Raw genomic sequence first — 57,671 nt, 5'->3', positions numbered from 1 at the left:
CGACGGCGTCCACGACCTCGGGGAAGCGGGCCTCGACGGCGTCGAGGAAGCCGGTCGACACGTCGGCGCCGGCGAGTTCGCGGTAGAACTTCGCGCCGTGGAAGTCGTGCGGGCCGACCAGGTCGGAGCGCAGGACGGTGCGCGATATCAGGCCGGAGACGGTGGAGTTGAGGCAGGCGGAGGGGATGAGGAAGTCCTCGCGGGTGCCGTAGGTGCGCACGCACGAGCCGGGGTCGGCGAGCACCGCGATCTCCGGGTCGAAGCCGGTGATGCCGTCGCCGGCCTCGAACTCGGCGAGCGCCACGGCGAGTTCCCGGGTGATCGCGCCCTTGCCGGTCCAGCCGTCGACGAAGACGACGTCCCGCGGGTCGTGGTGGGCGGCCAGCCAGCGCAGCGCGTTGGCGTCGATGCCGCGGCCGCGCACGATCGAGACGGCGTAGTGCGGCAGGTCCAGGCCGTGCCGGAACCGTGCCCAGCGGCGCATCAGCACGCCGACGGGGGTGCCGGCGCGGGCCAGCGAGACGAGCACCGGGCGCGGTGACCGCTCGGCGAGGACGACCTCGGTGACGGCGCCGACGGCCTGCGCGATGCGGGCCGAGGAGGCGTCCAGGGCCGTGTGGAACAGCCGCTGGTACTGCTCGCTGGGCTGGTACTCCACCGGCAGCGACTCGGCGTAGTGCGCGCCGCCGCTCTGGATGGCCTCCTCGCGCTCCTCGGTCGGCGCCTCCAGCGTGACGTCCGAGAGGTCCTGCAGCAGCCAGCCGACCTCCTCGGGTGGGTAACTGGAGAAGGCGGGGCCGCGGAGGGGCTCGGGCAGCATGGCGGGCCTTTCGGGAACGTGCCGGGGCTCGGGCGCGTACGAGGGGACGACCGTGAGCAGGACGTGCGGGGCGTGGGCGGCGAGCAGGGCGAGCAGGCCGTCGGGCGCGTGCAGGGCGGGCGTGTCGGCGGCCGAGTCGACGACGGCTACGACGGCGTCGAAGCCGGCGCCCGCGACGTTGTAGGCGTAGCGCTCGCCGGGGCCGTCGGCCGGGTCGTCGTGGGCGGGGAAGACCAGGCGGCTGCGTATCGCGTAGCCGGGGTCGTCGACGGCGAGGACGGGCGAGCGGGTGGTGGTGGAGTAGCGGACCTCGGCGTCGGCGATCTGCTCCAGTTCGCGGGCGAGCCGGAGGGGCGCGTACATGAGTTCCTCGAAGCCGAGGACGAGGACGCGGCGCGCGTCGGCGGGCAGGGCTTCGGCGAGCCGGGCGGCCATCGCGGGCAGCGCGCCTTCCAGGCGGGCCCGGTGCGCGGGTGTGAAGCCGTGCCGGCCGCCGTCGGGCAGGCTGTTGGGCCAGCGCAGGTCCACCCGGGCGATGCGGCCGGTGGGCGGGGCCGGCTCGTCGTCCGGGCCGGTTTCCGCCGCCCCTGGAGAGCCCGGGCCGACGCGCTGCGGAGGCGCGGCGGGCCGTACGCCCGCTCCCGGCGAGCCCGTGCCCGGAAGTCGGCCGGTCGCGGCGTTCACCGCACCCCCGGCGTCCCCGGCGCTCACAGCGCCCGCAGCACCCGCAGCACCCGCAGCACCCGCAGAGCTCACAGCGCCCGCAGCGCCCGCAGCGCCTGCGGATTCGTACCGCGTCACCAGCTCCTGTCCCCGTTCCAGCACCCCCTCCGGCAGCAGTACCGTGCCCGAGGCGGCCGCCACCAGGTCCACCCGTGCGCCGATCTCCCGCGCGAAGTCCTCCAGCCGCCGGGCGTCCGCGGCCGAGCGCATGTCGACCAGGGCGACGACGACGTACCGGGGGCGCGGATAGCGCTGGTGGAGGTCGCGGACGGTGTTCAGCACCGTGTTGCCGGTGGAGAACTCGTCGTCGACCAGGACCAGCGGCCCGTCGCCGGCCAGCAGCGCCGGGTCCTCGGGGAGCAGCAGGTGGGAGGTGGCGTGCGAGTGGGACTCCTCGAAGCCGCCGGCGGTGGCGACGCCGGGGACCGGGCGGCGGGTGGAGTGGAGGTAGGGCGCGGTGCCGAGGCCGTCGGCGACGGAGTGGCCGAGGCCGGTGGCGGTCTCCGCGTAGCCGAGGACGACGGCGCGCCGGGCGTCGTCGGGGCCCAGCAGGTCGCGCACCCGGCGGCCGAGCGTGAAGCCGTGGCCGTAGACGACGGACGGCGCCTGCGGTACGTGCTTGCCGAGCACGTTGGAGACCAGCAGGTGGGCCCGCTTGGGGTTGCGGCGCAGCGCGAGCCCCAGCATGCCGGTCAGCGTGTCGTCGCCCGTGAGTTCGACGCCGAGCCGCTCGGCGACCCAGCTGCCGGACCAGACCCGGTTGTTGACTGCGTTGTTCATGCGTCCCTAGGTGATGAGGTGGGCTCAGCCGGGGATTCCGGCGGCGAGCAGGTCCACGAAGCTGACGTCCTCGTTCGCGACACCGAAGACCTCGGCCCGCAGCATGGTGCGCTCGGCCCAGGCGCGGTGCGGCTTCACCTCGTTCATCTTGTTCGTGTACGCGGATCTCAGCACACCCCCGCCGCCCCGTTCGGGCCGCAGAATGTCCGCGGCGTCGCTGAACTCCTCGTGGCTGACCACGGACAGCGCGTGCACGGGCAGGACGTGGGAGGGGTGGATGCAGGTCTTGCCCATCAGGCCGTTGGCCTGGTCCAGGGAGATCTCCCGGAGCAGCCCGTCCATGGCGTGCTCGATCAGTCTCTCGCGCAGTTCGACGGCCTGCCCCTCCAGGAAGGGGCTGGTGCGCAGCATCGGCTTGAACATGCGCTCGGGTACCCGGAAGTACTCCCACACCGGGCCGGTCACCGTGAAGCCGGTGCCGTCGGCGCGGCCCAGCATGTTGACCACGTCGGAAATGACGGAGGCGACGATCTGGACGTCGTAGGCCGTCATGTCGGGGGCCCGGCGCAGGCCGTAGGAGGAGCAGAAGTCGGTCACGCCCAGGCGCAGCGCGAGCACACGGTCGCGGTACTTGTCGATGGCGCGGAAGATGCCCTCCAGGGTCTCCACGCGGGACTCCCGGTAGAGCAGCTCCGGCGATTCGAGGACGGGCATGGCGAACAGCCGCCGGCCGCTCGCCGCCTCGGCGCTCGTCAGGGCCTCGAGGAAGGGGATGCCGCGTTCCTCGGTGAACTTCGGGAACACGAATCCGGACAGCAGCCGGACGGTGTCGCCGAGGCGGCCGACGAGGTCGGGTATCTGCTCGGGGGTGCGGACCCGGATGAACAGCATGGGCAGGTTCCGGCCGTCCTGGCGGTCGAGCTCGGCGAACTGGCTGACCAGGTTCTCCTCGCCGGCCAGGACGTCCGCGTCGTCGATGGAGTCCTCCAGGCACAGCACCATCGAGATCACGCCGTTGCGGGCCTGCTTGACGATGTCTTCGGCGAGGTGGGGGCGGGTGGCGGGGCTGTAGAGGGTGGCGCCCAGGGCGGCGGACAGCACGCGGGCCGGGGAGTCGGCGGTGAACCCGCACGGCTCCTGGTGGAAGAGGCGCCGTCGCACCTCAGGGGCGATGTGCCCGAAATGACGCATGGAACTCCCCCGTGGCGCAAGATGGGCCTTTGGTTTTTGAGAACAGATGGCCGGTAATAGTACGTACGCCTCCATGTCCGGGGTTCCCGCCGGGCATGAATTTCCGGTAACGCCCGTGGGCACAACGGTAGGCGTCTCACCCCCACGTTGTCGTGATCAGGACCGAGAAGGCAGGATGACCGTATGACGCACGCGATGCTGAAGGGGTCGAACGTCCCGCTCGAGGCCACGACGGTGCGCGCCGTCGTGCGCTGGACGCCGGGGCAGGGGGTCCCGGACGTCGATGCCTCGGCGCTGCTCCTCGGTCCTGACGGTCGTGTGCGCTCCGACGAGGACTTCGTCTTCTACAACCAGCCCCGGCACCCTTCCGGGAAGATCTGGTGGCTCGGCAAGAAGCGGACCGCCGACGGTCCCACCGACACGATCCAGACAGATCTGGCCGGTGTCGAGGCCGAGGTCAGCCGGATCGTGCTGGTCGCGTCGGCGGAGGACACCCCCTTCGAGCGCGTGCCCGGCCTGTGCGTCCTGCTGTACGACGCGCGGGTCGCCGACGGTGATCCGATCGTCTCCTTCGACATCAAGCCGGAGACGGGCAAGGAGACCGCGCTGATCTGCGGCGAGCTGTACCGGCGCGGTGAGGGCTGGAAGTTCCGCGCGCTGGGCGAGGGGTACGTCAACGGGCTGAAGGGTCTGGCCACGGACTTCGGCATCTCGGTGGACGAGTCGGAGGAGGCGGCGCCGCAGCAGGCGTCCGCGCCGGAGGTCTCCCGTGCCCTGCCGCCGGAGCAGCCCACGGCGGCGGTCCCGGCCCAGCCGGGGTACGGCTATCCCCCGTCGGCTCCGACGACCCAGCAGCCGCCGCCGACCGCGGCGTACGGCTACCCCCAGCAGCCGGCGGTCACGGCGGCCCGTTCCGGCTACGGCTACCCGCCGCCCGTGCCGACGGCGGCGCCGGACCCGGACTTCCGGCTGCCGCCGCAGGGGCCGCAGTTCATCCGGCCGTAGGCGGTCACCGCTCCGCCTTCGTCTTGTAGCCGCGCCCCCACTGCAGTCCCCAGCCGTACAGCCGGTCGAGTTCGGCCTGGAAGCCGTAGACGAACTTCACCTCGCGGCGCACGAAGAGTTCCCCCTTGACGTTCTCGATCATCACCACGGCGCAGGACCGGGCCTGGGGGTGGCGTTCGTCGAGGCCTATCTCGATCCGGGGGCCGTTGCTGGGGTACAGGGTCACCATCGCCTGCGTACGGTCGAACGCGGGCGTCTGGTCGTATATGTAGACGAAGACCAGCAGGCGTTTGATGGCCTCGCGGTGGTCGAGGTTGACGTAGATCGTCTCGCCGGACGCCGAACCGAACCGGTCGTCGCCGCTGAGTTTGACGTACGGTGCCGCGTTCACGTCGCCGAAGTAGCCGCCGAGCGGCTGGACCACGCCCTTGCTGCCGTCCTCCAGCTCGTACAGGCATCCCAGGTCGAGGTCGACGTTGACCATGCTCTGGCTGTGTCCCATGATCTCCGGCGGCTTGAGCGCCTTGAGGGGGTGGCGCAGCAGGGACTCCCGCTGCGGGCCGCCCAGGTCGCTGGTCCGCATCCGCCAGGTCAGGTTGATGCGGAGGTTGCCGGTGGCCGCGCCCTGTTTGGTGAGCGAGACCTGGCGGTGCCGTTTGGTCAGCTCGATGGCGTTGCTGGCCGCGCTGCCCGAGTCGAAGTCGGTGTCGCGTCCGCGCCACAGTCCGTCCAAGAAGCCCATTCCGCCCCCACGTCCACCGAAAGCCTTCGGGGCGGCCGGGTGGTCCGGCCGCCCCGCTCAGAGCGTTCCCTCCCCCGCGGGGCCGTCACACCCCGGAGGAGACCTCAGTCTTCTCGTCCGAGCCCGAGTTTCCCCCGGACCCGGCGAGCGCGTTGTTGCGGCGCACGGAGGACCAGAAGGACCAGGCGATCAGGATGACGCCGACCAGGCCGGTGATGACCTCGTTGATCTGGTACTGGATGGTGACCATGAGGATCACGGCGAGGGCGCCGATCGCGTAGTGCGCGCCGTGCTCGAGGTAGACGTAGTCGTCGAGGGTGCCCTGGCGGACCAGGTAGACCGTCAGCGACCGCACGTACATCGCGCCGATGCCCAGGCCGAGCGCCATCAGGACGATGTCGTTGGTGATGGCGAACGCGCCGATCACACCGTCGAAGGAGAAGGACGCGTCCAGCACCTCGAGGTAGAGGAACATGAAGAACGCGGCCTGGCCGGCGAGGACGACGGCGGGTTTCTTCTTGCCGGTGCGCTCGGCCTCTTCCTCCTCCTCGTGCTCGCGCTCCTCCTCTTCCTCCAGCCGGTCCTCGAAGTAGCCGGACAGACCGCCGACGACCATGTACGTGATGAGGCCGGCGATGCCGGCGATCAGCACCGTCTGCGCCTTGTCGACGTGCGTGCCGCCGTGCTGGTGGGCGTGGGTGGCGAAGGTGAAGGAGGTGATCAGCAGGACGATGAGGGAGATGCAGACCGACAGCATGTCGACCTTGCCGAGCTTGGCCAGCGGCCGCTCGATCCAGCGCAGCCACTGGATGTCCCGGTCCTCGAAGATGAAGTCGAGGAAGATCATCAGCAGGAACATGCCACCGAACGCGGCGATGGCCGGGTGGGCGTCGGTGACGAGTTCCTGGTAGTGGTCCTTGTTGTTCAGCGCGAGGTCGACGGCCTCGATGGGGCCCATCTTGGCGCTGACGGCGACGATCACGACGGGGAAGACCAGCCGCATGCCGAAGACCGCGATGAGGACGCCGACGGTGAGGAAGATCTTCTGCCAGAAGGCGTTCATCTTCTTCAGGATTCCGGCGTTGACGACCGCGTTGTCGAACGACAGGGAGATCTCGAGGACGGAGAGGATCGCCACGATACCGAAGGCCTCCCACCCCCCGTAGAAGACCGCGGCGACCAGCCCGATCGCGGTGACCGCGAACGACCAGCCGAAGGTTTTCAGAAGCACTGGCTACCCAATCCGTATGGTGGGGGTCCCCCCAAGCCGGGCTCGGGGGAAGGTCTCCCCCGCGCCATACCCGGCTTTTTACGAAACATTGACCCCAAAGTCTAGAGCGATGCCCCGCAGCCCCGACGCGTACCCCTGTCCCACGGCTCGGAACTTCCATTCGCCCTGGTAGCGGTAGAGCTCGCCGAAGATCATCGCGGTCTCGGTGGACGCGTCCTCGCTCAGGTCATAGCGCGCGAGCTCCTGCCCGTCGGCCTGGTTGACGACCCGGATGAACGCGTTGCTGACCTGACCGAAGGTCTGGCCGCGCTCGTCGGCCATGTGGATGGAGACCGGGAAGACGATCTTGTCGCACTGGCCCGGCACCCTGGCCAGGTCGACCAGGATCGACTCGTCGTCGCCCTCGCCCTCACCGGTGAGGTTGTCGCCGGTGTGCTCCACCGAGCCGTCCGGGGACGTGAGCTGGTTGTAGAAGACGAACCACTCGTCACCCAGCACCCGCCCGCCGTTGCACAGCAGGGCGCTGGCGTCGAGGTCGAACGGGGCTCCGGTGGTGGAGCGAGCGTCCCAGCCCAGCCCGATCATCACCTGGGTGAGATTGGGTGCGGCCTTGGACAGGGAGACGTTGCCCCCCTTGGCGAGCGTGACGCCCATGATGTTGGTCCTCCCCGAGTTGGTGCCTGTTCTGTTGTCCTGCACTCCCCCAGAGGGGGACCGCCCCCGGGCGCCGCACGCGAGCGGTGCGGCGCCGGTGTGACGAGACCTCGCGCCCGTCTCAGAAGCTCACGTCTCAGACGTTCACGCCGAAGTCCTGCGCGATGCCGCGCAGGCCCGAGGCGTAGCCCTGGCCGATGGCGCGGAACTTCCACTCGGCGCCGTGCCGGTAGAGCTCGCCGAAGACCATGGCCGTCTCGGTGGAGGCGTCCTCGCTCAGGTCGTAGCGGGCGATCTCCGCGCCGCCGGCCTGGTTCACGACGCGGATGTAGGCGTTGCGGACCTGGCCGAAGGACTGCTGGCGGTTCTCCGCGTCGTAGATGGAGACCGGGAAGACGATCTTCTCGATGTCCATCGGGACCCCCGCGAGGTTGACCTTGATCACCTCGTCGTCGCCCTCACCCTCACCGGTGAGGTTGTCGCCGGTGTGCTCGACGGAGCCGTCGGGGCTCTTGAGGTTGTTGAAGAAGACGAAGTGCGCGTCGCTGCCGACCTTGCCGGAGTTGTTCAGCAGCAGCGCGCTGGCATCGAGGTCGAAGTCGGTGCCGGTCGTGGTGCGGGCGTCCCAGCCCAGGCCGACGAGGACCGCGGTCAGGCCCGGGGCCTCCTTCGTCAGTGATACGTTGCCGCCCTTGCTGAGGCTGACTCCCACGAGTCCTCCATTGGTGTCCATGGGCGGGGAGCCCCGCCGCGCGTTATGACATCGGATCAACGGTTCGATCCTAGTTACGGGTTCCCGCCCGCCGCAGGCCTTGGCGGCGAGAAAATCAGAGGGTGTCGAGCGCCTTGACGTAGTCGTTCAGGTCACGGGCGTCCGGCAGCGCGTTGACGACCGTCCAGCGCACCGTGCCCTCCTTGTCGATGACGAAGGTGCCGCGCACCGCGCACCCCTTGTCCTCGGCGAAGACGCCGTAGGCGCGGGAGACCTCGCCGTGCGGCCAGAAGTCGCTCAGCAGCGGGTATTCCAGGCCCTCCTGCTCGGCGAAGACGCGCAGGGTGTGGATGGAGTCGTTGGAGACGGCGAGCACCTGGGTGTCGCGGTCGGCGAACTTCGGCAGGTTGTCCCGCACCTCGCACAGCTCGCCGGTGCACACGCCGGTGAAGGCGAACGGGTAGAAGAGCAGCACGACGTTCTTGTCGCCGCGGAAGTCGGACAGCTGCACGGTCCTGCCGTGGTTGTCCTTCAGCTCGAAGTCGGGGGCCTTGTCGCCGACCTGGATCGCCATGGGTCGTACGTCCCTTCCGGTGGGGCTGTCGGGGTGATGGCAACCACCCTACGCAGCGATCATGGGACGCCGACGGACGGGCCGGTCGCACCGGCCCGTCCCGGGCGTGTCACTTCTTGGTCTTGGCCGCCTTCGGCGTCACCAGCCGGCTGCCGCTCCAGTCCTTGCCCACGCTGACGCTCTTGGAGGCGGACAGCCCCGCCGTCGTCGCGGCTTCGGAGATGTCGCTCGGCTCCACGTAGCCGTCCCGGCCTGTCTTCGGGGTCAGCAGCAGGATCGAGCCGCCTTCTTCGACGTACGTGGTGGCGTCCACCAGCGCGTCCGTCAGGTCGCCGTCCTCGTCGCGGAACCACAGCACCACGGCGTCGGCCACGTCGTCGTACTCTTCGTCCACCAGGTCGCTGCCGATGACGTCCTCGATGGCCTCGCGGAGCTCCTGGTCGACGTCTTCGTCGTAGCCGATCTCCTGGACCACCTGCTCGGGCTGGAACCCCAGCCTGACGGCAGGGCTCGTCCGCTCCTCCGCGTGGTCCGCGGTCGCGCTCACGGGTTGCCTCCTGATCATGTCTTGGTGATGGTTCAGCCACGCGCGTGCGCGAAGCATTGGCCGTAGTCCACACGGGCGGGGCGGATCGCGCAAGTACCCGGCCGTCCAGACCGCCGAAACGGTGACGATCCTGGCCGTGTCACCGCAACTCCAGGCACGCCGTCCCCTTCGCGAGTGACCTCTACCACACCGTTGTGCCCCCTTTGCCCCATTGGGAACCCCACTCTTCCCCTCCAGGTCTCGGTTACCTCTCAGTAGAGATGACGTTTGCCTCCCCGAGGTACACGATGGGGAAGCGGTGCAGGCGTGCGTACCGAAAATGCAGCTGACAGCAGCCCTCTGACAGGTAAGGACCAGCGTGGCTTCCGGATCCGATCGCAACCCGATCATCATTGGCGGCCTTCCGAGTCAGGTTCCTGACTTCGACCCCGAGGAAACCCAGGAGTGGCTCGACTCCCTCGACGCCGCCGTGGACGAGCGCGGCCGGGAGCGGGCGCGCTACCTGATGCTGCGGCTGATCGAGCGGGCCCGCGAGAAGCGCGTGGCCGTGCCCGAGATGCGCAGCACGGACTACGTCAACACGATCCCGACCAAGAACGAGCCGTTCTTCCCGGGCAATGAGGAGATCGAGCGGAAGATCCTCAACGCCACCCGCTGGAACGCGGCGGTGATGGTCTCGCGCGCCCAGCGGCCCGGCATCGGGGTCGGCGGTCACATCGCCACCTTCGCCTCCTCCGCGTCGCTCTACGACGTCGGCTTCAACCACTTCTTCCGCGGCAAGGACGAGGGCGACGGCGGCGACCAGGTCTTCTTCCAGGGGCACGCCTCCCCGGGCATCTACGCGCGCGCCTACCTGCTGGACCGGCTCACCGAGCGGCACCTGGACGGCTTCCGCCAGGAGAAGTCGAAGGCGCCGTACGCCCTGTCCAGCTACCCGCACCCGCGCTCGATGCCGGACTTCTGGGAGTTCCCGACCGTCTCGATGGGCCTCGGCCCGATCGGCGCGATCTACCAGGCGCGGATGAACCGGTACATGCACGCGCGCGGGATCGCCGACACCTCCAAGTCGCAGGTGTGGGCCTTCCTCGGCGACGGCGAGATGGACGAGCCGGAGTCGCTCGGCCAGCTGTCCATCGCCGCCCGCGAGGGCCTGGACAACCTGACCTTCGTCGTCAACTGCAACCTGCAGCGCCTGGACGGCCCGGTGCGCGGCAACGGCAAGATCATCCAGGAGCTGGAGTCGGTCTTCCGCGGCGCCGGCTGGAACGTCATCAAGCTGATCTGGGACCGCTCCTGGGACCCGCTGCTCGCGCAGGACCGCGACGGCGTGCTGGTCAACAAGATGAACACCACGCCGGACGGCCAGTTCCAGACGTACGCCACCGAGACCGGCGCGTACATCCGCGAGCACTTCTTCGGCGACGACCACCGGCTGCGCGCGATGGTCCAGAACATGACCGACCACCAGGTCCTGATGCTGGGCCGCGGCGGCCACGACCACCGCAAGATCTACGCGGCGTTCAAGGCGGCCAAGGAGCACAAGGGCCAGCCGACGGTCATCCTCGCCAAGACGGTCAAGGGCTGGACGCTGGGCCCGAACTTCGAGGGCCGCAACGCCACCCACCAGATGAAGAAGCTGACGGTCGACGACCTCAAGCGCTTCCGGGACCGCCTGCACCTGCCGATCTCGGACAAGGAACTGGAGTCCGGCGCGCCGCCGTACTACCACCCGGGCCGGGACTCCGAAGAGATCCAGTACATGCACGACATGCGCCGGCAGTGCGGCGGGTACGTGCCGACCCGGGTGGTCCGCGCCAAGCCACTCCCGCTGCCGGACGACAAGACGTACGCGACCGTGAAGAAGGGGTCGGGCCAGCAGTCCATCGCGACGACCATGGCCTTCGTGCGGCTGCTCAAGGACCTCATGCGGGACAAGGAGATCGGCAAGCGGTTCGTGCTGATCGCGCCGGACGAGTACCGCACGTTCGGCATGGACTCGTTCTTCCCGAGCGCGAAGATCTACAACCCGCTCGGCCAGCAGTACGAGGCGGTCGACCGTGATCTGCTGCTCGCCTACAAGGAGTCGCCGACCGGGCAGATGCTGCACGACGGCATCTCTGAGGCGGGCTGCACGGCCTCGGCGATCGCGGCCGGCTCGGCCTACGCCACCCACGGCGAGCCGCTCATCCCGGTGTACGTCTTCTACTCGATGTTCGGTTTCCAGCGCACCGGCGACCAGTTCTGGCAGATGGCCGACCAGCTGGCGCGCGGTTTCGTGCTGGGCGCGACCGCCGGCCGTACGACGCTGACCGGCGAGGGTCTGCAGCACGCGGACGGCCACTCGCAGCTGCTCGCCTCGACCAACCCGGCGTGCGTGGCGTACGACCCGGCGTTCGGCTTCGAGATCGCGCACATCGTGAAGGACGGCCTGCGCCGCATGTACGGCGGGGACGAGCAGCACCCGCACGGCGAGGACGTCTTCTACTACCTCACCGTCTACAACGAGCCGATCCGGCACCCGGCCGAGCCGGAGAACGTGGACGTCGAGGGCATCCTCAAGGGCGTCCACCGCTTCAGCGAGGGCACGTCCGGCTCGATCCCGGCGCAGATCCTGGCGTCCGGCGTGGCCCTGCCGTGGGCGATCGAGGCGCAGCGGATCCTCGCCGAGGACTGGAACGTACGGGCCGACGTGTGGTCGGCGACCTCCTGGAACGAGCTGCGGCGCGAGGCCGTGGCGTGCGAGGAGCACAACCTGCTGCACCCCGAGGAGGAGCAGCGCGTGCCCTACGTGACCCGGAAGCTCGGCGGGGCGCAGGGGCCGTTCGTGGCGGTGTCCGACTGGATGCGGTCGGTGCCGGACCAGATCGCGCGGTGGGTGCCGGGACCGTACCAGTCGCTGGGCGCGGACGGCTTCGGCTTCGCGGACACGCGTGGGGCGGCGCGGCGCTTCTTCCACATCGACGCGGAGTCGGTCGTGGTGGCGGTGCTGACCGAGCTGGCCAAGCAGGGCCAGATCGACCGGTCGGCGCTGAAGCAGGCGATCGACCGCTACCGGGTGCTGGACGTGACGGCGGCGGACCCGGGCGCGGCGGGCGGCGACGCGTAACCGCCCACGGACGGTTTTCGGGTGCCAGGGCGGCGGGGCTCACGGCTCCGCCGCCCTTACTCGTTCTTTACCATGCGGGTATGGAGCAACGAACGGCGCAGGCACGGTGGGAAGAGCTGACGCAACGGCCGCTGCTGGCGCTCGCCGTACTGTTCGCCGTCGCCTACGCCGTACCGATCGTGGACAGCACGGCAGGCCGGTCGCTGACCGCGGTGTGCACGGCGACCGAGTGGGCGGTGTGGGGCGCGTTCGCGGGGGACTACGTGACGCGGCTGGCGCTCGCCCGCGATCGCCGGGCGTTCGTGCGGCGGCACTGGCTGGACCTGGGCGCGGTGGTGCTGCCGATGCTGCAGCCGCTGCGGCTGCTGCGCATGGTCGCCACGCTGCTGCTGGTGGGCCGGCGGGCCCGCATGGCCACCCAGATCCGGCTGACCACGTACGTCGCCGGGTCCGTCGTGGGGCTGCTGATGTTCGGTTCGCTGGCCGTGCTGTCGGTGGAGCGCGACTCGCCGGACGGGAACATCCGCACGCTGGGTGACGCGGTGTGGTGGTCGTTCACGACGATGACGACGGTCGGCTACGGGGACCACGCGCCGACGACCGGCCTGGGCCGGATGATCGCGGTCGGGCTCATGCTCTCCGGGATCGCGCTGCTGGGTGTGGTGACGGCGAACATCGCCACCTGGTTCATCGCCCGGTTCGAACGTGACGACGCGGAGGAACGCCTCCAGACCGAGGCGATCGAGGCACTGACCGCGGAGGTACGCGCTCTCCGCGCCGAGGTCGCGGCCCTGCGAAAACACTCCGCCCACCACTGACGCCCGCGCGGCGCGGGCCCGCGCGGCGCGGGCCCGCGCCGGAACTCCCCGCGGTGGGGCCGGCGGTCATGACCGGTGCCGGTGGCGGCCGTCGGACGTGTGGATGGGCCCCCGGCCTTGTCGTGTTCGCCGCCCCGCCGGGGGCCCGTCGCCCCGGGTCAGAGCAGTCCGCTGCCCGGGGTGGCCGCTCCGGCGAGCCAGATGATCGCCAGGAGCGTGTCGATGGCGCCCAGAACGAGGGCGACCAGAGCCGGCACCGGGCGGGAGCCCGCCCAACTGCGGCCCATTGCGAGCCAGCCGCAGACGATCGCGACGGGGCCGAGGATGATCCCCAGCGCGAAGAATCCCGCGACCGCGCAGATGACTCCGATGATCCCGAGCGTCGCGCGATCCGGCCCGGTCCGTAACCACGTCCGGCCACGTGAGCGGGGGTACCTGCGCGTTCCATTTCCGAAGCCCGCCATCATCAACTCCCTGAGCCCCGGGGTCTGTTCGGGGCTCGGTGATGCGGGTACCCCCGATCCGCGGGCTAATCCGGGGCGTTGGCGCGCCGTCACCCTCCGGCAGCGCGGCGCAGCCCGGGGCCCGCATGGGGCGGGAGTGACCGCGAGCGGCTTCCGGGACCGCCGGAAGCCGCTCGCGGGCCGTCAGATGTGCGCGGCGCCCGCGCCCGACGGCGCGTTCTTGCCGCGCTTGGTGAGCAGCGCGACGAAGATCGCCACGAAAGCGACACCGCAGGCGACGAGCGAGGCGAGGCTCATGCCGGAGATGAAGGTGTCGTGCGCGACATCGGTGATCTTCGCCACCAGCGTCTCGGGCGTGCCCTTGGCGACCGGCGCCACGCCGACCTGGACGGCCTCGGCGGCCTGGTCCAGCTGGGCCGGGGTGAGCGGGGGCAGCCCGGCGTCCTTCCAGTTGCCCGCGAGGTCGCTGTCGACCTTGGAGGCCATCACGGCGCCCAGCACCGCGGTGCCGAGGCTGCCGCCGATCTGCATCGCGGCCTGCTGGAGGCCGCCGGCGACGCCGGACAGCTCCATCGGGGCGTTGCCGACGATGACCTCGGTCGCGCCGACCATGACCGGCGCGAGGCCGAGGCCCAGCAGGGCGAACCAGAGCGACATGGTCGCGCTGCCGGTGTCGGTCTGCAGGGTCGACATGCCGTACATGGCGAGGGCGGTGGCCGTCATGCCGCCGGCCAGCGGGATGCGCGGGCCCAGCTTGGTGATCAGCGCGCCGGCCAGCGGGGAGCCGACGATCATCATGCCGGTGAGCGGCAGCAGGTGCAGACCGGCGTCGATCGGGCTCATGCCGTGCACGTTCTGCAGGTAGAACGTCACGAAGAACAGGCCGCCCATGAACGCGATGGCCATCAGGACCATCAGCACGACGCCCGCGGACAGCGGGACGGAGCGGAACAGCCCGAGCGGGATCAGCGGCTCCTTCACCTTGGTCTCCCAGAAGGAGAACAGCGCGAAGCCCACCGCCGAGACGCCGATGAACAGCCACGTCCGGCCGTCGCCCCAGCCCCACGTCGGCGCCTTGATCAGGGCCCACACCAGGCAGAACATCGCGCCGGAGAGCAGCGCGATGCCCAGGATGTCGAAGGAGCGCGGGGCGTTCTCGGCGCGGTGGTCGAGCAGGATCAGGGTGCCGAGGATCAGGGCGAGCGCGCCGACCGGCACGTTGATGAAGAACACCGACTGCCAGTTGACGTGCTCCACGAGCACGCCGCCGAGGATCGGGCCGCCCGCGGTGGAGGCGCCGATGACCATGCCCCAGATGCCGATGGCCATGTTGAGCTTCTCGGCCGGGAAGGTCGCCCGCAGCAGGCCGAGCGCGGCCGGCATCAGCAGGGCGCCGAAGAGGCCCTGGAAGACGCGGAAGGTGACGACGGCGGCGATGCTGCTGGACAGCCCGATGGCGCCCGAGGCGGCGGCGAAGCCGGTCACGCCGATCAGGAAGGTCTGCCGGTGTCCGAAGCGGTCACCGAGCTTGCCGGCCGTGATCAGGGAGACCGCGAGGGCGAGGAAGTAGCCGTTGGTGATCCACTGGACGTCGGCGAAGCTCGCCTTCAGGTCCTTCTGGATGGCAGGGTTGGCGATGGCCACGATGGTGCCGTCCAGGGCCACCATCATGACCCCGACGGCGACGGTGATGAGGGTGACCCAGGGGTGGCCGCGCAGCCCGGAGGACGGCGACCGGTCCGACGGGGCCGCCGACGCCCCGTCCCCCGGTCCCGTCGTGTCGACGGTGGTCTGACTAGTCATACTTTCGAGGTTAGTGACAGTCTCTGACAATTGACAAACCAGTTCACAAGTCAGTAACTGACGCCCATGGAAACACTGCGCGAACGTAAGAAACAGCGCACCCGGGACGCCCTGCTGCAGGCCGCTCTCGAGCTGTTCACCACCCGGGGTTACGAGCGGACGACGGTCGACGAGATAGCCGACACCGTCGACGTGTCCCAGCGCACCTTCTTCCGTTACTTCGCCGGCAAGCAGGAGGCGGCCCTCTTCCTTCAGGAACTGGCGGTGGCGCGGTTCGTCGAGGCCGTACGGGAGCGCCCGGCCGGGGAGGCGCCGATGACGGCTCTGCGGCAGGCACTGCTGGAAGGCTGGGACGGCCTCAGCGACGTCATCGAGTCCGTCGTGCCGGTCGAGCTGTACCTGCGCATGTACCAGGTGATCGAGTCGACACCGGCGCTGCTCGCCGCCCATCTGCGGCGCAGCGCGGAGATCGAGGACAGCCTCGCGCGCGTGCTGGCCGAGCGCGAGGGTGTGGACGTGGACGCCGACCCGCGGCCCCGGCTGGCCGTGGCCGTCTTCGGCGGGGTGATGCGGCTGGCCGAGCGGCAGTGGAGCACCCGGGGGGACGTCAGCCTGGACGCCATGCGCGGGCTGACGATCTCGTACCTCGAACAGGTGGGCCCGGCACTCACGGACAACTGGCGAACACGTTCAGGTATCACGGGCGCGTCTTCCGAAACATAAGACAAACGTGAGCCGTGTCACTGTGGCAGCACGAGACCCTCTCGTTCTCCTAGTGTGTCCTTTCAGTGACTTCCTTCGACACCTCCCCGCCGCTCAACGTCTGGCGCGCGCTGCTCGCGCTGGCCGTCGTGTTCGTGATGCTCGCCACCACCGGCTGGACGGCCCTGCGCTCGCACCGCGCGCCCACCGCCCTGCAGGCCTCGGTCACCGCCTGGGGCCACGGCCGGCTGCACGGGCACCGGCTGCCGCACCCGGACGCGAGCCCCGCCCGGATCGCCCGCTTCTTCACCGCGCTCACCCCCCACGAGCGCGGCGACCTCGCCCGGCGCTACCCGCTCGCGGTCGGCAACATGAACGGCGCGCCGGTCGCCCTGCGCTATCAGGCCAACCGGATCGCGCTGGCGCACCAGCACCGGGTGGAGCTCAAGCGCATGCACGACAGCCGGCTCACGCCCGCCGGGCAGTACGAGGCGGGCCGCCGCATGCACCGCTACGCGTCGCTGCTCGGCCGGGGCCGCCAGATCCTCGCCTTCGACCCCGCGGGCTCGGGGCGCGTCGCGGAGGTGTTCGGCGACCTGACCCGGGCCGAGCGGGTGTCGGTGATCGTGCCCGGCGTGGACACCGCCCTGCTCACCTTCCAGCGCACCAACCGCAAGTACTCGGCGCCCGTCGGCATGGGCGAGTCCCTGTACGCGGCCGAGCAGGAGGCGAACCCGGCCACCCGCACGGCGGTGATCGCCTGGGCCGACTACACCGCGCCCGCCGGGCTCGGCATCGACTCGGCCACCGCGATGCGCGCCGAGAACGGCGCGGTGCGGCTGAACGCGCTGGTGCGCGCCCTGCCCGGGACCGCGCCGGTCTCCCTGTTCTGCCACAGCTACGGCTCCGTGGTGTGCGGGGTCGCCGCGCACGCGCTGCCCCGCCGGGTGACCGACATCGCGGTCGCCGCGAGTCCCGGCATGCGCGTGCAGCGGGCGTCCGGCCTGCGCACCTCCGCCCGGGTGTGGTCGATGCGCAACGCCACCGACTGGGTGCAGGACGTGCCCTACCTGGAGGTCGGCGGGCTCGGCCACGGCGCCGACCCGGTCGCGGCCACGTTCGGCGCCCGGGTGCTGTCGGCCGACGGCGCGAAGGGCCACAGCGGGTACTTCCAGCCCGGTACGCAGAGCCTGCGCAACTTCGCCGACATCGGCGTTGGCGCGTACGGCTCGGTGCAGTGCGCGCGCGAGGATGCGGTCTGCAGCGCGGGTTTGTCCGGTCCCGCGGCGGCCGGACGCGCGTAGAGTCGCAGAAATTGCGGTATGCACGGGGTGGCGACGAAGAAGCCGGTCGCGCATACGATGAGCCGCATGGGTGACGTACTGGCCGGATTTCATGCCGCCTGGGAGTTCGAGTCCGACTCCGTGCTCATCCGTTACGAACGGGGGATTCGAACACCCAAGCTGTTCCAGGCGCTCGGGGAACGCCGGGTGCCCCTCGCCGCCCTCGCCGGGGTGACGCTCTCCCCCGGCAAACGCGGCACCGTCGTGCTGCGGGCCGAGCCGCGCCCCGGTGCCGACCCGCTGATGGAGGCGGCCGCGGGCCAGCTGAGCGAAGGCTGCGACCCGTACCGGCTGGTGCTGCCCGCGGAGCGCGAGACGCTCGCCGAGTACTACGCCGACGAACTGCGGGCCCGGCTGACCGACGACGGCCCGGCCGACGAGTTCCTGGTGGCCGCTCCCGAGGCGCCGCGGCAGTTCAAGGCGTACGACGCGAAGGCGTCCTTCGACGGCCGCACGGTCGCCTTCCGGTGGTTCTGGACGGGCGCCTCGTCGGCGAAGTGGAAGGCGGGCGACCAGAGCTTCCCGGTCAGCGAGCTGAGCGGGGTGGAGTGGCGCTCGCCCGAGGCGTTCGAGGGGCATCTGCGGCTGCTGCGGCGGGAGGCCGGGGCGAACGGGCAGCCGGCCCAGCCGGACCAGGACCCGGCCGCCGTCGTGTTCGGGCTCGGTTACGGTCCCGTGCACGAGTCCCTGCCGTTCGCCGCGGCGGTGCTGGCGGCGGTCCGCACCCGCCGGCCGATGGCCGCCGTCACCGCGCCCCGGCCCCGCCGCGACCCCGCCGACATCGCCGAGCGGATCCGTCACCTGGGGGAACTGCACCGGGCGGGGCTGGTGACGGACGAGGAGTTCTCGGTGAAGAAGGCGGAGCTGCTGGCGGAGCTGTAGCGCTCCGCTGGAAGTGCCGCGACCTTCCGTCCGATCGGTCGGTCGTCTGCGGCGCCGTCGTGGCCGGTCGCGCAGTTCCCCGCGCCCCTTCGGGGCCCTGCCGGCCCCGGCGGAGTTCGCCCGGCCGGCTGTTACTCCCGTCCCGCGGACGTGAACGTCATGTCCGCGTACCGGTCGCCCGCCACCTTCGAGGCGATCGGCTCCAGCAGGGACAGCTCCTCCACCGTCAGCTCGATCCGGGTCGCCGCCGCGTTCTGTTCCACCCGCTCCGGCTTGCGGGTGCCCGGGATCGGCACGACCGGCAGGTCCCGCACGGCCGCCTGCTGCTGGACCCAGGCCAGGGCGATCTGCGCCGGCGTCACCCCGTGGGCCTCGGCGACGGCGCGCACCGGCTCCAGGAGCGCGGCGTTGGCGGCCGCGTTCTCGCCGGTGAACCGGGGCTGCTGACGGCGGAAGTCGTCAGCGGTGAGGTCCTTGTCGGCGTTCGTGAAGGAGCCGGTGAGGAAACCGCGGCCGAGCGGCGAGTACGGCACCAGCGCCACGCCCAGCTCCCGGGCCGCGGGTACCACTCCCTCCTCGATGTCCCGGCTGAACAGCGACCACTCCGACTGCACCGCGGCGATGGGGTGCACGGCCTGCGCGGCCCGCAGCTCCGCGCCGGTCACCTCGCTCAGGCCCAGGTGCTTGACCTTGCCCTCGCGCACCAGCTCGGCCATCGTCCCGACGCTCTCCTCGATCGGTACGTTCACGTCGCGGCGGTGCATGTAGTAGAGGTCGATCGCGTCGATGTCGAGGCGCTTCAGGCTGGCCTCGACGGCCTGGCGGATGTACGGCGGGTCGTTGCGGACGATCCGCCGCGTGGGGTCGTCCGCCGGGATCGACAGGGCGAACTTGGTCGCGACGACGACCTCGTCCCGGTGCGCCTTGAAGAACGGGGACAGGAACCGCTCGTTCTCGCCGGCCCCGTACGCGTCCGCCGTGTCGTACAGGGTGACGCCCAGCTCCAGGGCCCGCTCCAGGGTGGCCCGGGACTGCTTGGCGTCGGAGGGGCCGTAGGCGAAGCTCATGCCCATGCAGCCGAGGCCCTGGACACCGACCTCGGGGCCGGTGTCGCCGAGTCGTACGGTGGGGATCTGCGTGTCGGTCATCACACCTTCTCCGCTTCGCGGGCGCGGTCGGCGTCCGCGTAGAAACTGATCTTCCGGTCGAGCACGGCGAGCGTGTCCTGCAGTTCGGCGATCCGGGTCAGCACGTCCCGGCGGGTGGACTCCAGCAGTTCGAACCGCTCCCCGTAGGTGTGGTCGCCCTCGCGCACCAGTTCGGCGTAGCGCACCATGTCGGCGACCGGCATGCCGGTCAGCCGCAGCTTGCCGACGAAGTCCAGCCAGTCCAGGTCACGGTTGCTGTAGCGGCGCTGACCGGTGTGCGACCGGTCGACGTGCGGCATCAGGCCGATGCGCTCGTACCAGCGGAGCGTGTGCGCGGTCAGCCCGGTGAAGGCGACGACCTCGCTGATCGTGTAACTGTCCTGTCCTTGCGGCCGCCGGTGCGGGTTCGGCGGGGCGGCGCAGCTGTCGGTCCTGGTACGCGGGGTCTCCATCACCGTCATGGCCCCAACGCTATGGCCTTCGAGCGCACTCCAGGCAAGCCGACCGATGAGAAATCGGCAGGACGGGGGGCGAGGCGCGCGCGCCGCCCGCCGGCCGGTTGACCGTACGTCTCCCCCGGCCCGGCGGCCGACGCCTACCCCCCGCCGATGTCGGCGCCGCGAGGCCCTAGGCTCGACGGCATGTCGCTCAAGAGCCTCGCGTTGATCGAGAACTGGCCGGTTTCCGCCGCCGCGGCGGGTGTCGTACGGGCCGACGGCACGGTCCTGGGGACCCACGGGCCGGCCGACCGGCGTTTCCCGCTGGCCTCGGTCACCAAGCCGCTCGCGGCGTACGCGGCCCTGGTGGCGTACGAGGAGGGCGCGATCGAGCTCGACGAGCCGGCCGGCCCGCCCGGCGCCACCGTCCGCCACCTGCTCGCCCACACCTCCGGCCTGGCCTTCGACGAGCACCGGATCACGGCCCCGCCCGGCGAGCGCCGCCTGTACTCCAACGCCGGCTTCGAGCAGCTCGGCGACCACATCGCGAAGGCGACCGAGATCCCCTTCGCCGAGTACCTCCGCCAGGCGGTCCTGGCACCGCTGGGGATGTCCGCGACGACCCTGGACGGCTCCCCCGCGAAGGACGGCGTCTCCACCGCCGCCGACCTGCTGCGCTTCGCCGCCGAGGTGCAGGCGCCGCGCCTGCTGGACCCGCGCACGGTCGCCGAGGCGATGACGGTGCAGTACCCCGGCACCAAGGGCGTCCTGCCCGGCTACGGCCACCAGAACCCCAACGACTGGGGCCTCGGCTTCGAGATCCGCGACTCCAAGTCCCCGCACTGGACGGGCGCCACGTCTTCCCCGCGCACCTTCGGCCACTTCGGCCAGTCCGGCACGTTCCTGTGGATCGACCCGGACGCGGGCCTCGCGGCCGTCGCCCTGACCGACCGCGCCTTCGGCCCCTGGGCCATCGAGGCGTGGCCGCCGTTCACGGACGCGGTACTGGCGGAGGCCCGGGGCTGAGCCCACCGCGGCCCGTGAGAGTGGCGCGGGCGGCAACTGCCCGCCCCGCCCCGGCTCGTCACCGCTGTGCGAAGTGTCTCTCGAGCCAGCCGAGCAGGGCCGCGAACTCCGGGGTCATGGTGGTGTCCGACTGGGTGAGGACGGTCGTGCGGCCGTCCTTCTCCACCGTGATCGTGTAGCTCATGGCGTCCCGGGCCCGGCCCGGCGGCGGTTCCGTCCCGGCCGCCGGGCCGACCGCGGCCACCAGCTCGGACAGCTCCGCCGCGGTGTTCGTGGGCAGGGTGTCGGTGTCCAGCACCTCGGGCGGGAGCCGGAGCCTGATCGCGGCCGCCTGCCCGCCGTGTGTCGCCAGGGTCACCTTCATCGTCCACAACCTTCCCGGCCGACCGGGCGGCGCTCCTCGCCGTTCCGGCCGGCCGAGATCGGCCTGCCCTCCGGTCGTTCGCCGGCGGTCACTTGCCCTTCAGCGAGGCCAGGTCCTTGGCCATCCCGGACACCTGGGCGGCCAGTGCCCCGACCTGCTTGCTCAGGGAGGCCACGCCGTCCTCCCGGCCCACGCCGACGTCGCGGCCGGCCGTGAGAGTCCGCGCCCGGGCGACCCCGGCCGGGACCCCGCTGATCTGGATGCCGACCTCCTGCCAGGCGGCCAGCACGGCCAGTTGTTCGGTACTGCCGGATCCGAAGAGTTCCTCGGCCTTCTGGTAGGTGGTGTCCGCGAAGTCCTGGAACTGCGTCTCCGCGCTGGAGGCCTTGAGTGACTCGTACCAGATGAGCCCGGGAGCGTCCCACGCGAATCCGCCGATGCCCACGGCCGTCTGGTAGAACGCCTTGTTCGGAATACCCGAGTTGATGTGCACGCCGCCGTAGTCCCCGGGCTCGGTGTCCGGCAGGTTGACGTACTTGCTCATGTGGTCGGGCTGGGGGTCGCTGCCGAACAGGGCGTTGTCGTACGCGTGTCCGGGTGCCTTCATCGAGCGCAGGGCGTCGGCGTCGATCTCCGGAGTGAAGACCTCGGCCCCGATCAGCCAGTCCGCCTCGTCGGCCGTCTGCTTCAACGACCACTGCTTGACCAGCGATCCGAAGACGTCCGAGATGGACTCGTTCAGGGCACCGGACTGGTTGTGGTAGTCGAGTCCCGCGGTGTTCTCGGTGACTCCGTGCGTCAGTTCGTGGGCGATGACGTCCAGGGATCCGGTGAAGTCGGTGAATATCCTTCCGTCACCGTCGCCGAAGACCATCTGCTGGCCGTCCCAGAACGCGTTGTTGAATCGTGTGCTGAAGTGGACGTACCCGTCCAGGCGCATCCCCCGGTTGTCGATCGAGTTGCGGTGGAACAACGCGTGGTAGAAGTCGCGCGTCGTGCCGAGTCCGTCGAACGCCCGGTTGACGGACTCGTCGCCGGAGGCGGCTCCGTCCTCCGACCGGGCGAGCACGGCGAGGGGCAGAGACCTGCCGTGCCGGCAATCGAAGACGGTCCGCCGGCCGTTGCCGAGGGCCGCGGCACCGGCGAAGGTCGCCCGGATCCTGCGCTCACCACGCAGGGAGGCGGTGGTCAGCATGGTGGCCAGAGCGGCCTGGTGCGTCTCGCTGTCCTCACTCCTCAGGAGCTTTTCGAGGATGTGCGGGGGGACGATGCAATTGAGGCGGCATGTCGTGGTCATGGGATACCTCGCGGCAAAAGGAAGCAGCGGTGACGCCCGGTCGGCCCGGTGTTCTTACATGGATTGTTCTTCGCATCCCAGTGCAACCGCGCCCGTCCCGACCGGCATGGCCGCTGCGACCGTGGCGCGCCGAAGCGCGTCGATCATGGGGGGCATATCGCTGCGACCGGACGGTCACGTCCGGTCACGCTTGAGGGCACCTGCATGGAGAGGTGCGAAAGCGTCCACTTCGAGTATCCGCTCGAATTCGTCGACGCGCACCCCGAGCGGCGCCCCCCCGAGCGGGGTTCCGGGTTACAAGTGCGGAGTACGTCGAACTCCGGTAGCCCCTGGGCACGTTGCCGGGCCGGAGGGCCTCCGCCTGCCTCATCTGTGTGAGTGCGGCCTTTCGGCGGCGCCGCACTCGAACCACACCGTCTTCCCGCCACCGCCGGGGCGCGGCGTCACGCCCCACCGGTCGGTGACCGCCTCGACGAGAAGCAGACCGCGCCCACCCTCGGCGAGCACGTCCCCGCTGCCCGGGACGGGCCGCAGCGCGCAGTCGTCGGAGACCTCCACCCGCACCGCGCCGGGCAGCAGCAGGAAGCAGACGCGACACCGGCGGCCGGGTACGTGCCGGACGACGTTGGCGAGGACTTCCGTCAGCGCCAGTTCGGCCGCGTCGGCCAGTGCGAGCAGGCCGGAGCCCTTGAGGTAGAACCGCAGGATGCGACGCAGATGACGGACGGAGTGCTCCCCCAACGCGAACTCGGCGCCGTACTGCGGCTGAACGTCCACTTCCCGCGGACCGGTTACGTGATTCACGTCACCCAGCCTGTGACCCACCGCATACGCTTGACTACCAAGAGAAACGAACGTCATGCGGCGTTGCACGCCGGAGGTGCCACCGTGGCCAACATCCAGACTCTCGACCCCACCGCTTCACCGCTGCACTACTACGGCTGGGAGCTACGCCGCCACCGTGAGGCCCACGGCCTGAAACAGGGCCAGCTCGGCGACATCATCTTCTGCACGGGCTCGCTCATCGGCCAGATCGAGACCACGAAGAAGGTCCCCACCCGCGACTTCTCCGAACGCGTGGACGCCGCCCTCGGCACGGACGGCCTGTTCTCCCGCCTCATCGGCCTGGTCCTGCGCAGCCAACTCCCCAACTGGTTCCAGCCGTACGCGGAGATGGAGGCCCGCGCGACATACATCTCCACGTACCAGGCGCAGTTGGTGTACGGACTGCTGCAGACGGAGGAGTACGCGCGGGCGGTGCTCAGTGTTGAGCACCGCGCCAAGGTGGACGACATGGTGGCGGCTCGAATGGAGCGTCAACGCGTCCTCCAACGAGATCAGCCACCCGCGCTCTGGGTCATCCTCAGTGAGGCCGCACTGCTCCTACAGATCGGTGGACCTGGCGTGATGCGCAGGCAACTCGCTCACCTGTTGAACTTTCAGGAGGACCCCTGGGTCCAGATTCAGGTCCTGCCATTCTCTACCGGCCAACACACAGGCATGATGGGGACGTTCACCCTGCTGAGGTTCAGTGACGACCCTGACCTGTTCTACATGGACGGCTACGACCAAGGTCACATGACCGCCAATCCGGAAGTGATCAAGGAACGTTCGGTCGGCTACGCTCGATTGCAAGCCGCTGCCCTCTCTCCCGAGGACTCGGCGAGACTGATCACCCGCGTGATGGAGGAACGCTATGCGGCCCCGCACAGCACTGACGAACGTTGAGTGGCGCAAGTCGAGTTACAGCGGCAGCAACGGCGGCGAGTGCGTGGAGTGCACCGTCACCGGCGGCGCCGTCTGGCGCACATCCTCGTACAGCGGAAACGGCGGCGACTGCGTCGAGGTCGCCGACGGCTGCCCGACCGGCGCCGTCCCGGTCCGCGACAGCAAGAACCCTTCCGGCCCAGCCGTGATAGTCAGCGCGCCCGCCTGGCAGGCGTTCGTCGACGGTCTGCGGTAGCCCACGGGGTACACGCGATGGGCTCGACACCGACCCGAGAAGGCCGACTTGCAGCCGGTCGCCGACGTGCTCGGCGGCCGTCACCCCACGCAGAAGTTCCGCCAGGACGCGCCTGACGGAACTTCACTACAGAAGCATCGTGTGCGTGATTCTCAGCACCTGGGCCGAGTCGTGGGACCTGACGAGGAACCTCGACCGCCCGTAGATCCATAGTTGGCGGTCAGGGTTGCGGCGTACTCGTCCGGGACCGTCCGCCCCGCGAAGGTCAGTGGAAGATACGACTCCAACGCGCCTGACACCTCCAGGAAAGGCCCGAACTGCGCGCACCATTCATTCCGTGCAGCTACGTCCGGGAAGCCCCGGAAAATCGCAACCTCGGGATCCCTTTCACCCCAGCACCCCCATCTTCCGGAAGGTCCGGTCACGGCGATGACGTTCGCCGAGATCGCGATCGACCCCATGATGTCGCCGTCCGGCTCGTGACCGATTGCGGCCCAATAGTCGTCCGCGTCAGCCTCGACGGACAACGACATCGCCGGGTACATCCGATACTCCGGGAGGTAGAACGCATCGCAATCCGGCTCAAGAACCAGCAGGTCGACGTACGCATCGCCATGCCGCTGGGCCATCGCGCGGAGCGCCGGCCAGAACTCCGGGGTGAGGACCGCATCGAACTCACAGAACAGCGAGTCTCCAGCACCCTCCTTGAAGACCTGGTCGGGCAACCTGGCGTCAAGATCGAAGGTGGCCGTGCCACGAGAGCGAACATCCAGGTAGTCGTTGCGATCGGTCACGATCGAAAGCGCCTCTGCCATGAGTCCTCACCCAGTCTGATCTTGATGTCAGCCTTCTTCCTTGCCCCATCCTTCTGGGCAATGCCTCCGTCTTGAGGCTGGTCGGCGATCTCCTGCAAGCGGGGCATGATCGTGGCGCACTGGGCCGACGTGAGGTCGGGGCTGTCATCATCGGGTCGACTGAGGAGTGGTACCAGGGTGGAAGATGTCGTTCCACCGGCGCTGTCCACCGAAGCCGTGCATCTCGTTCAGTATGAACCCCCTCGGCCTGTGCCAGCCACCGCCGGGAAACGCTCCGAAGCTGGTGTAGGACCAAGAGACGCCCGGGCTGCTGGTGTCATCGTCTCCCGGGATCAGAACGAGTCCCACGCCTCGGCCCAACCGACGAAGACCCCGACGACCTGCCCGCGACAGCAGTCGTCCGCTGACGTTGCCGTCAGCGTTGCCGTCAAAAACCCCAGGAGCCCCGCCGGATCCCGGCGGGGCTTCCCATTCGTGCTCGGAAGCAGATCCGATCAGATTCTATGAAATGACTATTCGATCCACCTCTGGGAGCGAAGTCGGGGGTTCATCGCTATACCAGGCGTATTCAAGGCCGGACAGCATGCCCGTTTCAGTCCAGAGAATGATTTCACCAATAAGCTCGCCCCTCTTGTCAATAACCGTGCAAGTTACCGGCACAACCCCATCCGGGATGGGAGCGCGAGGCGCGTCATCCGTGACTCGCAAGTCAACACTTGCAGAATTGGATCCCCACAGGGCCACCACCCAAACCCGATCAAGCTGATGGCGGAGCTCTGCCGCTCCAGGGAAATCCAGTTGCAGAATCCGCTCCACTACTGCCCGCTCCTTAGTGGTCAGCGGGCGCGGTTCAATGGAAATCCGCATCTACTTGCCTCCAGGGAACTTATCGGGGTTGAACGCCGTGCCGATTCTCGGAACTCCGTTTACGACAGCTCCTCGAATAGTCACGTTCTCACCATCAATGACTCGACCCACTTCAAATCGCCCCGCTGTCGGAAGGTCGCTCACATCTCCCAGACTGTCCACGATACGTCGCATTGCCTGCTCGCGGCCGCCAGAACGAGCGACTAGGTCAGCGAAGCCATGCTTCTCCGGGTCGATAACATGCTCCAGCTTTGCTGGCGTACTCGCCGACTTGTAGGTCTCTTCCAGGATTTTCGGACAGAGTCCACCCGAATTGTGTACGAGGACCGGCGTCTGTCCCGCCAGCACATAGTACGTGTGGAGGCCGTCGATGGTCAGGTTGCGGGTCTCATGGCTGCCATGGAAGGAACGAATGGCTGTAACGGTGGCCCTGGCATCGGTGTTGGTGAGGAGGGTCATACCCGGCTTGAGTTCCCCTGCGTCCACCCACGCGTGCTGGCTGGGTGACCAGAAGGGGTGGTGACGGGTTGCGGTGACCTTGGCCTCGCCGTTACTGGAACTCAAAGTGAGCTCGGAGAATTCCTTGTCGCTCTTGGTGACGATGGTGGCCAGGACCGTGCGGGCCTCGGTCTCGCCTGTTTCCGGGTCGGTCGCGAGGGTTTTGTCCTCCGGCTCTATTTCGCCGATTGGTTTGGTGGATCCGTCGGCCATGAGGACTTCGGTGTCAGGGGTGAAGCTGTTGGGGCAGCCCCCTCTGCCGATGCCTCCGCCGCTTCCTGGGCCTTCTCCGCCGCCGGTCATGGCGGAAAGCTCTCCCATCGCAGCGACCATTTCACCCGTGGACCCGCCTGCCACAGGACAGGTCGAACTGCCCGCTACTTCGCCGCATGCACGAAACAGGAGGCTCGCAAGTCCTTTGGCTGCGATGGAGGCTCTGAAGTCGGCGTAGGGCTCATCGGGGGCGACGTAATAGCACCGGTTTCGCTCTCCCGACTGGCAAGAATAGTCGTCCATGTCGGCGAAGAACGCGGCGATGAATTCGTCCTTCTTTGACCAGATGATGGGGACGTTGACGCCGGGATGGATGGTGGCGTAGCCGTCGTGGTTGTAGTCGTCGCCGCCGCTTTCGTGGTCCGGGAGCTGGTCGACGGGGACCTCGTCACTGCAGACGATTTCGGTGAGGCTGCAGTCGTTGTTTCCGCTGCTGTGGTCCTCCGCGGTGAAGGAGAGCCCTGAGGGGTCGCTGTAGTTGATGGGGTCGTTGATGCTGTAGCTGTACGCGGAGAGGTTTTGCGGGATGTAGGGGGTGTTGAGGGGGTCGGGGCTGAGGAAGCGGCCGAGGTGCGGGTCGTAGGCGCGGGCGCCGAGGAGGGACAGGCCGGTGCTGGTGTCTTCGGTCTTGCCGAGGAAGCCGTGGTCGGTGCCGGTGGGCAGGGTGCCGCTGCGTTCATCGCCGAATGGGGTGTAGCGGCGGCGGGTGGTGGTGCCGGTGGTGGCGTCGACGGCAAGCTGGGTGGAGGCCTGGGTGTCGGCCATCAGGTAGGTGAGTTTGCCGCCCGTGGTGGTGGTGCCGGTGGTGGTGCGCATGGCCACGGTCGCCCCACCGCAGGCGTAGTAGCGGGTTGCGGTGGTCGTCTGGCCGTCGGTGTGCAGTTCCATGCCGCCGAGGTAGGCGACGGTCTCCTGGGGTGTGGTGCGCAGCAGGAGGTTGCCGTCGGCACCGTAGGTGTAGCGGGTGAGTTGGCTGCCGGCGGAGGTGGTCGTCTTGACGGTGGAGAGCTGACCGAGCTTGGTCCAGTCGTAGTCGGTGCTCGTGCCGGGTTCGATGCGCGTGTCCATCTGGCCGGCGTCGTCGTAGGTGAAGGTGTCGGTGCCCGTGGTGGTACCGGCTGTGATGTGGTTGATCTTGCGGACACCGTGTGGCGACGGGGCGTTGGCAGTGGTCCAGTTACCGGCGTCGTCGTACCCCGGGTAGAGGTAGTCGCGGGTGGTGGCCGCGCCTGTGTCGCTGGTGTCGGTCACGGACTGGAGGTTGCCGAGCCGGTCATAGGTGTAGGCGGTCTGGTAGGGGGCTTCGCCGGTGAAGTCGGAGCTGCTGTACAGGGAGCACACCCCCAGGCCGGCGCGCGTGTAGGCGCTGGTCAGGCGGCCCTGGCCGTCGTAGCGGAAGCATTGCGACTGTACGGTCTGGCCGCTGGCCTGTTCCCTGAGTTCGGTGATGCGTCCGGTGTCGTCGTAGTCGTACAGGTCTTGCTGTTTTTCGCTGGTGTACTGGCCGACCGTGGTGGTCGTGGCGATCCCGCGCAGCCAACGGGTGCCGCCCGCGTAGTAGTAGCTGTAGGTGCGCTGCGCGGCGACACCGCTCACCGCGCCGGTGGGGCCGCCGTAGTACCGGTCGGTGAGCAGGCCGTAGGCGTCGTAGAGCGTGTTCCTGACGTAGGTCTGCTGGCCGGAGGCGAGGCTGCGGGGCTGGCCGTAGGCGTTGTAGGTGGTGGTGACGGTCTCCTCGTCCAGCCCGCCGGCCTTCGGGTAGGTGACCGAGGTGAGGTGGTCGGCGGCGTCGTAGGTGGAGCTCGCGGTGTAGTCGCCTGCCAGGCCGGTGACGCCGGCCGGGATGCTGATCGTGGTGCTCAGCGGGCGGCCACGGCCGTCAAAGGCGTTGGTTTTCACGGTGTAGGTGTTGCCGCTGGTGTCCTGGCTCGTGGCCGCGGTGATCTGCCCCTTGCCGCCGGGCACGGTCAGGCCGTCCCAGACCCAGCTGGCCAGTACGGCGGTGTCGCTGGTCACGGCCGTCTTGCGGCCCAGGTTGTCGTAGCTGTAGTCGAGGACGGTCTGTCCCTTGTTGCTGGTGACCTTGTCGACCTGACCGTTGTCGTCGTACTCGGTGAGGGTGATGCGGGCGTCCGGGTCGGCGACCCGGGTGCGCTGGCCGGCCCAGTTGTAGTTGTAGACGGTGTCGTTGCCACGGGTGTCGGTGATCTGCTGCAGGTCACCGGTGGCCGTGTAGAGGTACTGCGTGGCGTAGGTGGAGCTGCCGCTGTGCTCGACGACCTTGGAGATCTGACCGTAGACGTCGGTGTAGGTGTCGGTGGCGCCGCCCACCGCTGGGGTGACTGTGCTGTAGTCACCGTGATAGGCCGTCTGCACCCGGCCCTGGGCGACGCCTCGCGCGGTGGTTCCGTCACCGACGAGGATCTGCGACAGCGTGGTCCGCCCCGCCCAGTCGAGGGTCAGGTCGGTGTACGAGGGCAGGTCCTCGACCTTGGGGCTGACCGGGCCGCCGGAGCCTGCGGTGCCCTGGTTACGGAAGACCGCCGAGGTGCCCGTGACGTTGCCGGCCGTGTCGTACCGCGTGACAGCCACCTGCCGGTTGGGAACCTCTTCGCCCGTGGAGGGATCGGTGCCGTCCGGAATCGGAGCCTGCGTCTCCCGGGCCCGGCCCAGCCCGTCGGCATAGGCGTAGGCGGACAGATACGTGCTGTCCGACTGCAGCGTGTGGGTGGCCACGCGAGGGTAGCCGTCGACCGAGTCGGGCACTCCACCGCTGGTGGATGCGGGGACGGTGTAGCTGAACTTGAGCGAGGGTGAGCTGCCGGTCTCGGTCGGCTTCCACACCTCGATGGGACGGCCGGCCGCGTCCAGGGTGACCTTGGTGAGGTTCCCGTTGGCGTCCTTGCTCTGATACGGCACGCCCCAGAACCGGGACATCCACAGCGTCGTCGACAGTGGGCCACGCGCGGAGGCAAGCCCGTCCGGGTCGGGAGAGGTGGTGGTGATGCCGTCGGTGGGCCAGTTGTTCTCCGGGCTGTAGGTGGTGGTGGTGCGGTTCGCGTAGGCGTCCTCGGTCCAGCGCGCCCGGCCCGCGCCGTCGTAACCGGACTTCGCCTGCTGGTAGTGGCTCGAGGTGGTGTAGGTGCGTGTCTCGGTGGGGTTGCCGTCGACGGGCTTGTTGCCGGCGATGTCGGTGGCGTTGTCGTAGAAGGTGGTGGCGTAGCCGTCCTGGTGGTCCGCGTCCCGGCTGGCGCAGCCGACGGAGTAGTGGCGCGTCTCATCGACAAGGACCATCCATCGCTGGATGCTGCTGCCGTCGTACAAGTCGGTGTTGTAGGCGCGGCCGTAGGTGGTGCACCGGTTGTCCGAGACGCCTTCCTCGCCCTGGTCGTCGACGCGGAGCGGCAGACCGTACGTGGCCGAGGTGGCGGTACTGGCGTCGTATTCGTTCTGGACGACGTGGGTGCGCCAGCCGGTGGAGATCTTGGTGTCGGTGGTGGTCTGGTCCTCGCGGACGAAGCGGGCGTCGGGCAGGCCGGCGTAGGTGGCGGTGGTGTGGGTCCAGTAGTGGTGGAAGACGCGCTCGTGTGAGCTGCCGGCGTCGTCGCGTGCCGAGGTCTCGATGGTGCGGCCCTGCAGCCAGGCCGAGTCGGTGTAGGAGGTGCCTTCGCCGTCGGTCACCGAGACGGAGCGGGTGGCGGAAGGGTCGGTCTTGGAGGTGCGGTCGCCGTCCAGGCCGCGGTAGAGCCAGTGGAAGGTGGAGTGCTTGACCGGGCCGGTGCCCGAAGTGACTTCGACGCGCTGGTAGCCGCGCCACTCCGACCAGGACTCATCACTGTCCGGGGTGAGCGGGTCGTTGGTGAAACGCCACCCGGCTCCGCCCTGGTAGTCGTAACTGGTGGTCATCTCCGGTGCGCCGTCCTGGCTGCTGGTCACCGTCGGGTCGACGGTGACCTGAGTGACCAGGAACTTCTTGAACCAGCCGCTCTTCGATGCGGTGTCGCCCTCCGGGGTCCACTCCTGCCAGAAGCAGTCCTGGGTGTTCGACGACTGACTGGGGAGATTGTCGGCGCTGCACGGGTTGGGGGAGCCGTAGCTGACGGTGGTGGTGGCACCGAGATCGCCGTGGATGGTGTTGACGCGGCGGAAGTTGAGTTCGGTGGAGCCGACCTTGTTGTCCAGGTCGATGCCGTTGAAGTTGATGACCGGCAGGACGATGTCGGTGCCTGTGCCGTAGGTCTTGCGCTGGACGTAGTCCAGCCACAGCGTCTTGCCGATCGAGCCGTCCGGGTTGGGCAGGCCGTGCTTGGTCTGGTACTGCTGCACCAGATCCCAGCCGTCCGCGCTGGTGTTCAGCACGAACGTCTTGATGTCCCACAGCATGTCCTTGCTGAAGAACGTCGGGTAGTAGGTCTTGCCCGCGCAGTAGTAGTCCGCCGCGCTGCCGTCACACAGCAGGTCGACCGGCACATCCGGATAGGAGGAGGGAGTGGAGGAGATCGACGGGCAGGCGCGCGACTCGTTGCGCAGTGGGTCAGCCTCTGTCATGCGTTCCACGCACCGGCCGACATGGGTGAGTTCGACCTTGCCGGTGGGCTTGGAGTTCGCGATCTGGGTTGCCCAGCCGTATTCGATCTTGGTCAGGTAGCCGCCGGCGGTGTAGGAACGCGCCTTGTCCATGTTGGCGACCGACCGGTAGTAGTTGGTGTCCTTGTCGTAGAAGTAGGCCGACTCGACCTCATTGGCGTCCACGACGCGGTCCAGGTTCCACCGCCAGGCCTGAGTGCAGGGCTCGGGGAACGTGCCGTGGCACGGCTCACCGGCGTCGTTGCCGACGACCGGCATGGTGAACACCGACGCGGTCGCGGTGCCGGTCCGCTCGGAGCGGCCCCAGCCGAAGTAGTAGCGCTGGCCGTCCTGGGAGGAGATCACCCAGTACTCGTCGTCCGCGCCGTGTCCGCCGCTCAGGTGCTGCACCCGCCACCCGGGATCGTTCTGCACGTGGTAGGAGCCGGTGCCGGTGCCGTCCTGCACCAGCGTCGAGCTCACCCCGTTGAGATTGATGACGTAGACGGCGCCGTCCGGCTCCGCAGCGGTGTTGGGCGAGTCCCAGCACATGTCGCCGATCGTCGCCAACCCGTCCTGGGTGCAGTTACGGTATTTCCGCTCGATATAGCCGACGTTCAGGTCCCAGCCCATGCCGACCCAGGAGGCCTGGTTGTTCGTCGCCGAGGTCCGGCCGTCCACCGACTGCGAGTTGTACGTCAGTCCCAGGTCCGGAGCCGAACCCGTCGCCGGCGCCGGCAACTGAACGGGCAGGTTGTACGTGAAGGCTCCGGAGCCGGTCGCGACATCCCACGATCCGGTCGGAGACAGGGTGGAGGCCCGGTAGTCGCCCTTGTCCGAGGAGGAGCCGGTGGTCAGCGCGTAGACGGAACTGCTGGTGCTGTCGAGCTGGGTGGACAGGCCGTCGCTGTCCGGCTCGGCCACCACCGTCGCAGTCAACGTGCCTGTAGCCGGGTCGTTCTCGGCGGGTACGAACTCGCGGTCCGTGCAGTCCTCGGCGTCGGGTGTCTGCAGCGCGCAGGCGGGCAGCTTCACCAGGCGCAGCCGGGAGGCGAAGTCTCCGCCGTAGGCGTATTTGAAGCCCGAGTAGTCGATGTCGACCTGGACCTGGCCCGGCGCGGTCACTCCGTCGGTACGGGTGACCTGCAGTCCCAGGCCCACGCCGCCGGCCGGAGCCACGTCCTGCCGGTCCAGCAACCGCACCTCGACCTGGTCCGGCGACAGCGTCTCGTCGGCGGGCTCGGTCGACGCCGACGCCGACGGGGATGGCTGTGGCGATGTGCCCGTACTCGGCTCCGGGCCGGCGGAGGCAGTCGCCTGCGGGCTGTCCGAAGCGCTGGGTGCGGGCGTGGGCGTAACCTCGTCGGCGAGTCGCGCCCGGGCCAACTGGGTTCCGGCGCCTGGGCCCTGGGGTGCCGGCGCGACTTCGATCACGCCACCGATCTCGGTGATATCCCCGCTCGCCGAGGCCGACGGTTGCGGGGTCACGGTGCCCGGATCCCCCGGCGTCGCCTGCGACAAGTCCACCGTCGCCTGGGCCGAATCGGGCCATGTCGGCTCGGGGAGCGGCTTGCCCACTTCTTCCGCCTGCTGCGCGGGGACCGTGCCCAGGGACTGCGACGGCACCAGCGGCGTCGCATCGTCGCCAGCCGCCGCGGCCTGCTGCGGAGAGACGACCGACACCGTCGACAACAGGGCCGACAGGATGGCACCCGCCACCGTGACGGAAAGTAAACGCGCACGCCGAGCAGCCACTTGGACTCCCACCCCAGACGGTCCTGGCGCGTCCGCGCGCGAACCGTAGTCCGATACACGAATTCGACTACCAGGCCGAACCGACCGTGCTCCCCAGCACGGCGACTCGACTCAGCCCAGAAGTCGATCAACGAGGCGAAACAGTAACTGCCATGAACATGCTGCGAACAGATGGTCAAGCCAACGGTTGCATCAAGATCCAGTGATCTGCATCACAAAAAAGCGGCCCGCCGGTCGCACGGGCCGCCTCATCGAAGCCACGGGGTCAGCGTAGGTGGCGATGGCGGCGACTGCGACGAGTGCACAGTCACCGGCGCCGTCCCGGTCCGCGACAGCAAGAACCCCTCCGGTCCAGCCGTGATAGTCAGCGCGCCCGCCTGGCAGACGTTCGTCGACGGTCTGCGGTAGTACCGCTCGAACCTCATGTCGCCTGAACCCCTCTGACAACTCGAAGCGGCCCGGCCCTCGGCTGCCGCGGCGTGTCACTATGTGTGCGCATTGCGGATCACGACAGGGGGCGATGATGCGCGGCGGGCTGCATATCAGCGTGTTGGGCGAAGTGAGGGCCACGTTCCAGGACCAAGTCGTGGATCTGGGAGGGCTTCGGCAGCGGGCGGTGCTGGCCCTGCTGCTGGTGGCGCGGGGCGGGATCGTCACCAGTGACCGGCTGGTCGACGGGGTGTGGGGCGGGGCGCCGCCGCCGAGGGCGCAAGGCGCGCTGCACGCGTACGTCTCGCGTCTGCGACGCCGGCTCGAACCCGGACGGGAGGCCAGGTCCCGCAGCGGCTTCATCGTCAGTGAGGGCTCTGGCTACGTTTTGCGGATACCGGACGAAGCAGTCGACGCGTGGCGCTTCGAACAGTCACTCCAGCGTGCCGCCACGCTCACTGATCCGACCGAGGTGGTGCCGGTCCTCGAAGGCGGACTGGCGCTGTGGCGAGGTCCGGCGTTCGCCGAGTACTCGGCAGAGCTGTGGGCCCGAGGGGAGACCGCACGGCTGGCGGAGTTGCGCGAGGTGGCACGTGAGCGGCTGCTCGCCGCACGTCTGGAACGTGGTGAGGACGCGGTCCTCGTGCCGGAGATCGAGGCGCTGATCGGGCAGGATCCCCTGCGTGAGGAACGCTGGCGGCTGCTCGCCCTCGCCCTCTACCGTTCGCACCGTCAGGGCGACGCGCTGAGCGCGTTGCGGCGCGCCAGACAGATCCTTGCCGAGGAACTCGGCACCGATCCCGGCTTCGCTCTGCGCACCCTGGAAGCCGACGTTCTCGCGCAGTCACCCGCGCTCGACCGGCCGTCACCTGCCGGATTACCGCACCGGGAGGCACCGGCGACGCACCCGGACGGGACGCGGATACGGCCGGCCGGGGCAACCCGGCCGGCTTCCCCGGACACGGACGTACTGGTGGACCGGGATCGGCAGCTGGCCGAGCTGGGCGACTGCCTGGCCGGCGCGCTGAAGGGCAGGGCCGGCATAGTCCTCGTGGAGGGCCCCGCCGGCATCGGCAAGAGCCGCCTGCTCGCCGAGGTTCGCCGACTGGCCGCCGAACAGGAGGTGCTGACGCTGACCGCACGCGGCAGTCAGCGGGAGAAGGACTACGGATACGGCGCCGTGCGCCAACTCCTCGAACGCCTGGTCATCAGACGCGGCGGCGAACTGATGACCGGAGCCGCCGCCGCGTCCACCGCGGTCTTCGACCCCGACGCAGCCGACCACGGCCACCAGCCCGAGAGCTACGCGGTCCTGAACGGCCTCCACCATCTGGCCCTCAGGCTCGCCGCCGAACGCCCCCTTCTCCTGGCCATCGACGACCTGCAATGGTGCGACACCGGCTCGCTCCGCTTCCTGGCCCATCTCGCGGGCCGCCTGGAAGGACTACCCGTCCTCATCGCCGTCACCCTGCGCACCGGCGAACCCCACCATGACGGTGAGCTGCTGGCCGAACTGGCCGACAACGCCGCGGTCCTGCGGATCCATCCCACTCCGCTCACGCCGGCAGGCGTCGCCGATGTGGTCCGCAACGCACTGGGCGAGCCCCCTGACGCGGCGTTCGCCGCCGCCTGTCACCGGGCCACGTCCGGCAACCCCTTGCTGCTGCGCCAGTTGGTGCGGGCACTCCAGTCACGCGGGATCCGGCCCGAGGCGGCCCAGGCCGGCACCGTCATCTCCGTAGGATCCCGGGCCGTCTCCCATCTGGTCCTCAGCCGCCTGGCCCGGCTGCCCGCCAACGCTACGGCCGCGGCCCAGACGGTCGCCGTCCTCGGTGACGGAGCGACGCTGCCCGACGTCGCCGCCGTCATGGCAGTGTCCGAGAACGAGGCGGCGGACGCCATCGCGCCCCTGGTCCGCGCCGAGATCATCCGCGACCACTACCCGTTCGGCTTCGTTCACCCCCTCGTGGGAGACGCCGTCTACCGGGACCTGCCGCCCGGCGAACGGCAACTGCGCCACGAGCGCGCCGCCCGCATCCTGCACGCCGCGGCCTCACCCCCCGAGCAGACCGCGGCCCACCTGCTGCTCACGCCCCACCGCAGCGATCCCTGGGTAGTCGACGTGCTGCGCACAGCCGCCAGGGAAGCCGCGGCCCGCGGCGCCGCCGACGCCACCGCCACCTACCTCACCCGCGCTCTGCGGGAGCCGCCCAGCCCCGCCCGAAAGCCCGAGGTGCTCCTTGAACTCGGCCGCGCCGAGACCCTCGGCAACGGTCCCGCCGCGGTGGAACACCTGCGTCAGGCTTACGAGACGCTGACCGACCCGGCCCGCCGGGCCGCCGCGGCACTTCTCCTCTCCCGGATCCTGGTCTTCGCGGGCAGGCAGGGGCAGGCCACCGAGTTCGCCCAGCGTGCCGTGGCCCGGCTGCCGGCCGAGCTGACGGACGAGCGGCAGGGCCTGCTGGCGCTGGAGCGGATGAGTGCCTTCATGCACGGCCTGGACCGGCAGCCGTGGCGCAGTCCGCGGGATCCCGTCATCGACGGCGACGGATCCGGCGCCCGGATGCTCGCCGCCTACCTGTCCTGGGAAGCGGCCCAGGACGGGAGCGGACGCAGCGGGGCCGTCGCGCTCGCCCGCTTCGCGGTCGCCGACCGCGTACTGCTGGACGCCGGGGAAGAGCTGCTCTGGTACGCCGCCACCATCGTCCTGCACCTGGCGGACGAGGAGGTCGGAGAGCTGTGGGGCGCGGCACTGACCCGTGCCGACGAGCGCGGCTCGCTGTTCTCCGTGCTGTCGACCCACATGTGGCGGGGTTTCACACAGTGGGACCAGGGAGATCTCCGCGGGGCGCTGAAGTCCCTGACGGCCTCCGTGGAGCAGCACCAGGCCTGGGGCCTCGCACCCGGTGCCTCACGAGGCTGGGACTTCTTGACGGGAGTCCTGCTGGATCTGGGCGACACCGCCGGCGCCCGCGCGTGCCTGGAACGGATGCACGGCTTGGTCAGGGATGCAGAGGACACCCTCCTCGCCGGAGAGACCCAGGCCAGGGTGCTCATCGCGGAAGGGCGTTACGACGAGGCGCTCACCAGCCTGGACGCCGCCCGGCATCTGCGGCCGTCCGTGGTCAACCATGCCTGGTGGCCGTGGGCGCCGCTGCGCGTCCAGGCGCTGGCCGGTGTCGGCGAACGGACCGAGGCGGAGACGCTCGCCAGGGAACAACTCGCGCTGGCCCGTGCATGGGGCGCGCCGAGCATGGTGGGACGGACCTTGCGGATGCTCGGAGAGCTGCGCGGCGCCCACGGCGTATCCGAACTCCGGGAGGCGGTGGCGTTGCTCGCGCCCGGCCCCGCCCGTCTCGAGCATGCCCGCGCCCTGTACTCCCTGGCGGTCCACGGCCCGTCCCACGAGGCCGAAGCCGCCTTGTGCCAGGCGTACCCCATCGCTGAGCGCTGCGAGGCGGCCGGCCTCCTCCAGTCGATCGGCGACCTCATGGGCAGGCGTAGGTGAAGGTGGCCGACGCGTCCGCCGGGTCGGGCGAAAGGACCTCCAGGGTGGCGGTGGCCCGCACGGTCCCGTGGCCGTCGAAGGTCCAGCGCAGTACGACGTCCGTCCGGTGCGCGTTCCGGGCGACCCGCTGCCGGAGAATGCCGGAAACCGTGCCGTCGCTGCGCTTCCAGCGGTAGTTCACCGTGCCCGCACGGCCGTTGGTGCGCAGGGTGCCGATGACTGTGGCGGTGCCGTCGCAGGCCGGGCCCGCGGAATCGGTGTGGACGGTGGCTCCGGTCACGGTGAGCGCGGGTGCGTACCGCTGCCAGGCGAGACAGGCCGCCACCGCGATCAGTACGGCCGCCGGCAACAGCCGGCCGCCGAGGACGCCCCTGCGCGGCCGCCGTCCGTGGGGGACGTTCCCCGGCCTCGTGTCCGGGGACACGGTGCCGTGCCAGACGCTCGCCACCCGGTCGTCGGTGGTGTCCGTCGGGGCGGGGACTCCGGGGCCGAAGCGGTGCGCCTCCTCCGGCCCCGGTGCGACGGCTTCCGGAAGGTGGAGCGTGGCGGCGACGCCGGCGGAAGTCGGTCGCACGGTGCCGACGTCACCGGAACGCGGAAGACGCACGGTGTGCTCCTCGGGGCCGGCCCGAGGCGGATCCTGAGGTGTCGGCATCCGGCATCCTCTCCTTCGTACGGCGTGGAACCCCGGGCCCTCAGCGGGCCGGGTTGCAACTGGAGGGCGCTGGGACGGTCACGAAGGCGCCGTTGCCGGAATCGGCGGCCGGGCTGGTCGAGACCTTGACGCCGAGGTAGGGCAGGCGCTGCGGGGTGATGAACGTGTGGGTGTATCTGCCGGAGACCTGTGCCTGCCCCGCGGGAAGAGGGACCGGGTCGGTGGCGACCACCGTCCCGACCGCCCTGGCGGAGGAACTGGTGAACCAGATCAGGCTGAGCGTGCCGTCGGCGGCCCCGTCGGTCTGTACGGTCACTGAAGCCACCATGGCGCACGCGGAGCCCAGCGGCCCGCTCGCGTCGATCGTCACGGAGACGACATGGAGCCCCGACGCCGGGGTGGTGGACGGCTCGGTGCTGCCCCCGCTCGTGCCGCTCCCCGTGCCCCCCGAGGTGCCACCCCCGGTGGAGCCGGAGCCGGAGCCGGACGAGTCGCCGCCACCCCCGCTCGACGAACCACCGGGAGAGTCGTCCTGACCCGCGGTGCTGTCCGTGCCCGGCGGTGCCTCGTCCCCGGCTGAAGGCCCGTCAGCCGCCTCCTGCGCCGGAACGGACCCACTGGGCGGTCCGGTGGTCGACGGCTCGGCGCTCGCGGCTGTGGTGGCCGATCCACTGCTGGACGGGGAACCCGTCGTCGGGGCGCCTGTCGTCGGAGAGCCCGACGCCGCCACCGGCCGGTGGCTGCCCACGGCGACCGCGGTCACCGCGATCCCGCCCAGCAGCAGTGCGCCGGTCGCCACCCCGGCCAGAGCCTTCCCCCTGCGGTTCAGCGGCAGGCGGCTGCGTATGCCCCGTCCGGGGCCGGGGCCGGGGCCGGGGCCGGGGCCGGGGCTGGTGCTGGGGCTGGTGCCGGGGCCGAGGTCGGTGGTGGCCAGCGCCGTGGTGCCCGAGGCGCCGCCGGGCTCCGCAAAGGGAAACAGCAGGGGCAGCAGGGCCGCCAGTGCGGCGAGTCTGCGCTGTCCGCGTTCCTCCCAGTCCTCACCGTAAGCCGCTGCCGCCACGGCTTCGAGTTCGGCGACGAAGTCCGCAGCGCTCGCCGGACGTTCCCCGGGTGTCTTGGCGAGACCCCTGCAGATCAACGGGCGCACCCGCTCGGGGGCGAGTGCGTCCGGGACGGGCGCCTCCATGTGCTGCATCGCCAGCTCCATGACGGTCTCGCCGGCGTACGGCTTGGCGCCGGTGAGGCACTCGAAGAACGTGGCGGTCGCCGCGTACACATCCGTCGCCGGACTCGCCGGCCCGCCGGTCCACTGCTCGGGCGCCATGTACACGGGGGTGCCGGCCGAGTCGCCGGCTTCACCACTGGGCACGGCGATCCCGAAGTCCACCAACTTGGACGTCCCGTCCGCGGCGATCAGGACGTTGTCGGGCTTGTAGTCCCGGTGCACCACCCCCGCCGCATGGGCGGCGGCAAGGCCGAGCAGCGATCCCTTGAGCACGGCGAGTGCCGCCTCGGGCTCGGTGGCGCCCTCCTGCTCGAGCAGCGCGCGGAGCGGAATGCCGTCCACCAGCTCCATGACGATCGCAGCACCAGAGGATGTCTCCACGTACTGGTAGAACTCGACCACATGTGGGGACCGAAAGGTGCCCAGCAGCCTGGCCTCGGCGCGGAATCCGGCCAGGAACGCGCTGTCGCCGCGCAGCCGTTCCGAGAGGTACTTGATCGCCACCGGTGACCCGGTCTCGTCATGCCTGGCGAGAATCACCCGGCCGCTCGCTCCCGAACCCAGCTCCCTCGACGGCGTGTATCCGGGAACCGCCCACTTGTCCGCGCCGGACCCGTCGGATGCGGGGAAGACCTGCGGCCCGGTCATGCGGCGCGTCTGCATTTCTTCTGTCCTCGCTCTCTTGGATCTGCCTGAGTCGCCTTCCGCGCGCTTCATCCGCGTCCCGTCCTGCGACTCGCTTGCCCGCGGCCTCTCGAGCCGGGCGAGGGCAGTCCGGCGAGGCGCAAGGCCGAGCGTCGGCCGATCAGCACGAACCACCAGAAGGCGCAGACTCCGGTGAAGACCGCGCCCTGCGTGATCCACACCCATGCGGCGGTGCCCGCAGGGCATTCGGGTACGTCCACCTCGGAGACGTACGGCCCGCCCGAGACGCAATTGTCGGTGCTCACCGTCCTGTAGAGGCCGTACGCGAAGACGGCCAGGGACGCCAGCATTACGAATGCGGCGACAGTGCGCCAAAATATTTTCATTCCCGAAAGATACCGTAACCCTGCCTTATTCGGCCCTTTTCTTGCCGCATTCCGATCGAGCATCAGGAAAAGCCGTTCACTTCGGCCCAGCTGCGGGTGACATCAGAGCTCGCCCAGGATTCTCGCCCTGGCCTGCTCGAATTCCGCGGGTGTCAGGGCTCCTGAATCCAGCAGCACCTGCAGCCGTTCGAGCCTCGCGAGCGGATCGCCGGCCGGTGCCGGCGACTCGCCCGTGGAGCCCTGGTGGAGCGACAGGATGCGGATCACGCCCGCAGCCTGCTCGGGCGGGACGGCGTACGGGCGGGCGGGGCGAGGTCCGGCGACTCCGTCGTCCGGCGCGGGCGGGGCCGCGCCGCCCCGGAGACCCGCCCCGAGCAGAAATACGCCCAGGATTCCGGTGATCAAAGAAATCGGCAGCGTGAATGCCCACTTCGCGGTGCCCGCGGGGCATTCACGCTTTGATACGTAAACCCCACCCGACGAACAATTACCGGCGCGCGCCAGTTGGTAGAAACTGTACGCGGCGACCGCCAGGGAAACGAGGAGCAAAAAGCCGCCGGCACCGGCGCGCAGAAAAGATTTCATGATCCCGGACCCCCTGAAAAGCGCAGCTTGCGGTCGGGTGACAAACGTCGGCGTCCCGCCCACAGAGCACGGGAGACGACACCGGGGGAGAAGAGCTTCGTCGACGGTGCCATCAGGTTGGCGACACTGAGGAACGCGTATGCCGGCTTCGCATGCTTCTCCGCGGCTTGATGGACCCTGGCCACGTAGCCGTTCAGGAGACGGACCTTCGCGCTGCGCGGTCCCTCCACCTCCGGGTAGCGCAGGTCCGCGCCGACCGCGATGTCCCACGGTACGTCGATCAACTGCGCCGCCCTGGCGAAGAAGCGCCGCGGCAGATGCTGTCGTCCTTCCGCAAGGCATTCCCGCAGTGCGACGGCCTCGGTGGCGGCAACGGTCATGCCCTGTCCGTAAGTAGGAGTGAAGCTGCAGATGGCGTCGGCGAAGGCGAGGAAGCCCTCCGGCAGCCTGGTGAGTCGCTCGTACCGGCGGCGTACGCTGGCGGGCAGGCGCATCCTGAGTGGCGCGGTGATCGGTTCGGCCTTGCTGACCAGGTCGTAGATCTCGTCACTGGCAAGCGATTTGGCGAACGTCAGATACCCGTCGGCATCCGTCGGAGGGGCTTCGTCACCGACACCTATCAGCGTGACCGCCCAGCGGTCACCGTCTGTCGCGAGGGCGACCCCGCCGCGCCGCGACTCCGGCCAGGGGGCGACGAGAACGCCCACGAAGTCGGTGTCTCCCGCGACCCGCCGGTACTGCCTCGAGACGTAGGTCATGCCGGAGTCGATCCGGTCCTCGGCGGGCTTCTCGTAACCGATCGCGGCCAGCCAGGCCGGACCCCGATTCCCCCTGCCGGTGGCGTCGACGACGAGATCCGCTTCGATCAACTGTTCCTGTGACCGGTGGCCCTCCACAGGCATGACCGACACACCGGTGACCCTGACACGATCTGCCGAGGTCAACAGGCCGAGCGCCGTGTGTCGTTCCTTGATCTCGATGTTGGGAACGGCCGCGATCCTGCGGCGTGTGTACGACTCCAGCATCGGCCGGCTCACGGACAGGCCCTTGAGGTCGGACGCGGACCGCTGCAGCCGGCGTCCGTCGTTGACCCAGATGAAGTCGCGCTGGATGTCCAGCGGAGTTCCGCCACAGGCCGTCAGATCGGCGGTGAAGCGAGGAAAGAGCTGTTCGAACACCTCGCAGCCGCGAGCCAGCAGCCCATGACTGTGCGCCGCCTGCGGGACCCCCCGGCGGCTGTCGGCCAGGGTCGGAAGCGCATCGCGATCGACAATGGTGACCTTCTCGTAGAACTCGCTCAGCACGCGGGCGGCGAGCATGCCGCCGATGCTGCCGCCGATGACGACCGCGTGCCCCAACCGTCGTGTCACAAACAGTCCCTTCGGCGCTGATGGGTTCCGGTGGACAGGCCCCCCGGCCGAGCCCACTCTCCCCCGCCGCCTTGCGCATGACTTGCACCCGAGTCAGCCGGCCGGCGGCCCGCGGCCTGCCGCTGTCCCCGGCCGATGCAAGACCGGTGCAAGGCGTGTGCCGGATCTTCGGTGACGAGCAGCGAGGGACCGTGCGCACCGGCGCCGGAGAGCATTTCGCCGGTCCCTTTCCGCACCTGCGCCTCGAGCGACCGGGCCCGCCCCGGACGCTCGTGGACCACCTTCTGGCTTTGGGAGAACCATGCGAATACGCACGATCATCGCCGCCTTGTCGGGCGTCCTGGCCTTCGCCGCGCTCGGGGCCACGGCAGCACACGCGGCCGGAAGCGACGACAGCACCACGGTCAGCTCGGCGACGCACAACCCGCCCGGGTATGCCGTACCGCCGGATCCGTACTTCGCGTCGTGAACTGAACAGCGACCGCAGTTCTTGCTTCGCCCCGTCGGGTGTCACCCGGCGGGGCGAAGTGCTGTCAGGTGGCTGGTGCACGCTGACCGCCTTCGGTGCCCGCTCAGCTCCCCGCCATCTCCCACACCAGCACCTCGGCCCGTGTCACCCCGACCGCTTCCAGGTCCTCGGCGTCCGTGATGCGAGCCGCGTCGCCCGGGCCGAGGTCCTCGTCGGCGAGGCGGATCTCGCCGCGCACCACGTGTACGTAGACGTGCGCGCCGTCCGGGAGGGCCGTGCGCTCGCCCGGTGCCAGGCGGCGTACGTGGAGCATGGCGGCCGCGTCCGGGACGGCGTAGGGGGTGGAGTCGGCGATGCCGTGGACGATGTCGTACGAGGGGTCGCCGCCCGGGTCCCGGGGGGTCAGCCACATCTGTACGAAGGTGAGCGGTACGGGGCCGTCGTTGCGTTCGACGTGGCGGACGCCGGCGGCGGCGCTCAGGTGCTGGACGTCGCCGGGGCGGACCAGGGTCTCCCGGCCCGTGGAGTCACGGTGCGTCAGTTCGCCGTCGACGACCCACGTCACGATCTCGGTGTGGCTGTGCGGGTGCTCGTCGAACCCGGCGCCGGGGGCGAGCCGTTCCTCGTTGCAGGCGATCAGCGCGCCGAAGCGCAGGTTGTCGGGGTCGTAGTGCGGGCCGAAGGAGAAGGCGTGCCGCGACTCGATGCCGGCCGCCGGGTCGCCCCCTGGGTAGCGCTCCGCAGCGCGCCGTACGTGAATCACGCCCCCACGGTAGCCCCGCTCGCCCGGCGGACCGACCCGCACCCCGCCAGTACCTGCGGCCGTACCGATAAGGCAGTCTTGTCCCCGTGCCCGAACCCGTAACCGGTAAGAACGAAGCCGCAGTGCCCGCCGTCCACCCGCACTCCGCGACCCTGAAGCGACTGGAGAAGTCCTCCGGGAGTCTCGCCGCGCAGGCCATCGCGCGGATGGACGAGACGCTGCCGTGGTACCGGGCGATGCCTCCGGAGAACCGTTCCTGGATCGGGCTGGTGGCCCAGGCGGGCATCGCGGCGTTCACCGAGTGGTTCCGGCGCCCCGACGCGCCGCAGGCGATCTCCACCGACGTGTTCGGGACCGCGCCGCGCGAGCTGACTCGGGCCATCACGCTGCGGCAGACCGTGGAGATGGTGCGCACCACCATCGAGGTCATGGAGAGCGCGATCGACGAGGTCGCCGCGCCCGGCGACGAGAGCGTGCTGCGCGAGGCGCTGCTGGTGTACGCGCGGGAGATCGCCTTCGCGACCGCCCAGGTGTACGCCCAGGCCGCCGAGGCACGCGGTGCCTGGGACGCCCGGCTGGAGTCGCTGGTCGTCAACGCCGTGCTGAGCGGGGAGGCCGACGAGGGGGCCGTGAGCAGGGCCGCCGCGCTCGGCTGGAACTCGCCCGAGCATGTGTGCGTGGTGCTGGGGACCGCCCCTGACGGGGACTCGGAGCTGACGGTGGAGGCCATCCGGCGGGCCGCCCGGCACGCCAAGCTGCAGGTGCTGACGGGGGTGCTGGGCGAACGGCTGGTCGTCATCGCCGGCGGCAGCGACAATCCGCTCGCCGTCGCGAAGTCGCTGATCGGGCCGTATGCGGCCGGTCCCGTGGTGGCCGGTCCGGTGGTGCCGGACCTGCAGGCGGCGACCCGGTCCGCCCAGGCCGCGGCGGCGGGGCTCAAGGCGTGTTCCGCGTGGCAGGACGCGCCGCGCCCGGTGCTGGCGGACGATCTCCTTCCGGAGCGCGCGATCGCCGGAGACCCCAGCGCGCGGGAGCAGTTGGTGGAGGAGATCTACAGACCGCTGGAGGAGGCCGGCTCGGCGCTCCTGGAGACGCTCTCCGTGTATCTGGAACAGGCGAGCAGCCTGGAAGGCGCCGCGCGGATGCTGTTCGTTCACCCCAACACCGTGCGCTACCGGCTCCGACGTGTGACTGATGTCACCGGATGGTCGCCTTCCGACGTACGATCGGCGTTCACACTGCGCATCGCCCTGATCCTGGGGCGTCTGGCCGATGGAGACACCCCCTCCTAGAGTTTTGTCGGGGATCCACAAATCCCCTTGCTGTTCTTCGTCCTTGTCCCCACGGGCGGTCGCGGCCGTCCACAAGAGAGAGTGTGAGAGTGCTCGTACTCGTCGCTCCCGGCCAGGGTGCCCAGACGCCCGGCTTCCTGACTCCCTGGCTCGAACTCCCCGGTGCCGCCGACCGCGTCGCCGCCTGGTCGGACGCCATCGGGCTGGACCTCGCCCACTACGGCACCCAGGCCGACGCCGAGGCGATCCGCGACACCGCCGTGGCCCAGCCGCTGCTGGTCGCCGCCGGAATCCTGTCCGCCGCGGCACTGGGTGACATCACCGAGGTCGCACCGGGCGCGGTCGCGGGCCACAGCGTCGGTGAGATCACCGCCGCCGCCTTCGCGGGCGTCCTCGACGACACCGCGGCGCTGACGCTGGTACGCCGGCGGGGTCTGGCGATGGCCGAGGCCGCCGCCGTCACCGCGACCGGGATGTCGGCGCTGCTCGGCGGCGACCCGGAGGTCTCGGTCGCGCACCTGGAGAAGCTGGGCCTGACCCCGGCGAACGTCAACGGCGCCGGCCAGATCGTCGCCGCGGGCACGCTGGAGCAGCTCGCCGCGCTGAACGAGGACAAGCCCGAGGGCGTCCGCAAGATCGTTCCTCTCAAGGTCGCCGGGGCCTTCCACACGCACCACATGGCGCCCGCGGTCGACAGCCTGGCCGAGGCCGCCAAGGAGCTCTCGCCCGCGGACCCGAAGGTCGCCTACGTCTCCAACCGGGACGGGCGGACCGTCGAGTCCGGCTCGGAGGTGCTGGAGCGGCTGGTCGGCCAGGTCGCCAACCCGGTGCGCTGGGACCTGTGCATGGAGACGTTCAAGGAGCTCGGCGTCACCGCGCTGCTGGAGGTGTGCCCCGGCGGCACGCTGACCGGCCTCGCCAAGCGCGCCCTGCCGGGTGTGAAGACGCTGGCCCTGAAGACCCCCGACGACCTCGACGCTGCTCGCGAGCTCATCGCAGAGCACGCCTGACAAGGAGCCCGGAGCATGTCGAAGATCAAGCCGAGCAAGGGCGCCCCGTACGCGCGCATCCTCGGGGTGGGCGGCTACCGTCCGACCCGGGTGGTGCCGAACGAGGTGATCCTGGAGAAGATCGACTCGTCCGACGAGTGGATCCGCTCGCGCTCCGGCATCGAGACCCGGCACTGGGCCAACGACGAGGAGACCGTCTCCGCGATGTCCGTGGAGGCGTCCGGCAAGGCGATCGCCGACGCCGGGATCACCGCCGAGCAGATCGGCGCGGTCGTCGTGTCGACCGTCTCGCACTTCCACCAGACCCCGGCCATCGCCACCGAGATCGCCGACAAGCTCGGCACGAACAAGGCCGCCGCCTTCGACATCTCGGCCGGCTGCGCGGGCTTCGGCTACGGCCTCACCCTCGCCAAGGGCATGATCGTCGAGGGCTCGGCGGAGTACGTGCTGGTCATCGGCGTGGAGCGGTTGTCCGACCTGACCGACCTGGAGGACCGGGCCACGGCCTTCCTGTTCGGTGACGGCGCGGGCGCGGTCGTCGTGGGCCCCTCCGAAGAGCCGCACATCGGTCCGACGGTGTGGGGTTCCGAGGGGGACAAGGCCGACACGATCAAGCAGACCGTGTCCTGGGACCGTTTCCGGGTCGGCGACGTGTCCCGGCTGCCCCTCGACAGCGAGGGCAACGTCAAGTTCCCTGCGATCACGCAGGAGGGCCAGGCGGTGTTCCGCTGGGCCGTGTTCGAGATGGCGAAGGTCGCCCAGCAGGCGCTGGAAGCGGCCGGGATCACCGCGGACGACCTGGACGTCTTCATTCCCCACCAGGCCAACGAGCGGATCATCGACTCGATGGTGAAGACGCTGAAACTGCCGGCGCACGTCACGGTCGCCCGCGACGTGCGCACCACCGGCAACACCTCGGCCGCCTCGATTCCGCTCGCGATGGAGCGGCTTCTGGCGACCGGTGAGGCGAAGAGCGGCGACACCGCGCTCGTCATCGGCTTCGGGGCGGGTCTCGTCTACGCCGCGACTGTCGTTACCCTCCCCTAGGCACTCCGTGCCGGATCACCTCCGATCCGACGCGGGACCAGCAACACCTGCCGCTGACGCGGCGCACGCCAACCCTCTGAATCACTACGAAGGAGCGCCTGACATGGCCGCCACTCAGGAAGAGATCGTCGCCGGTCTCGCCGACATCGTGAACGAGATCGCCGGCATCCCGGTCGAGGACGTCCAGCTGGACAAGTCCTTCACCGACGACCTGGACGTCGACTCGCTGTCCATGGTCGAGGTCGTCGTCGCCGCCGAGGAGCGCTTCGACGTCAAGATCCCCGACGAGGACGTGAAGAACCTCAAGACGGTCGGCGACGCGACCGAGTACATCCTCAAGCACCAGGCCTGAGCCACCCGCCAGGGCCTGTCGCTCGGATCAGGCCGGCTGTGAGGCGCGGCGCCTCATGGCCGACGCCGGGACGATCCGAACGACAGGGCCTGGGGCCCGGTTGCCTGCCCCGCCACCCGGCGGTGGCGCCGTACGAATCCTCGTATCCGTTGGAGAAAGAATTCCCGTGAGCCCGACCAACCGCACCGTGGTCGTCACCGGTATCGGCGCAACCACACCGCTGGGTGGCGACGCAGCCTCGACCTGGGAGGGTCTGGTCGCCGGTCGTTCCGGCGTCAAGCCCCTGGAGCAGGAATGGGCCGCCGAACAGGCGGTCCGCATCGCGGCGCCGGTCGCCGTGGAACCCACCGAGGTCATCCCCCGGCCGCAGGCCCGCCGCCTGGACCGCTCGGCGCAGTTCGCGCTGGTCGCCGCCAAGGAGGCGTGGGCCGACGCCGGCTTCGAAGCCAAGGCCGGCGAGGACCCGAACGTCGACCCGGACCGGCTCGGCGCCGTCATCGCCTCCGGCATCGGCGGCGTGACGACCCTCCTCGACCAGTACGACGTGCTGAAGGAGAAGGGCGTCCGCCGCGTCTCCCCGCACACCGTCCCCATGCTGATGCCGAACGGCCCCTCGGCGAACGTGGGCCTGGCCGTGGGCGCCCGTGCGGGCGTGCACACGCCGGTGTCCGCCTGCGCGTCGGGCGCCGAGGCCATCGGCTACGCCATCGAGATGATCCGCACGGGCCGCGCCGACGTCGTCGTCGCGGGCGGCACGGAGGCGGCGATCCACCCGCTGCCGATCGCCGCGTTCGGCAACATGATGGCGATGTCCAAGAACAACGACGACCCGCAGGGCGCCTCGCGTCCCTACGACGTCGCCCGCGACGGCTTCGTGCTCGGCGAGGGCGCCGGCGTGATCGTCCTGGAGTCCGCGGAGCACGCCGCCAAGCGCGGCGCCCGGGTGTACGCCGAGGCGGTCGGCCAGGGCATCTCCGCCGACAGCCACGACATCGTGCAGCCGGAGCCCGAGGGCCGCGGCATCTCGCACGCCCTGCAGAACCTGCTGGACCGCACCGACCTGGTGCCGGCCGAGATCGTGCACGTCAACGCGCACGCCACGTCGACGCCGGCCGGTGACATCGCCGAGCTGAAGGCGCTGCGGAAGGTGTTCGGCGACGACGCGGACCACATGGCGGTCTCCGCCACGAAGTCGATGACCGGTCACCTGCTCGGTGGCGCGGGCGGTGTGGAGTCCGTGGCGACGATCCTCGCCCTGTACCACCGGGTGGCCCCGCCGACCATCAACGTCGAGAACCTCGACCCGGAGGCGGAGGCCAACGCCGACATCGTCCGCGGCGAGGCCCGCAAGCTGCCCGTGGAGGGCCGTATCGCCGCGCTGAACGACTCGTTCGGCTTCGGCGGGCACAACGTGGTGCTGGCGTTCCGTACGGTCTGACAGGCGCCGCCAGAAGCATCGAGGGCCCCCACCTGCCGGTGGGGGCCCTTCGCGTGAGCGGCGTGAGAGAGAAGCGTGGGACCGGGAGGCGGCGCGGCAGGTGGTCAGACGACCTGGTGCAGCCAGCGCACCGGTGCTCCCTCGCCCGCGTACCGGAACGGCTCGAGCTCGTCGTCCCAGGGCTTGCCCAGGAGTCTGGCGATCTCCGCCTCCAGGTCCGTCTCGCCGTCCCGGGAGCGGGTCAGGGCGGCGCGCAGGCGGTCCTCGGGGATGAGGATGTCGCCGTGGATGCCGGTGACGGCGTGGAAGATGCCGAGGTCGGGGGTGCAGCTGTAGCGCTCGCCCTCGGCGGTCGGGCAGGGCTCGGCGGTCACCTCGAAGCGGAGCATCTGCCAGCCGCGCAGCGCGGAGGCCAGCTTGGACGCGGTGCCCGGCTGGCCCTGCCAGGAGAACTCCGAGCGCCAGGTGCCCGGCGCGGCGGGCTGCCGGATCCAGTCGAGGCTGACGCGCGTGCCGAGCACCCCGGCGACGGCCCACTCGACGTGCGGGCACATCGCGCGCGGCGCGGAGTGCACGTACAGAACTCCACGTGTCGTCACCGGGACCTCCGGGCAGAGCGGGACATCTTGCGAACTTGCGGACGGCCGTGGCCGGGCGGGCCACGTTGATGGCGAGGCTACCGTGCGACGGCGCGAGGAGTGTGACGTACCGTCGGAGCCGGTGCCGGGAAACGTCCGCCATTCACCCGGCAGGACGCTTGTACGGGTGCCGGTGGCCGCACCGGGTGGAGGCCGGGAACCCGCGCGCGTTGTCATGGAGGGGGACTTTTCTGACGTCGACCGAGGGGATCAGCAGCGGATGCGGAAGCCCGGCCACCGGTCACGGACCGTGCTCGCCGCCGTGACGGCGGCCGTCCTCGGCGTCGCCGGGTGCGACGCCGTCGGTGGCGGCTCCGCCGGGCAGGACGGGACGAAGGCGCGGGCCGCGAAGCCGTCCGCGCGGCCGGCGCCGGTGTGGGACGTCAGCCCCGCCTCGGTCGCGGCCGTCGGCGACTCCATCACGCGCGGTTTCGACGCCTGCGCGGTGCTGACCGACTGCCCGGAGGTGTCGTGGGCTACCGGCACCAGTCCGCAGGTGGACAGTCTGGCGGTGCGGCTGCTGGGGAAGGCGAAGGCGGCCGAGCGCAGCTGGAACTACGCGGTGACCGGGGCGCGGATGGCGGACCTGCCCGGGCAGGTGGCGCGGGCGGTGACGCGCAGGCCGCAGTTGGTGACGGTGATGGCGGGCGCCAACGACGCCTGCCGGGCCTCGACCGACGCGATGACGCCGGTGGCCGACTTCCGCGCCGACTTCGAGCAGGCGATGGTCACGCTGCGCAGGTCCCTGCCGAAGGCGCAGGTGTACGTGTCGAGCGTGCCGGACCTGAAGCGGCTGTGGTCCCAGGGGCGCACCAACGCGCTGGGCAAGCAGATCTGGAAGCTGGGCCTGTGCCCGTCGATGCTGGGCGACGCGGACGCGCTGGACTCGGCGGCGACGCTGCGCCGGGACACGGTGCAGAAGCGGGTGGAGGCGTACAACGCGGTGCTCGGGGAGGTGTGCGCGAAGGACCGCCGCTGCCGCTTCGACGGGGGCGCGGTGTACGCGTACCGGTTCGGCACCGGCCAGCTGAGCCACTGGGACTGGTTCCACCCGAGCGTGGACGGGCAGGCCCGGCTGGCGGAGATCGCCTACCGGACGGTCACGGCGAAGAAGCCGTGACCCGGCGCCCCGGCACCGGGCGCTCTGCCGGATGTGCCGCGTTGTGCCGTCAGGCGGCTGCGGCGCCGTCGTGGCGGGCCGCGCAGTTCCCCGCGCCCCTTCGGGGCGCCACCTGGCCGCGGCGGGATTCGCCCGGCCGCTTAGGATTCCGCTCATGAGTGAACACTTCGGCACACTTTCCGACGGCACACCGGTGCACCGCTGGACCCTGGAGCGGTCGGGCATACGGGTGCGGGTGCTGTCGTACGGCGGGATCGTGCAGTCGGTGGAGGTCCCGGACCGGGACGGGCGCGCCGGGAACGTGGTGCTGGGGTTCGCCGGTCTGGACGGCTACCTCGCGCACCCGGAGCCGTACCTCGGCGCTCTGATCGGGCGCTACGCCAACCGGATCGCGGGCGGCCGCTTCACGCTGGACGGGGTGACGTACGAGCTCGCGCTCAACCCCCCGCCGAACTCGCTGCACGGCGGCGAGCGCGGCTTCGACAAGCACGTGTGGGACGTCGTGCCGGTGGAGCACGGGGTGCGGCTGAGCCGGGTCAGTCCGGACGGCGAGGAGGGCTTCCCGGGCCGGCTGGAGGTCTCCGCGACGTACGCCCTGGACGCGTCCGGCGCGCTGCGGATCGCGTACGAGGCGGTGACGGACGCGCCGACCGTGGTGAACCTGACCAACCACAGTTACTTCGACCTCGGCGGCTCGGGATACGCGGGCGATCACGAACTGCGGGTCGCCGCCTCCCGCTTCACGCCCGTCGACGAGCACCTGATCCCCGCCGGGCCGCCGCGCGAGGTGGCCGGCACCCGCTTCGACTTCCGGCGGGCGCGCGAGATCGGCTCCGGTTACGACGTCAACTTCGCGCTCGACGGCGGGGTGACCGAGGCCGCCCGGGAGGTCGCCGAGCTGTACGACCCGGTGTCCGGGCGGGTGCTGACCGTCTCCACCACCGAGCCCGGTCTCCAGGTGTACGCCGCGGACCACCTGGGCGAGCCCTTCTCCCCCGGCGCGGGCGTCGCGCTGGAGACCCAGCACTTCCCGGACTCCCCCAACCGCCCGGACTTCCCGACGACGGTGCTGCGGCCGGGCGAGGTGTTCCGTTCCGAGACGGTGTACGGGTTCGGGGTGCGCTGAGGTCCCCCACGGGCCCGCTACGGGGCGGCCGCGGTGCCGATGTCGTCGAAGACGACGGTGGCCGCGTCGGTGTCGGAGGTGCGCACCGTCACCGCCAGCCGCCAGTCCCCGGGCGGGGACAGCCGGACGATGCCGGACCAGTGCCCGGGGCCGGCCGCGTGGAGTTCCGTCGGCAGGGGGCCGAGGGCCGGCGCCGACAGCGACCAGGCCGCCGTGACCTCCTCCGCCCGTACGGGCTCGCCGGCGGGATCCGAGAGCCGCAGGTCCACCTCGGCTCCGCCGTCGGCCCGCCGGGCCACCCGGACGGAGACCGTGCCGCGGCCGTCGGGGCTCCCGGTGTCGTAGCCGGCCGACATCCGTACCCGCGAGGGGACGGACGACGCCGCGGTGGCCGGTGTGTCCGCACCGTGCGGCGGGGCCGAACCGGACAGAAGAGTCGACAAGGTGAGCACCACGGCGCCGATGGCGGTCTCGACGGCCAGCGTCCGCCGCATGCCGCGCAGCGCCTGTTCCGCCGGGCGGGCGTTCTCCCCCGTGGCGTGCGTACGGGTCCAGCGGCGCGCGAGGCGGGCCGTCGTCAGCAGGAGCAGGACGGTCAGCACCTTGGCGACGAGCAGCCGCCCGTAGTCGCTGGTCAGCAGTTGCCCCGGGGCGCCCAGCCGGCGCTGCGCCTGCAGCACGCCCGTCACCACCAGGATCGCGACGCACCAGCCCGCGGCCGTCGAGAAGCGGCGCGTCGCCGCGGCGAGCGACTCCGGCCGCTCCCGCCGGGCGAACAGGCGGATCAGGGCCACCAGCCCGCCGAGCCACAGCCCCATGGCCAGCAGATGCAGCACGTCAGCGGTCAGCCCCAGGAGGACGTGGCGCCCGGTGGCCGCGTGGCCGGCCTCGCCGTAGGTGACGGCCACGGCGGCCAGGGCGGCCGTCACCGGGAGCGCCCGGCGCGGGACGGTCCGCCAGGAGGTCACGGGACGCGGCAGGTTCCGGGACACCGTCACCAGCAGGAGACCGGTGAGCAGGGTCCGGGCGGCCGTCGTCAGGCCCGGCCGGCCCGTCAGCGCGGGGCGGAGCAGTGCGGGATCCAGCAGGGCGCCCGGCCCCGCCCCGGCCGCGTACGGCCCCTGGGCGGCCAGCCCGGCGCACGCGGAGGCGATGACGACCAGCCCGCCGTTCACGGCCAGCCGTCGCAGCAGGCCGCGGCCGGTGCCGTCGGGGACCAGCAACAGCATGCCGATCGCCCCGGTGAGCAGTGCCAGACCCGCGTACCCCACCCCGCGTGCGACGGCCACCGCCGCCCCGAGCAGGGGGTCGGAGTCCCGGTCCGCGCCCGCCGGAGGGCCCGGCGGCCGGTTCGCCCCGGCCCCGTCCGTCCGGCCGACGGTGAAGGTGAAGGCGCCGTGGACGGGGTGCGAGTCCGCGGACACGGCCCGCCAGGAGACCACGTACGTGCCGTCCGGGACACCTGACTCGAGGGGGACGGTGAGGGCGCCGGGCCGGTCCGGCACGGCGGCGGTGTGCCCGGTGTCGGCCCGGCTGCCGTCCGGGCCCAGCACACGCAGCCCGTCGCCGGTGACCTCGACCGCCTCGCTGAACCGCAGGGTCACCGCCCGCGGCGCCCGGTCGAGGGCCGCCCCGGCCGCCGGGGTCGTGGCGAGGAGTTCGGCGTGGGCCCGGGCCGGTGCGGCGGCCGTCAGCAGCAGGACGAGCCCCACGGCCGCGGCGGCCAGGGCGCGCATCAGCACGGGCAGTTCGGACGGCGGGCGCAGCAGCCCCGTCCGCTCGCGCCGCCCCGGCCGGCCGGTTCGCCGGACGACCGGTACGGCCGGGACCGCCGCTGTCCGGGAGTTCACCATCCCCGCGGTCCAGGGGACCTCTTCGCGGCGCGCCGGCGCGCCGCGACCGCCACGAGGAGACCCGCCAGGCCGGCTGCGGCTCCGGCACCGCCCAGCACGCGCGCGGTGACGTCCGCGGAGCCGCCGTCCCCGGACGCGGCGACGGGGGCGGAGACGTTCGGCGCGTCCGTGCCGGCCTCGCCGCTTGCCGCCCCGGAGGGCTCGCGCGTGGCCGACGCCTCGTCAGCGTCGGTGCCCGCGGCGGGGGTCAGCGCGAGGACGGGCGCGGGGTGTTCCGGCTCCGTCCCGTTCGCGGCGGGCTGCTCGATCCAGCGGACGACTTCCCCGTCGTCGTAGGTCTGCAGCGCTTTGAAGACCATCTGCTCGCCGTGCTCGGGCAGCGGGCCGAGGGAGACGTCGAACTCCTGGAACTCGCCGGGGCCGATCCTTCCGCCGGTCCAGACGATCCGGGAGACGGCCTCGCCGGTCTTCTTCCCGTCGTCGACGAGCGGCTGGTCCAGGTGCCGTTTCTCGGTCCTGACGGTCCATCCGGGGACGGGCCGGACGGACACGGAGGCGAGCGGCCGGCCGGCCGGCAGGACCACCTCCACCTTGGTCGTGGCGGCGTCGGGGCGCTCGTCGGGCACCCGGAAGGTGAGCCTCGCCCAGCTCCCCGCCTCGGCGCTCTGCGGATCGATGCCGACGTGGGCGGCGGCCGCGCCCGCCGTGCCCAGCAGGACCACTCCCGCGGTCACACAGGTCAGGGCGGTCAGGGCGGCTCGGGATCGGGTGGGACGCATGGGCCTTCTCCGTTCGATGGGTACCGGCCGCAATATTTACCATAATTAACAGATCAACTTTGGCGGCCCTCAATACCTGAGTGGATACACCTGACCAGGGGTTATTTGAAGCCGACGGGAGATATATGGGGCGAAACGGCGCACCGTGTGATGTGCGCAACATGTCCAGCCGTAAATTTCTCTGATAAAAACCATTCCATCATCCGAACCAGCCCGAGGAAGGCCAGCATGTTGAGGACAAAGGCGCTGGTCGGCGCCGTCTCCTTCGCGGTCGCGGTCGCCGTCCCGTGGTGGTCCGTCTCCGCGGAGACCTCCTCCGCCCCCGCCAGACCGGCCGTCGACACGGCCGCGGCGGACCACGGCGGCGCCGCTCACGACGGCTCGTCCACCACCTCCACCGGCGGGGACACCACGGCCACGGACACCCAGCAGCACGACTGGAAGTCCATGGACAAGGAGATGGCCGAGCGCGACAAGTCGTTCCCCGCCAAGACGGCGGGCAAGGGCGCACAGCTCATCAAGCCCGAGATCCTGAAGGACGGGACCAAGCGGTTCACGCTCACCGCCAAGCCGGTGAAGTGGGAGGTCGAGCCCGGCAAGACCGTCGACGCCATGTCGTACAACGGCATGGTCCCCGGCCCCACCATCCACGTCGACGTCGGCGACAAGGTCGAGGTCGTCCTGAAGAACCAGCTACCGGAATCCACGGTGATCCACTGGCACGGGATCCCCATCGACAACGCCATGGACGGCGTCGCCGACATCACCCAGGACCCGGTGGTCCCGGGTGGCTCCTTCACCTACAAGATCAAGGCCGAGCGCGAGTCCGTCGGCTGGTACCACTCCCACCACAACGGCACCGAGCAGGTGACCAACGGCCTGTGGGGCGCCTTCCTGATCGGGAACGTGCCGTTGCCGGACCGCACGAAGGTCGCCCAGGAGATACCGATCGAGCTGCAGGACTCCGGCAGCATCGGACTGACCCTGAACGGCAAGTCGTTCCCCGCGACCGAACCCGTGCGCGTCCGCAAGGGCGACTCGGTCCTCATCCACTACGTCAACGCGGGCACCATGGCGCACCCGATGCACCTGCACGGACTCGACCAACTGGTCGTCGCCAAGGACGGATTCCCGCTGAAGAACCCCTACAAGGCGGACACCGTCCTGGTCGCCCCGGGTGAGCGTTACAGCGTGCTGGTCAACGCGAACCGGCCCGGCAAGTGGGCCTTCCACTGCCACATCTTCCCGCACTCCGAAGGCAAGACCGGCATGTTCGGCATGTTCACCGAGATGATCGTGAGCTGACGACCCGGCCGGCGTCTCCCCCCTGCCCTCCCCGCCTCCTCGAGACTGGAGTAACGCCGTGTCAGTCAGCACGGACCCCCCTCGGACCACCCCCGATCCCCAGAAGAGACCACAGATACTGCAGCGGGCCCTCACCCCCTTGGTGCCCGTGATCGGCGCCACGCTGGCGCTGGGCCTCGTCATCGGCCTGGCTCTGGTCGGCATCTTCCAGCCGCAGTCGTCGTCCGCCGCGACCGCGCCCGCCGGCGGCGCCAGCGCCGTGCCCGCGGCGGCGCCCGGCGCGGGCAAGACCATGACCTTCGACATCGAACTCGGCGACCTCTACGTCAAGCCGTCCTCGATCGAGGTCGACGCCGGCGCGAAGGTCAAGCTCAACGTCGTCAACAAGGGCGCCATGGACCACACCCTCGCCCTCACCGGCGAGGACACCCCGCTGATCAAGCCGGGCGCCGCCACCACCATGAACTGGGGCCCGATCAACGAGCCGACCCAGGCGTGGTGCACCGTCGAGGGCCACAAGGCCGCCGGCATGCTGCTCGACATCAAGGTGAAGGGCGTGGCCGCCGCCGATTCCGGCGCCGGCGCCGTCACCAAGGCCGACCCGAACGCCGGCAACGCCAAGATCGACGCGAACGCCGCGCCGTCCGCCGACTGGAAGGCCGTCGACCCGACGGTCCGTCCGGCCGACGGTCAGCGGGTCCATCAGGTCGACCTGCACGTGCGGGAGAAGAAGGCCGAGGTGGCGCCCGGGGTGACGCAGACCCTGTGGACCTACAACGGCACCGCGCCCGGCCCGACGCTGCGCGGCAAGGTCGGTGACACCTTCCGGGTCAGGCTGACCAACGACGGTTCGATGAACCACTCCATCGACTTCCACGCCTCCAAGGTGGCGCCGAACGTCCAGATGCGGCCCATCAAGCCGGGCGAGTCCCTGATCTACGAGTTCAAGGCGGACTACGCGGGCATCTTCACCTACCACTGCGGCGCCGCACCGATGATCCACCACATGGGCAACGGCATGTTCGGCGCCGTGATCGTCGACCCGCCGAACCTGCGGAAGGTGGACAAGGAGATCGCCCTGGTCCAGTCCGAGCTGTACCTCGGCCCGCAGGGCAAGGCGTCCGACCTCACCAAGATGATGGCCGGCACCAACGACGGGGTCGTCTTCAACGGCTACTACAACCAGTACGTCCACCAGCCGGTGAAGGTGAAGGTCGGCGACCGGGTCCGCGTCTGGGTGGACAACGCCGCCATCAACGAGCCCCTCGCGTTCCACACCGTCGGCCTGATCTTCGACACCGTGTGGAAGGAGGGCGAATACCTGCTGAAGCCGGGCAGCCCGGACAAGGGCGGTTCGCAGACGCTGGACCTGTCGACCACCCAGGGCGGTTTCGTCGAGTTCACCGTCGACAAGGCAGGCACCTACACCTTCGTCAACCACATCATGAAGGACCTCTCCCGCGGTGCGGCGGGCCTGCTCGTGGCGGGCGACGCCCCGGCGGAGGCCCACTGACCATCCCGAACAGGCGCCCGGCGCACGCGTATCGCGTGTGCCGGGCGCCGGCGCGTCCGCCCTCGCCGAAACCCGTCGCGACCCTCCCCTCCCTTGTTACGCTGGAGAAGAATTTCTCAGACCAATTACATTTCCACGATTCTTTCGGACGTTGATGCCATGGCTCCCGTTCAGCCATCCGACAGTCACCCCGGTCCCGCGGGCGGCGCCTCCCGGACGGCCATCCTCGAAGCCCTGCGTCACGCGGAGGGTCCGCTCACCGTGCAGCAGCTCGCCGAGGGCCTGGGGCTGCACGCCAACACGGTGCGCTTCCACCTGACCCGGCTCACGAAGGACGGCCAGGTCCGTGAGGGGCGTGCCGGCCTCGGCGGTCCCGGCCGCCCCAAGCTCACCTACGAGGCCACCACCGGGAGGACGACCGGCTCCACCGGGACGGCCGAGCGGGAGGGCAACGGCTACCGGCTCCTCGCCCAGATCCTGGCCGGCTATCTGGCCGCGACCTCCGACAGCCCGTCGAGGGACGCCGTCGCGGCAGGGCAGGAATGGGGCCGTCATCTGACCGAGCGCCCGGCCCCGTTCTCGTCCATCTCCGCGGAAGACGCCTTCGACAAGATCACCGCTCTGATGGACGGCCTCGGTTTCGAGACCGAACGGAGCGACGACCCGCCCCTGCTGCGGGTCCACCGCTGTCCCTTCCGCTCGGTCGCGGCGGAGCGCCCGGACGTGGCGTGCTCGGTGCATCTCGGCCTGATGCGCGGCGCCCTTCAAGAGATGGGCGCCCCCCTGCACCCCGCCGACCTCAAGGTCTCCCACTCCCCCGGCACACCCTGCCTCGCCTTGTTCGAACGCACCGGCAGGGCCGCGCCCGGCACCACGCCGTCCCAGCCCCTGCAGCCCCGCATCGGCGAACCGGAGACGGTCACACCGCCGAACGGCGAGTAGGCGTCACGGGGCCCGGGGGGGGGGGGGGGGGGGGGGGGGGGGGGGGAGGGGGGGGGGGGGGGGGGGGGGGAGGGGGGGGGGGGGAGGGGGAGAACGAGAAGAGAGGGGGGAGGGG

General features: G+C 70.3%; 46 protein-coding genes and 1 pseudogene (1 of these 47 cut by a window edge). 22 read left to right on the top strand and 25 right to left on the bottom strand.

All coding sequences use genetic code 11. The annotated features are described in order from the left end of the window. Together ACZ5GT_RS31495 and ACZ5GT_RS31490 are read right to left on the bottom strand one after the other, a co-directional pair. Positions 1-2,323 carry the 5' portion of a phosphoribosyltransferase gene (locus ACZ5GT_RS31495; protein WP_469033006.1) on the bottom strand. Its footprint begins 338 nt before the window's first position, so only the first 2,323 of its 2,661 coding nucleotides appear in the window; it begins with the start codon at positions 2,321-2,323; its stop codon lies off the left edge, out of view. A gap of 24 nt (positions 2,324-2,347) precedes the next feature. Continuing rightward, complete coding sequence (locus ACZ5GT_RS31490) at positions 2,348-3,514, bottom strand: HpcH/HpaI aldolase/citrate lyase family protein (protein ID WP_469033004.1); 1,167 nt, start codon at positions 3,512-3,514, stop codon at positions 2,348-2,350. A gap of 183 nt (positions 3,515-3,697) precedes the next feature. Here ACZ5GT_RS31490 and ACZ5GT_RS31485 point away from each other — a divergent pair, with 183 nt between their 5' ends. Then, positions 3,698-4,519: a TerD family protein gene (locus ACZ5GT_RS31485; protein ID WP_469033000.1), complete on the top strand. Its 822-nt coding sequence runs from the start codon at positions 3,698-3,700 to the stop codon at positions 4,517-4,519. A 4-nt stretch (positions 4,520-4,523) separates the two neighbouring features. Here the strand turns inward: ACZ5GT_RS31485 and ACZ5GT_RS31480 are convergent, their stop codons facing one another. From ACZ5GT_RS31480 to ACZ5GT_RS31455, 6 genes are all read right to left on the bottom strand, one after another. Next, positions 4,524-5,261, bottom strand: coding sequence for a TerD family protein (locus ACZ5GT_RS31480; RefSeq protein ID WP_469032998.1), 738 nt, complete (start codon positions 5,259-5,261; stop codon positions 4,524-4,526). 85 nt (positions 5,262-5,346) lie between these two features. Continuing rightward, a complete protein-coding gene (locus ACZ5GT_RS31475) occupies positions 5,347-6,492 on the bottom strand; it encodes a DUF475 domain-containing protein (protein WP_469032997.1) in 1,146 nt (381 codons plus the stop codon). 78 nt (positions 6,493-6,570) lie between these two features. After that, a complete protein-coding gene (locus ACZ5GT_RS31470) occupies positions 6,571-7,146 on the bottom strand; it encodes a TerD family protein (RefSeq protein WP_469032995.1) in 576 nt (191 codons plus the stop codon). Positions 7,147-7,282: 136 nt separating this feature from the next. Further along, positions 7,283-7,858, bottom strand: coding sequence for a TerD family protein (locus tag ACZ5GT_RS31465; protein ID WP_324789413.1), 576 nt, complete (start codon positions 7,856-7,858; stop codon positions 7,283-7,285). Positions 7,859-7,973: 115 nt separating this feature from the next. After that, positions 7,974-8,432, bottom strand: coding sequence for a peroxiredoxin (locus ACZ5GT_RS31460; RefSeq protein WP_469032991.1), 459 nt, complete (start codon positions 8,430-8,432; stop codon positions 7,974-7,976). A 109-nt stretch (positions 8,433-8,541) separates the two neighbouring features. Continuing rightward, positions 8,542-8,979 (bottom strand): DUF3052 domain-containing protein, encoded by a 438-nt coding sequence (locus tag ACZ5GT_RS31455; protein ID WP_398282225.1) that lies wholly within the window; start codon positions 8,977-8,979, stop codon positions 8,542-8,544. Positions 8,980-9,337: 358 nt separating this feature from the next. On the opposite strand from ACZ5GT_RS31455, the gene aceE reads away from it, so the two are divergent. Next, positions 9,338-12,085 carry a pyruvate dehydrogenase (acetyl-transferring), homodimeric type gene (gene aceE / locus ACZ5GT_RS31450; RefSeq protein ID WP_469032988.1) on the top strand — a complete coding sequence of 916 codons (2,748 nt, stop codon included), beginning with the start codon at positions 9,338-9,340 and terminating at the stop codon, positions 12,083-12,085. An 80-nt stretch (positions 12,086-12,165) separates the two neighbouring features. Next, positions 12,166-12,903, top strand: a complete 738-nt coding sequence (locus tag ACZ5GT_RS31445; RefSeq protein WP_469032986.1) for a potassium channel family protein — start codon at positions 12,166-12,168, stop codon at positions 12,901-12,903. 158 nt (positions 12,904-13,061) lie between these two features. Here ACZ5GT_RS31445 and ACZ5GT_RS31440 read toward each other — a convergent pair whose 3' ends face one another. Together ACZ5GT_RS31440 and ACZ5GT_RS31435 are read right to left on the bottom strand one after the other, a co-directional pair. Beyond that, a complete protein-coding gene (locus ACZ5GT_RS31440) occupies positions 13,062-13,370 on the bottom strand; it encodes a small hydrophobic protein (protein WP_469032984.1) in 309 nt (102 codons plus the stop codon). 180 nt (positions 13,371-13,550) lie between these two features. After that, a complete protein-coding gene (locus ACZ5GT_RS31435; RefSeq protein WP_469032982.1) occupies positions 13,551-15,170 on the bottom strand; it encodes an MFS transporter in 1,620 nt (539 codons plus the stop codon). A 66-nt stretch (positions 15,171-15,236) separates the two neighbouring features. Between ACZ5GT_RS31435 and ACZ5GT_RS31430 the strand changes: the two genes are divergently transcribed. From ACZ5GT_RS31430 to ACZ5GT_RS31420, 3 genes are all read left to right on the top strand, one after another. Then, the gene (locus ACZ5GT_RS31430; protein ID WP_469032980.1) at positions 15,237-15,893 is read left to right on the top strand and encodes a TetR family transcriptional regulator; all 657 of its coding nucleotides are present in this window, start codon (positions 15,237-15,239) and stop codon (positions 15,891-15,893) included. 65 nt (positions 15,894-15,958) lie between these two features. Continuing rightward, entirely contained in the window at positions 15,959-17,176 is a 1,218-nt protein-coding gene (locus ACZ5GT_RS31425) for an alpha/beta hydrolase (RefSeq protein WP_469032977.1), read from the top strand. 57 nt (positions 17,177-17,233) lie between these two features. Further along, positions 17,234-18,097, top strand: coding sequence for a DUF4429 domain-containing protein (locus tag ACZ5GT_RS31420; protein WP_469032975.1), 864 nt, complete (start codon positions 17,234-17,236; stop codon positions 18,095-18,097). A gap of 131 nt (positions 18,098-18,228) precedes the next feature. Here ACZ5GT_RS31420 and ACZ5GT_RS31415 read toward each other — a convergent pair whose 3' ends face one another. Together ACZ5GT_RS31415 and ACZ5GT_RS31410 are read right to left on the bottom strand one after the other, a co-directional pair. Beyond that, the gene (locus ACZ5GT_RS31415) at positions 18,229-19,245 is read right to left on the bottom strand and encodes an aldo/keto reductase (protein ID WP_469032973.1); all 1,017 of its coding nucleotides are present in this window, start codon (positions 19,243-19,245) and stop codon (positions 18,229-18,231) included. Continuing rightward, a complete protein-coding gene (locus ACZ5GT_RS31410) occupies positions 19,245-19,706 on the bottom strand; it encodes a MerR family transcriptional regulator (protein ID WP_469032971.1) in 462 nt (153 codons plus the stop codon). The genes ACZ5GT_RS31415 and ACZ5GT_RS31410 overlap by 1 nt, the downstream gene beginning before the upstream one ends. Before the next feature lie 180 nt (positions 19,707-19,886). Between ACZ5GT_RS31410 and ACZ5GT_RS31405 the strand changes: the two genes are divergently transcribed. Then, positions 19,887-20,708 carry a serine hydrolase domain-containing protein gene (locus tag ACZ5GT_RS31405; protein WP_469032967.1) on the top strand — a complete coding sequence of 274 codons (822 nt, stop codon included), beginning with the start codon at positions 19,887-19,889 and terminating at the stop codon, positions 20,706-20,708. Positions 20,709-20,766: 58 nt separating this feature from the next. On the opposite strand, the gene ACZ5GT_RS31400 is transcribed toward ACZ5GT_RS31405, so the two are convergent. From ACZ5GT_RS31400 to ACZ5GT_RS31390, 3 genes are all read right to left on the bottom strand, one after another. Then, positions 20,767-21,072 carry a protealysin inhibitor emfourin gene (locus ACZ5GT_RS31400; RefSeq protein ID WP_469032965.1) on the bottom strand — a complete coding sequence of 102 codons (306 nt, stop codon included), beginning with the start codon at positions 21,070-21,072 and terminating at the stop codon, positions 20,767-20,769. Between the two features lie 88 nt (positions 21,073-21,160). Beyond that, a complete protein-coding gene (locus ACZ5GT_RS31395; protein ID WP_469032962.1) occupies positions 21,161-22,369 on the bottom strand; it encodes a M4 family metallopeptidase in 1,209 nt (402 codons plus the stop codon). A gap of 366 nt (positions 22,370-22,735) precedes the next feature. Continuing rightward, positions 22,736-23,173: an ATP-binding protein gene (locus tag ACZ5GT_RS31390; protein ID WP_469032959.1), complete on the bottom strand. Its 438-nt coding sequence runs from the start codon at positions 23,171-23,173 to the stop codon at positions 22,736-22,738. Between the two features lie 84 nt (positions 23,174-23,257). Between ACZ5GT_RS31390 and ACZ5GT_RS31385 the strand changes: the two genes are divergently transcribed. Continuing rightward, entirely contained in the window at positions 23,258-24,097 is an 840-nt protein-coding gene (locus ACZ5GT_RS31385) for a helix-turn-helix domain-containing protein (RefSeq protein WP_469032957.1), read from the top strand. Further along, positions 24,066-24,332, top strand: coding sequence for a DUF397 domain-containing protein (locus ACZ5GT_RS31380; RefSeq protein WP_469032954.1), 267 nt, complete (start codon positions 24,066-24,068; stop codon positions 24,330-24,332). The genes ACZ5GT_RS31385 and ACZ5GT_RS31380 overlap by 32 nt, the downstream gene beginning before the upstream one ends. A gap of 152 nt (positions 24,333-24,484) precedes the next feature. On the opposite strand, the gene ACZ5GT_RS31375 is transcribed toward ACZ5GT_RS31380, so the two are convergent. Continuing rightward, positions 24,485-25,147 (bottom strand): hypothetical protein, encoded by a 663-nt coding sequence (locus ACZ5GT_RS31375; protein WP_469032951.1) that lies wholly within the window; start codon positions 25,145-25,147, stop codon positions 24,485-24,487. Positions 25,148-26,014: 867 nt separating this feature from the next. Continuing rightward, a complete protein-coding gene (locus ACZ5GT_RS31370) occupies positions 26,015-33,070 on the bottom strand; it encodes an RHS repeat-associated core domain-containing protein (protein WP_469032949.1) in 7,056 nt (2,351 codons plus the stop codon). Between the two features lie 309 nt (positions 33,071-33,379). On the opposite strand from ACZ5GT_RS31370, the pseudogene ACZ5GT_RS31365 reads away from it, so the two are divergent. Together ACZ5GT_RS31365 and ACZ5GT_RS31360 are read left to right on the top strand one after the other, a co-directional pair. After that, a pseudogene (locus ACZ5GT_RS31365) lies at positions 33,380-33,514 on the top strand (DUF397 domain-containing protein); the annotation flags it as partial. A 178-nt stretch (positions 33,515-33,692) separates the two neighbouring features. Then, on the top strand, positions 33,693-37,043 hold the full coding sequence (locus ACZ5GT_RS31360; RefSeq protein WP_469032947.1) for a BTAD domain-containing putative transcriptional regulator: 3,351 nt from the start codon (positions 33,693-33,695) through the stop codon (positions 37,041-37,043). Here the strand turns inward: ACZ5GT_RS31360 and ACZ5GT_RS31355 are convergent. The 4 genes from ACZ5GT_RS31355 to ACZ5GT_RS31340 form a co-directional block, all read right to left on the bottom strand. Then, a complete protein-coding gene (locus tag ACZ5GT_RS31355) occupies positions 37,024-37,650 on the bottom strand; it encodes a hypothetical protein (RefSeq protein WP_469032942.1) in 627 nt (208 codons plus the stop codon). The genes ACZ5GT_RS31360 and ACZ5GT_RS31355 overlap by 20 nt on opposite strands. A gap of 88 nt (positions 37,651-37,738) precedes the next feature. Continuing rightward, positions 37,739-39,586: a serine/threonine-protein kinase gene (locus tag ACZ5GT_RS31350; RefSeq protein ID WP_469032940.1), complete on the bottom strand. Its 1,848-nt coding sequence runs from the start codon at positions 39,584-39,586 to the stop codon at positions 37,739-37,741. A 470-nt stretch (positions 39,587-40,056) separates the two neighbouring features. Continuing rightward, positions 40,057-40,539, bottom strand: coding sequence for an SHOCT domain-containing protein (locus ACZ5GT_RS31345; protein ID WP_469032937.1), 483 nt, complete (start codon positions 40,537-40,539; stop codon positions 40,057-40,059). Then, the gene (locus ACZ5GT_RS31340) at positions 40,536-41,909 is read right to left on the bottom strand and encodes an FAD-dependent oxidoreductase (protein WP_469032935.1); all 1,374 of its coding nucleotides are present in this window, start codon (positions 41,907-41,909) and stop codon (positions 40,536-40,538) included. Before ACZ5GT_RS31340 ends, ACZ5GT_RS31345 begins: the two co-directional genes overlap by 4 nt. A 301-nt stretch (positions 41,910-42,210) precedes the next feature. Here ACZ5GT_RS31340 and ACZ5GT_RS31335 point away from each other — a divergent pair, with 301 nt between their 5' ends. Further along, a complete protein-coding gene (locus tag ACZ5GT_RS31335) occupies positions 42,211-42,378 on the top strand; it encodes a hypothetical protein (RefSeq protein ID WP_469032933.1) in 168 nt (55 codons plus the stop codon). Positions 42,379-42,481: 103 nt separating this feature from the next. Here ACZ5GT_RS31335 and ACZ5GT_RS31330 read toward each other — a convergent pair whose 3' ends face one another. Then, the gene (locus tag ACZ5GT_RS31330) at positions 42,482-43,138 is read right to left on the bottom strand and encodes a pirin family protein (RefSeq protein ID WP_469033010.1); all 657 of its coding nucleotides are present in this window, start codon (positions 43,136-43,138) and stop codon (positions 42,482-42,484) included. A gap of 89 nt (positions 43,139-43,227) precedes the next feature. On the opposite strand from ACZ5GT_RS31330, the gene fasR reads away from it, so the two are divergent. From fasR to fabF, 5 genes are all read left to right on the top strand, one after another. Then, a complete protein-coding gene (gene fasR, locus ACZ5GT_RS31325) occupies positions 43,228-44,433 on the top strand; it encodes a fatty acid biosynthesis transcriptional regulator FasR (protein WP_469032931.1) in 1,206 nt (401 codons plus the stop codon). A gap of 89 nt (positions 44,434-44,522) precedes the next feature. Next, on the top strand, positions 44,523-45,443 hold the full coding sequence (locus ACZ5GT_RS31320) for an ACP S-malonyltransferase (RefSeq protein ID WP_469032929.1): 921 nt from the start codon (positions 44,523-44,525) through the stop codon (positions 45,441-45,443). Between the two features lie 15 nt (positions 45,444-45,458). Further along, complete coding sequence (locus ACZ5GT_RS31315; protein WP_469032925.1) at positions 45,459-46,490, top strand: beta-ketoacyl-ACP synthase 3; 1,032 nt, start codon at positions 45,459-45,461, stop codon at positions 46,488-46,490. A 103-nt stretch (positions 46,491-46,593) separates the two neighbouring features. Next, positions 46,594-46,842: an acyl carrier protein gene (locus ACZ5GT_RS31310; RefSeq protein WP_043500565.1), complete on the top strand. Its 249-nt coding sequence runs from the start codon at positions 46,594-46,596 to the stop codon at positions 46,840-46,842. 166 nt (positions 46,843-47,008) lie between these two features. Further along, positions 47,009-48,280, top strand: coding sequence for a beta-ketoacyl-ACP synthase II (fabF, locus tag ACZ5GT_RS31305; RefSeq protein WP_469032923.1), 1,272 nt, complete (start codon positions 47,009-47,011; stop codon positions 48,278-48,280). A 104-nt stretch (positions 48,281-48,384) separates the two neighbouring features. Here fabF and ACZ5GT_RS31300 read toward each other — a convergent pair whose 3' ends face one another. Then, on the bottom strand, positions 48,385-48,879 hold the full coding sequence (locus tag ACZ5GT_RS31300) for a DUF3145 domain-containing protein (RefSeq protein ID WP_324789764.1): 495 nt from the start codon (positions 48,877-48,879) through the stop codon (positions 48,385-48,387). Between the two features lie 259 nt (positions 48,880-49,138). On the opposite strand from ACZ5GT_RS31300, the gene ACZ5GT_RS31295 reads away from it, so the two are divergent. Together ACZ5GT_RS31295 and ACZ5GT_RS31290 are read left to right on the top strand one after the other, a co-directional pair. Then, positions 49,139-50,038: an SGNH/GDSL hydrolase family protein gene (locus ACZ5GT_RS31295; RefSeq protein WP_469032919.1), complete on the top strand. Its 900-nt coding sequence runs from the start codon at positions 49,139-49,141 to the stop codon at positions 50,036-50,038. Between the two features lie 154 nt (positions 50,039-50,192). Beyond that, positions 50,193-51,164, top strand: a complete 972-nt coding sequence (locus tag ACZ5GT_RS31290; RefSeq protein ID WP_469032916.1) for an aldose epimerase family protein — start codon at positions 50,193-50,195, stop codon at positions 51,162-51,164. 17 nt (positions 51,165-51,181) lie between these two features. Here the strand turns inward: ACZ5GT_RS31290 and ACZ5GT_RS31285 are convergent, their stop codons facing one another. Both ACZ5GT_RS31285 and ACZ5GT_RS31280 read right to left on the bottom strand, forming a co-directional pair. Then, entirely contained in the window at positions 51,182-53,017 is a 1,836-nt protein-coding gene (locus ACZ5GT_RS31285; RefSeq protein ID WP_469032914.1) for a copper resistance CopC/CopD family protein, read from the bottom strand. Continuing rightward, positions 53,011-53,796, bottom strand: a complete 786-nt coding sequence (locus tag ACZ5GT_RS31280) for a YcnI family copper-binding membrane protein (RefSeq protein WP_469032912.1) — start codon at positions 53,794-53,796, stop codon at positions 53,011-53,013. The genes ACZ5GT_RS31285 and ACZ5GT_RS31280 overlap by 7 nt, the downstream gene beginning before the upstream one ends. A gap of 228 nt (positions 53,797-54,024) precedes the next feature. On the opposite strand from ACZ5GT_RS31280, the gene ACZ5GT_RS31275 reads away from it, so the two are divergent. The 3 genes from ACZ5GT_RS31275 to ACZ5GT_RS31265 all read left to right on the top strand — a co-directional run bounded on the left by ACZ5GT_RS31275 (position 54,025) and on the right by ACZ5GT_RS31265 (position 57,556). Next, entirely contained in the window at positions 54,025-55,101 is a 1,077-nt protein-coding gene (locus tag ACZ5GT_RS31275) for a multicopper oxidase family protein (RefSeq protein ID WP_469032908.1), read from the top strand. 58 nt (positions 55,102-55,159) lie between these two features. Beyond that, complete coding sequence (locus ACZ5GT_RS31270) at positions 55,160-56,614, top strand: multicopper oxidase domain-containing protein (RefSeq protein ID WP_469032905.1); 1,455 nt, start codon at positions 55,160-55,162, stop codon at positions 56,612-56,614. A 159-nt stretch (positions 56,615-56,773) separates the two neighbouring features. Beyond that, on the top strand, positions 56,774-57,556 hold the full coding sequence (locus ACZ5GT_RS31265; RefSeq protein WP_469032902.1) for a helix-turn-helix transcriptional regulator: 783 nt from the start codon (positions 56,774-56,776) through the stop codon (positions 57,554-57,556). Positions 57,557-57,671 lie beyond the last annotated feature (115 nt).

This window comes from Streptomyces sp. NPDC031340, assembly GCF_055569945.1.
This window is presented reverse-complemented; position numbering and strand designations above follow the sequence as displayed.

What these genes read in the sequence shown, in the direction of transcription:
- ACZ5GT_RS31490 (WP_469033004.1), bottom strand. Translation starts at nt 3,514, where the DNA reads ATGCGTCATTTCGGGCACATCGCCCCTGAGGTGCGACGGCGCCTCTTC.
- ACZ5GT_RS31485 (WP_469033000.1), top strand. Translation starts at nt 3,698, where the DNA reads ATGACGCACGCGATGCTGAAGGGGTCGAACGTCCCGCTCGAGGCCACG.
- ACZ5GT_RS31480 (WP_469032998.1), bottom strand. Translation starts at nt 5,261, where the DNA reads ATGGGCTTCTTGGACGGACTGTGGCGCGGACGCGACACCGACTTCGAC.
- ACZ5GT_RS31470 (WP_469032995.1), bottom strand. Translation starts at nt 7,146, where the DNA reads ATGGGCGTCACGCTCGCCAAGGGGGGCAACGTCTCCCTGTCCAAGGCC.
- ACZ5GT_RS31460 (WP_469032991.1), bottom strand. Translation starts at nt 8,432, where the DNA reads ATGGCGATCCAGGTCGGCGACAAGGCCCCCGACTTCGAGCTGAAGGAC.
- ACZ5GT_RS31445 (WP_469032986.1), top strand. Translation starts at nt 12,166, where the DNA reads ATGGAGCAACGAACGGCGCAGGCACGGTGGGAAGAGCTGACGCAACGG.
- ACZ5GT_RS31440 (WP_469032984.1), bottom strand. Translation starts at nt 13,370, where the DNA reads ATGATGGCGGGCTTCGGAAATGGAACGCGCAGGTACCCCCGCTCACGT.
- ACZ5GT_RS31435 (WP_469032982.1), bottom strand. Translation starts at nt 15,170, where the DNA reads ATGACTAGTCAGACCACCGTCGACACGACGGGACCGGGGGACGGGGCG.
- ACZ5GT_RS31430 (WP_469032980.1), top strand. Translation starts at nt 15,237, where the DNA reads ATGGAAACACTGCGCGAACGTAAGAAACAGCGCACCCGGGACGCCCTG.
- ACZ5GT_RS31420 (WP_469032975.1), top strand. Translation starts at nt 17,234, where the DNA reads ATGAGCCGCATGGGTGACGTACTGGCCGGATTTCATGCCGCCTGGGAG.
- ACZ5GT_RS31415 (WP_469032973.1), bottom strand. Translation starts at nt 19,245, where the DNA reads ATGACCGACACGCAGATCCCCACCGTACGACTCGGCGACACCGGCCCC.
- ACZ5GT_RS31410 (WP_469032971.1), bottom strand. Translation starts at nt 19,706, where the DNA reads ATGACGGTGATGGAGACCCCGCGTACCAGGACCGACAGCTGCGCCGCC.
- ACZ5GT_RS31405 (WP_469032967.1), top strand. Translation starts at nt 19,887, where the DNA reads ATGTCGCTCAAGAGCCTCGCGTTGATCGAGAACTGGCCGGTTTCCGCC.
- ACZ5GT_RS31400 (WP_469032965.1), bottom strand. Translation starts at nt 21,072, where the DNA reads ATGAAGGTGACCCTGGCGACACACGGCGGGCAGGCGGCCGCGATCAGG.
- ACZ5GT_RS31395 (WP_469032962.1), bottom strand. Translation starts at nt 22,369, where the DNA reads ATGACCACGACATGCCGCCTCAATTGCATCGTCCCCCCGCACATCCTC.
- ACZ5GT_RS31380 (WP_469032954.1), top strand. Translation starts at nt 24,066, where the DNA reads ATGCGGCCCCGCACAGCACTGACGAACGTTGAGTGGCGCAAGTCGAGT.
- ACZ5GT_RS31375 (WP_469032951.1), bottom strand. Translation starts at nt 25,147, where the DNA reads ATGGCAGAGGCGCTTTCGATCGTGACCGATCGCAACGACTACCTGGAT.
- ACZ5GT_RS31350 (WP_469032940.1), bottom strand. Translation starts at nt 39,586, where the DNA reads ATGCAGACGCGCCGCATGACCGGGCCGCAGGTCTTCCCCGCATCCGAC.
- ACZ5GT_RS31345 (WP_469032937.1), bottom strand. Translation starts at nt 40,539, where the DNA reads ATGAAATCTTTTCTGCGCGCCGGTGCCGGCGGCTTTTTGCTCCTCGTT.
- ACZ5GT_RS31335 (WP_469032933.1), top strand. Translation starts at nt 42,211, where the DNA reads ATGCGAATACGCACGATCATCGCCGCCTTGTCGGGCGTCCTGGCCTTC.
- ACZ5GT_RS31315 (WP_469032925.1), top strand. Translation starts at nt 45,459, where the DNA reads ATGTCGAAGATCAAGCCGAGCAAGGGCGCCCCGTACGCGCGCATCCTC.
- ACZ5GT_RS31310 (WP_043500565.1), top strand. Translation starts at nt 46,594, where the DNA reads ATGGCCGCCACTCAGGAAGAGATCGTCGCCGGTCTCGCCGACATCGTG.
- ACZ5GT_RS31295 (WP_469032919.1), top strand. Translation starts at nt 49,139, where the DNA reads ATGCGGAAGCCCGGCCACCGGTCACGGACCGTGCTCGCCGCCGTGACG.
- ACZ5GT_RS31290 (WP_469032916.1), top strand. Translation starts at nt 50,193, where the DNA reads ATGAGTGAACACTTCGGCACACTTTCCGACGGCACACCGGTGCACCGC.
- ACZ5GT_RS31285 (WP_469032914.1), bottom strand. Translation starts at nt 53,017, where the DNA reads ATGGTGAACTCCCGGACAGCGGCGGTCCCGGCCGTACCGGTCGTCCGG.
- ACZ5GT_RS31280 (WP_469032912.1), bottom strand. Translation starts at nt 53,796, where the DNA reads ATGCGTCCCACCCGATCCCGAGCCGCCCTGACCGCCCTGACCTGTGTG.
- ACZ5GT_RS31275 (WP_469032908.1), top strand. Translation starts at nt 54,025, where the DNA reads ATGTTGAGGACAAAGGCGCTGGTCGGCGCCGTCTCCTTCGCGGTCGCG.
- ACZ5GT_RS31265 (WP_469032902.1), top strand. Translation starts at nt 56,774, where the DNA reads ATGGCTCCCGTTCAGCCATCCGACAGTCACCCCGGTCCCGCGGGCGGC.